53 protein-coding genes (2 of these 53 running past the window's edge) are annotated in these 57197 nt (G+C 59.4%); 26 read left to right on the plus strand and 27 right to left on the minus strand.

Annotated elements, in window-relative coordinates:
- From SynRS9902_RS12135 to SynRS9902_RS12150, 4 genes are all read left to right on the plus strand, one after another.
- Positions 1 to 976, plus strand: partial view of an NAD(P)H-quinone oxidoreductase subunit 4 gene (locus SynRS9902_RS12135; RefSeq protein ID WP_186509301.1) — the 3' portion only. It extends 662 nt beyond the left edge of the window; 976 of the gene's 1638 nt are visible here — the last part of the coding sequence; its start codon lies off the left edge, out of view; it ends in the stop codon at positions 974 to 976.
- Positions 977 to 1043: 67 nt separating this feature from the next.
- The gene (locus SynRS9902_RS12140; protein ID WP_186509302.1) at positions 1044 to 1445 is read left to right on the plus strand and encodes a lipopolysaccharide assembly protein LapA domain-containing protein; all 402 of its coding nucleotides are present in this window, start codon (positions 1044 to 1046) and stop codon (positions 1443 to 1445) included.
- A gap of 58 nt (positions 1446 to 1503) precedes the next feature.
- Positions 1504 to 2406 (plus strand): segregation/condensation protein A, encoded by a 903-nt coding sequence (locus tag SynRS9902_RS12145; protein ID WP_186509303.1) that lies wholly within the window; start codon positions 1504 to 1506, stop codon positions 2404 to 2406.
- Between the two features lie 46 nt (positions 2407 to 2452).
- Positions 2453 to 3631 (plus strand): NDP-sugar synthase, encoded by a 1179-nt coding sequence (locus SynRS9902_RS12150; protein ID WP_186509304.1) that lies wholly within the window; start codon positions 2453 to 2455, stop codon positions 3629 to 3631.
- On the opposite strand, the gene SynRS9902_RS12155 is transcribed toward SynRS9902_RS12150, so the two are convergent.
- Positions 3612 to 4517, minus strand: a complete 906-nt coding sequence (locus SynRS9902_RS12155; protein WP_186509305.1) for a methylenetetrahydrofolate reductase — start codon at positions 4515 to 4517, stop codon at positions 3612 to 3614. The two genes, SynRS9902_RS12150 and SynRS9902_RS12155, sit on opposite strands and share 20 nt — an antisense overlap.
- A gap of 67 nt (positions 4518 to 4584) precedes the next feature.
- On the opposite strand from SynRS9902_RS12155, the gene SynRS9902_RS12160 reads away from it, so the two are divergent.
- Positions 4585 to 4863 (plus strand): helix-turn-helix transcriptional regulator, encoded by a 279-nt coding sequence (locus tag SynRS9902_RS12160; RefSeq protein ID WP_011365335.1) that lies wholly within the window; start codon positions 4585 to 4587, stop codon positions 4861 to 4863.
- Between the two features lie 208 nt (positions 4864 to 5071).
- On the opposite strand, the gene SynRS9902_RS12165 is transcribed toward SynRS9902_RS12160, so the two are convergent.
- The 9 genes from SynRS9902_RS12165 to SynRS9902_RS12205 are packed head-to-tail and all read right to left on the minus strand — an operon-like array spanning position 5072 to position 12579.
- Positions 5072 to 5578 (minus strand): CYTH domain-containing protein, encoded by a 507-nt coding sequence (locus SynRS9902_RS12165; protein WP_186509306.1) that lies wholly within the window; start codon positions 5576 to 5578, stop codon positions 5072 to 5074.
- Between the two features lie 3 nt (positions 5579 to 5581).
- On the minus strand, positions 5582 to 6532 hold the full coding sequence (locus tag SynRS9902_RS12170) for an NAD(+) kinase (protein WP_186509307.1): 951 nt from the start codon (positions 6530 to 6532) through the stop codon (positions 5582 to 5584).
- 18 nt (positions 6533 to 6550) lie between these two features.
- Positions 6551 to 6880: an NADH-quinone oxidoreductase subunit NuoK gene (gene nuoK, locus SynRS9902_RS12175; protein ID WP_038552705.1), complete on the minus strand. Its 330-nt coding sequence runs from the start codon at positions 6878 to 6880 to the stop codon at positions 6551 to 6553.
- Positions 6880 to 7479 carry an NADH-quinone oxidoreductase subunit J gene (locus SynRS9902_RS12180; RefSeq protein ID WP_186509308.1) on the minus strand — a complete coding sequence of 200 codons (600 nt, stop codon included), beginning with the start codon at positions 7477 to 7479 and terminating at the stop codon, positions 6880 to 6882. Before SynRS9902_RS12180 ends, nuoK begins: the two co-directional genes overlap by 1 nt.
- The gene (ndhI, locus tag SynRS9902_RS12185; protein ID WP_115009924.1) at positions 7476 to 8123 is read right to left on the minus strand and encodes an NAD(P)H-quinone oxidoreductase subunit I; all 648 of its coding nucleotides are present in this window, start codon (positions 8121 to 8123) and stop codon (positions 7476 to 7478) included. Before ndhI ends, SynRS9902_RS12180 begins: the two co-directional genes overlap by 4 nt.
- 59 nt (positions 8124 to 8182) lie before the next feature.
- The gene (nuoH, locus tag SynRS9902_RS12190; RefSeq protein ID WP_186510656.1) at positions 8183 to 9301 is read right to left on the minus strand and encodes an NADH-quinone oxidoreductase subunit NuoH; all 1119 of its coding nucleotides are present in this window, start codon (positions 9299 to 9301) and stop codon (positions 8183 to 8185) included.
- 27 nt (positions 9302 to 9328) lie between these two features.
- Complete coding sequence (locus SynRS9902_RS12195; RefSeq protein ID WP_006850123.1) at positions 9329 to 10519, minus strand: citrate synthase; 1191 nt, start codon at positions 10517 to 10519, stop codon at positions 9329 to 9331.
- 13 nt (positions 10520 to 10532) lie between these two features.
- Positions 10533 to 11021, minus strand: a complete 489-nt coding sequence (gene sixA / locus SynRS9902_RS12200; protein ID WP_186509309.1) for a phosphohistidine phosphatase SixA — start codon at positions 11019 to 11021, stop codon at positions 10533 to 10535.
- Complete coding sequence (locus SynRS9902_RS12205) at positions 10999 to 12579, minus strand: DUF3352 domain-containing protein (RefSeq protein WP_255446138.1); 1581 nt, start codon at positions 12577 to 12579, stop codon at positions 10999 to 11001. The genes sixA and SynRS9902_RS12205 overlap by 23 nt, the downstream gene beginning before the upstream one ends.
- A gap of 53 nt (positions 12580 to 12632) precedes the next feature.
- Here SynRS9902_RS12205 and SynRS9902_RS12210 point away from each other — a divergent pair, with 53 nt between their 5' ends.
- Both SynRS9902_RS12210 and hrcA read left to right on the plus strand, forming a co-directional pair.
- Positions 12633 to 12989, plus strand: a complete 357-nt coding sequence (locus SynRS9902_RS12210) for a rhodanese-like domain-containing protein (protein WP_186509311.1) — start codon at positions 12633 to 12635, stop codon at positions 12987 to 12989.
- Positions 12989 to 13963: a heat-inducible transcriptional repressor HrcA gene (gene hrcA, locus SynRS9902_RS12215; protein WP_186509312.1), complete on the plus strand. Its 975-nt coding sequence runs from the start codon at positions 12989 to 12991 to the stop codon at positions 13961 to 13963. Before SynRS9902_RS12210 ends, hrcA begins: the two co-directional genes overlap by 1 nt.
- Positions 13964 to 13973: 10 nt before the next feature.
- Here hrcA and trpB read toward each other — a convergent pair whose 3' ends face one another.
- A complete protein-coding gene (trpB, locus tag SynRS9902_RS12220; RefSeq protein ID WP_186509313.1) occupies positions 13974 to 15230 on the minus strand; it encodes a tryptophan synthase subunit beta in 1257 nt (418 codons plus the stop codon).
- Positions 15231 to 15329: 99 nt separating this feature from the next.
- On the opposite strand from trpB, the gene SynRS9902_RS12225 reads away from it, so the two are divergent.
- From SynRS9902_RS12225 to SynRS9902_RS12245, 5 genes are all read left to right on the plus strand, one after another.
- The gene (locus SynRS9902_RS12225; RefSeq protein WP_186509314.1) at positions 15330 to 15656 is read left to right on the plus strand and encodes a translation initiation factor; all 327 of its coding nucleotides are present in this window, start codon (positions 15330 to 15332) and stop codon (positions 15654 to 15656) included.
- Positions 15657 to 15687: 31 nt separating this feature from the next.
- On the plus strand, positions 15688 to 16332 hold the full coding sequence (gene cysC, locus SynRS9902_RS12230; protein WP_186509315.1) for an adenylyl-sulfate kinase: 645 nt from the start codon (positions 15688 to 15690) through the stop codon (positions 16330 to 16332).
- Positions 16333 to 16636: 304 nt separating this feature from the next.
- Positions 16637 to 17305, plus strand: a complete 669-nt coding sequence (locus tag SynRS9902_RS12235) for a sulfotransferase family 2 domain-containing protein (RefSeq protein WP_186509316.1) — start codon at positions 16637 to 16639, stop codon at positions 17303 to 17305.
- A 20-nt stretch (positions 17306 to 17325) separates the two neighbouring features.
- Positions 17326 to 18171, plus strand: coding sequence for a sulfotransferase domain-containing protein (locus tag SynRS9902_RS12240; RefSeq protein WP_186509317.1), 846 nt, complete (start codon positions 17326 to 17328; stop codon positions 18169 to 18171).
- 30 nt (positions 18172 to 18201) lie between these two features.
- Complete coding sequence (locus tag SynRS9902_RS12245) at positions 18202 to 19014, plus strand: sulfotransferase domain-containing protein (RefSeq protein ID WP_186509318.1); 813 nt, start codon at positions 18202 to 18204, stop codon at positions 19012 to 19014.
- Between the two features lie 450 nt (positions 19015 to 19464).
- Here the strand turns inward: SynRS9902_RS12245 and SynRS9902_RS12250 are convergent, their stop codons facing one another.
- Genes SynRS9902_RS12250 through purE form a run of 3 tightly spaced genes read right to left on the minus strand, consistent with a single transcriptional unit; the run spans position 19465 to position 21743 of the window.
- Positions 19465 to 20541, minus strand: coding sequence for an AI-2E family transporter (locus SynRS9902_RS12250; RefSeq protein ID WP_186509319.1), 1077 nt, complete (start codon positions 20539 to 20541; stop codon positions 19465 to 19467).
- Between the two features lie 21 nt (positions 20542 to 20562).
- Positions 20563 to 21192, minus strand: coding sequence for an oxidoreductase (locus SynRS9902_RS12255; protein WP_186509320.1), 630 nt, complete (start codon positions 21190 to 21192; stop codon positions 20563 to 20565).
- Positions 21189 to 21743, minus strand: a complete 555-nt coding sequence (gene purE, locus SynRS9902_RS12260) for a 5-(carboxyamino)imidazole ribonucleotide mutase (RefSeq protein ID WP_186509321.1) — start codon at positions 21741 to 21743, stop codon at positions 21189 to 21191. The genes SynRS9902_RS12255 and purE overlap by 4 nt, the downstream gene beginning before the upstream one ends.
- A gap of 11 nt (positions 21744 to 21754) precedes the next feature.
- On the opposite strand from purE, the gene SynRS9902_RS12265 reads away from it, so the two are divergent.
- Positions 21755 to 22954: an N-acetylglucosamine-6-phosphate deacetylase gene (locus SynRS9902_RS12265; RefSeq protein WP_255446139.1), complete on the plus strand. Its 1200-nt coding sequence runs from the start codon at positions 21755 to 21757 to the stop codon at positions 22952 to 22954.
- A gap of 27 nt (positions 22955 to 22981) precedes the next feature.
- Positions 22982 to 23695, plus strand: a complete 714-nt coding sequence (bchM, locus tag SynRS9902_RS12270; protein WP_186509322.1) for a magnesium protoporphyrin IX methyltransferase — start codon at positions 22982 to 22984, stop codon at positions 23693 to 23695.
- On the opposite strand, the gene SynRS9902_RS12275 is transcribed toward bchM, so the two are convergent.
- From SynRS9902_RS12275 to SynRS9902_RS12285, 3 genes are read right to left on the minus strand one after another with little or no spacing between them, the layout of a single operon-like run.
- A complete protein-coding gene (locus tag SynRS9902_RS12275; protein ID WP_186509323.1) occupies positions 23659 to 24618 on the minus strand; it encodes an RNA pseudouridine synthase in 960 nt (319 codons plus the stop codon). The genes bchM and SynRS9902_RS12275 overlap by 37 nt on opposite strands.
- A complete protein-coding gene (locus SynRS9902_RS12280) occupies positions 24615 to 25352 on the minus strand; it encodes a response regulator transcription factor (protein WP_115160883.1) in 738 nt (245 codons plus the stop codon). The genes SynRS9902_RS12275 and SynRS9902_RS12280 overlap by 4 nt, the downstream gene beginning before the upstream one ends.
- Positions 25353 to 25391: 39 nt before the next feature.
- Positions 25392 to 25904 (minus strand): hypothetical protein, encoded by a 513-nt coding sequence (locus tag SynRS9902_RS12285; protein WP_186509324.1) that lies wholly within the window; start codon positions 25902 to 25904, stop codon positions 25392 to 25394.
- A 26-nt stretch (positions 25905 to 25930) separates the two neighbouring features.
- On the opposite strand from SynRS9902_RS12285, the gene SynRS9902_RS12290 reads away from it, so the two are divergent.
- Entirely contained in the window at positions 25931 to 27103 is a 1173-nt protein-coding gene (locus SynRS9902_RS12290; protein WP_186509325.1) for a cysteine desulfurase family protein, read from the plus strand.
- Here the strand turns inward: SynRS9902_RS12290 and rsmH are convergent.
- Complete coding sequence (rsmH, locus tag SynRS9902_RS12295) at positions 27100 to 27984, minus strand: 16S rRNA (cytosine(1402)-N(4))-methyltransferase RsmH (RefSeq protein ID WP_186509326.1); 885 nt, start codon at positions 27982 to 27984, stop codon at positions 27100 to 27102. The two genes, SynRS9902_RS12290 and rsmH, sit on opposite strands and share 4 nt — an antisense overlap.
- Positions 27985 to 28038: 54 nt before the next feature.
- Here rsmH and SynRS9902_RS12300 point away from each other — a divergent pair, with 54 nt between their 5' ends.
- Complete coding sequence (locus SynRS9902_RS12300) at positions 28039 to 29223, plus strand: NAD(P)H-quinone oxidoreductase subunit H (RefSeq protein ID WP_115009907.1); 1185 nt, start codon at positions 28039 to 28041, stop codon at positions 29221 to 29223.
- Between the two features lie 24 nt (positions 29224 to 29247).
- Positions 29248 to 29610 (plus strand): DUF2752 domain-containing protein, encoded by a 363-nt coding sequence (locus SynRS9902_RS12305; RefSeq protein WP_115160886.1) that lies wholly within the window; start codon positions 29248 to 29250, stop codon positions 29608 to 29610.
- A gap of 4 nt (positions 29611 to 29614) precedes the next feature.
- Here SynRS9902_RS12305 and SynRS9902_RS12310 read toward each other — a convergent pair whose 3' ends face one another.
- Positions 29615 to 30292, minus strand: a complete 678-nt coding sequence (locus tag SynRS9902_RS12310; RefSeq protein ID WP_186509327.1) for a hypothetical protein — start codon at positions 30290 to 30292, stop codon at positions 29615 to 29617.
- 59 nt (positions 30293 to 30351) lie between these two features.
- On the opposite strand from SynRS9902_RS12310, the gene SynRS9902_RS12315 reads away from it, so the two are divergent.
- Positions 30352 to 30801 (plus strand): thioesterase family protein, encoded by a 450-nt coding sequence (locus SynRS9902_RS12315; RefSeq protein WP_186509328.1) that lies wholly within the window; start codon positions 30352 to 30354, stop codon positions 30799 to 30801.
- 75 nt (positions 30802 to 30876) lie between these two features.
- Here the strand turns inward: SynRS9902_RS12315 and SynRS9902_RS12320 are convergent, their stop codons facing one another.
- From SynRS9902_RS12320 to menA, 4 genes are all read right to left on the minus strand, one after another.
- Positions 30877 to 44829: a tandem-95 repeat protein gene (locus SynRS9902_RS12320; RefSeq protein WP_222929465.1), complete on the minus strand. Its 13953-nt coding sequence runs from the start codon at positions 44827 to 44829 to the stop codon at positions 30877 to 30879.
- A gap of 125 nt (positions 44830 to 44954) precedes the next feature.
- Positions 44955 to 46133 carry an AMP-binding protein gene (locus tag SynRS9902_RS12325; protein WP_186509330.1) on the minus strand — a complete coding sequence of 393 codons (1179 nt, stop codon included), beginning with the start codon at positions 46131 to 46133 and terminating at the stop codon, positions 44955 to 44957.
- Complete coding sequence (gene menC, locus SynRS9902_RS12330; RefSeq protein WP_186509331.1) at positions 46133 to 47101, minus strand: o-succinylbenzoate synthase; 969 nt, start codon at positions 47099 to 47101, stop codon at positions 46133 to 46135. Before menC ends, SynRS9902_RS12325 begins: the two co-directional genes overlap by 1 nt.
- A complete protein-coding gene (gene menA / locus SynRS9902_RS12335; protein WP_186509332.1) occupies positions 47098 to 48042 on the minus strand; it encodes a 2-carboxy-1,4-naphthoquinone phytyltransferase in 945 nt (314 codons plus the stop codon). Before menA ends, menC begins: the two co-directional genes overlap by 4 nt.
- Positions 48043 to 48112: 70 nt before the next feature.
- On the opposite strand from menA, the gene SynRS9902_RS12340 reads away from it, so the two are divergent.
- A complete protein-coding gene (locus tag SynRS9902_RS12340; RefSeq protein ID WP_186509333.1) occupies positions 48113 to 49519 on the plus strand; it encodes an isochorismate synthase MenF in 1407 nt (468 codons plus the stop codon).
- Here SynRS9902_RS12340 and gshB read toward each other — a convergent pair.
- Together gshB and grxC are read right to left on the minus strand one after the other, a co-directional pair.
- Positions 49486 to 50409 (minus strand): glutathione synthase, encoded by a 924-nt coding sequence (gene gshB, locus SynRS9902_RS12345; protein WP_186509334.1) that lies wholly within the window; start codon positions 50407 to 50409, stop codon positions 49486 to 49488. The genes SynRS9902_RS12340 and gshB overlap by 34 nt on opposite strands.
- A gap of 3 nt (positions 50410 to 50412) precedes the next feature.
- A complete protein-coding gene (gene grxC, locus SynRS9902_RS12350; RefSeq protein ID WP_186509335.1) occupies positions 50413 to 50670 on the minus strand; it encodes a glutaredoxin 3 in 258 nt (85 codons plus the stop codon).
- A gap of 77 nt (positions 50671 to 50747) precedes the next feature.
- Between grxC and prfB the strand changes: the two genes are divergently transcribed.
- The 6 genes from prfB to SynRS9902_RS12380 all read left to right on the plus strand — a co-directional run bounded on the left by prfB (position 50748) and on the right by SynRS9902_RS12380 (position 54444).
- Positions 50748 to 51876, plus strand: a protein-coding gene (gene prfB, locus SynRS9902_RS12355; RefSeq protein ID WP_114987631.1) for a peptide chain release factor 2 whose coding sequence is annotated in 2 segments (ribosomal slippage) — positions 50748 to 50822 and positions 50824 to 51876 — 1128 coding nt in all. Because the reading frame shifts where the segments join, the coding sequence is not laid out codon by codon here.
- Positions 51863 to 52045, plus strand: a complete 183-nt coding sequence (locus SynRS9902_RS12360) for a DUF3285 domain-containing protein (RefSeq protein ID WP_006851191.1) — start codon at positions 51863 to 51865, stop codon at positions 52043 to 52045. Before prfB ends, SynRS9902_RS12360 begins: the two co-directional genes overlap by 14 nt.
- A 2-nt stretch (positions 52046 to 52047) precedes the next feature.
- Positions 52048 to 52566 carry an rRNA maturation RNase YbeY gene (ybeY, locus tag SynRS9902_RS12365; RefSeq protein ID WP_186509336.1) on the plus strand — a complete coding sequence of 173 codons (519 nt, stop codon included), beginning with the start codon at positions 52048 to 52050 and terminating at the stop codon, positions 52564 to 52566.
- 104 nt (positions 52567 to 52670) lie between these two features.
- The gene (locus SynRS9902_RS12370) at positions 52671 to 53078 is read left to right on the plus strand and encodes a diacylglycerol kinase family protein (RefSeq protein WP_244272960.1); all 408 of its coding nucleotides are present in this window, start codon (positions 52671 to 52673) and stop codon (positions 53076 to 53078) included.
- Positions 53079 to 53092: 14 nt separating this feature from the next.
- Positions 53093 to 53686, plus strand: a complete 594-nt coding sequence (locus SynRS9902_RS12375) for an aminodeoxychorismate/anthranilate synthase component II (protein WP_186509337.1) — start codon at positions 53093 to 53095, stop codon at positions 53684 to 53686.
- Positions 53687 to 53721: 35 nt separating this feature from the next.
- The gene (locus SynRS9902_RS12380) at positions 53722 to 54444 is read left to right on the plus strand and encodes an MBL fold metallo-hydrolase (RefSeq protein WP_186509338.1); all 723 of its coding nucleotides are present in this window, start codon (positions 53722 to 53724) and stop codon (positions 54442 to 54444) included.
- Here the strand turns inward: SynRS9902_RS12380 and SynRS9902_RS12385 are convergent.
- Positions 54428 to 55411, minus strand: coding sequence for an asparaginase (locus SynRS9902_RS12385; RefSeq protein WP_186509339.1), 984 nt, complete (start codon positions 55409 to 55411; stop codon positions 54428 to 54430). The two genes, SynRS9902_RS12380 and SynRS9902_RS12385, sit on opposite strands and share 17 nt — an antisense overlap.
- Positions 55408 to 56514 (minus strand): histidinol-phosphate transaminase, encoded by a 1107-nt coding sequence (locus SynRS9902_RS12390; protein WP_186509340.1) that lies wholly within the window; start codon positions 56512 to 56514, stop codon positions 55408 to 55410. Before SynRS9902_RS12390 ends, SynRS9902_RS12385 begins: the two co-directional genes overlap by 4 nt.
- A gap of 195 nt (positions 56515 to 56709) precedes the next feature.
- Here SynRS9902_RS12390 and SynRS9902_RS12395 point away from each other — a divergent pair, with 195 nt between their 5' ends.
- A protein-coding gene (locus SynRS9902_RS12395) for a hypothetical protein (RefSeq protein WP_186509341.1) crosses the window boundary here: on the plus strand, positions 56710 to 57197 show its beginning. It continues 610 nt past the right edge of the window; the window shows 488 of its 1098 coding nt (coding positions 1-488); its start codon is at positions 56710 to 56712; its stop codon lies off the right edge, out of view.

The following is a 57197-nucleotide window of genomic DNA, read 5'->3' on the forward strand; positions in this document are numbered from 1 at the left end:
GGGCTTTCAACTGCTCTGCTACGCCGGGCTGCTGATCGCCTTCGGCGTGAAGCTGCCGATCGTGCCCCTGCACACCTGGCTGCCGGATGCCCACGGCGAAGCAACGGCACCGGTGCACATGCTGTTGGCCGGCATCCTGCTGAAAATGGGCGGCTATGCCCTGCTGCGCTTCAACTGTGAACTGCTGCCAGCGGCCCACTCCCAGTTCGCCCCACTGCTGATCGTGCTGGGGGTGGTGAACATCATTTACGCCGCCCTCACCTCCTTCGCCCAGCGCAACCTCAAGCGAAAGATCGCCTACAGCTCGATCAGCCACATGGGCTTCGTGCTGATCGGCGTGGGCAGCTTCAGTGCCCTGGGCACCAGTGGCGCCATGCTGCAGATGATCAGCCACGGCTTGATTGGCGCCAGCCTGTTCTTCCTCGTGGGTGCCACCTACGACCGCACCCACACGCTTCAGCTGGATGAGATGGGAGGCATTGGCCAGAAGATGCGCATCATGTTCGCGCTCTGGACGGTGTGTGCCCTCGCCTCCCTGGCCCTGCCTGGCATGAGCGGGTTCGTGAGCGAACTGATGGTGTTCGCTGGCTTCGCCACGGATGAGGCCTACACCCTGCCCTTCCGCGTGGTGATCTGCGGGCTGGCCGCCGTCGGGGTGATCCTTACACCGATCTATCTGCTCTCGATGCTTCGCGAGATCTTCTTCGGCAAGGAGAAAGAGGAGCTGGTGTCCCACACCAACCTGGTGGATGCGGAGCCACGCGAGGTGTACATCATCGGCTGCCTGCTGGTGCCGATCATCGGAATCGGGCTGTACCCCAAGCTGATGACCGACAGCTACCGCAGCTCGATCGAAGCCCTGGTGAACCGAGACCTGGGTGCGATTGAACAGGTGATCTCACCAACGGCCCCCTTGATTCGAGGGCAGGCTCCCGTTCCAGCGATCATTCAGGCCCCCGCCGTGGGCGCGTCATAAATCACGTGTCGATTCCGATTCATTCCCACCCAACCGTCCGTAAGTTCCAGGGGAACGCTCCTCTGCCATGCGTCAGATCAACTTCGGCCTGATCTTCAGCTTCGGCCTGATCACGGTGTTCTTCACCCTGGCGAACACCAGCCCCACGACGGTTCATGTGTTGCCCGGGGTCGAGTACACCCTGCCTTTGGCAGGACTGCTGCTGCTGGCAGCGGGGTTGGGAGCCGTGTCGGCCTGGTTCTTCGCGGCCTGGACCGGCATGCTCAACAACGTTGAACAGTTCAGCAAGGCGAACGAATACGAAGCACAGCAGGTGCGGATCCAGGAACTGGAGACCGACCTCAGCCGCTACCGCTCCACCGTTGAAACCCAGCTGGGACTCCTGCCTGCCACCACCGTCAGCGCGACCAGTGCTGAGAGCGACGACAGCGACAAGGCGGAGGTCACCGACGCCAGCAGTGCGGCCTGAGGCAGCACTGGCGACACCGGTTGAGGACCGATACCTTGCCGGAAAAGGGTGAATTGACTTGCTCCAGGTGGCCCCCAACGACGGCGCTGATGCTGGAGCCCGCCTTGCGATTCGGCTGCTGCAGGATGCAGCGGAGCGAGGGGATCTGGATCCCTGGGATGTGGATGTGATCGCCGTCATCGACGGCTTTCTGGATCAACTCCGGCAACGCATCGAGGTTCCCGGGCAGGTGGCGGCCGCCCTGGCCGGACGGGGCGGCAGCTACGAGCGGGACCTAGCCGACAGCAGCGAAGCCTTTCTGGCCGCCTCGGTGTTGGTGGGACTCAAAGCGGAGATGCTCGAGACCAGCATGCTGCCGCCACCGCCCGAAGTCGAAGATCACTTCGACGCCGACTTCGATGAGCAAGGTTGGCTGGATCCGGCCTTTGATCTGCCCCGACGGCCGGAACGTCATCTGCAGCGGCGGCCCGTGGCGCCACCGCCATTGCGTCGCCCCGTCACCCTCGGGGAGCTGATCGAACAGCTGGAAACCATTGCCGAGCAACTGGAATCAGACGAACTCGAGGCACGCCGCCGCAAACGCCAAAAGCGCTACAGCAACCGTGAAGCCATCGCCCAGGTGGCCGGACTGGCCCACCGCGAAAAGCTGCCGGAAACAACCGCAGCACTGGGGGTGTTTCTGAACGGTTGGGAGACCGCCCTGGACTGGGTGGGCTTCGATCAACTGGTGGATCAGTGGGAGGTGGACGCCGCCGCGGACTTGGACCGTGACCGGGTGGGGGTGTTCTGGGCCCTGCTGTTTCTCTCCTCCCAGGGCCGGGTTGAGCTGGAGCAGGAGGGTTGGCTCCACGGACCGCTGCGGCTGAAATTCATCCCCGCGAGTGGCACTGCAACGCAACTGCCGATCCGCAGCCTTCAGGTGCCAGATCCGCCGCCGACCCGGACTGTCGTTGCGGCCTAAGACCCGGTCTATGGTCACTACCTTGTATTGACCCGACCAAACGCCAATGAAGGCGATGATTCTGGCGGCTGGTAAGGGGACGCGGGTCCAACCGATCACCCATGTGATCCCCAAGCCGATGATTCCGATCTTGCAGAAGCCGGTGATGGAATTTCTGCTGGAACTGCTCAAGGAGCACGGTTTCACCGAAGTGATGGTGAACGTCTCCCACCTGGCCGAAGAAATTGAAAATTACTTCCGGGATGGCCAGCGTTTCGGGGTTGAAATTGCCTACAGCTTTGAAGGACGGATTGAAGACGGCGAACTGATCGGGAGTGCCCTGGGATCTGCTGGCGGACTCAAAAAAATCCAGGATTTCCAGCACTTCTTCGACGACACCTTCGTGGTGCTCTGCGGCGATGCGCTGATCGACCTCGATCTCAGCGAAGCGGTACGGCTGCACCGGGAGAAGGGTGCGATCGCCAGCCTTGTCACCAAACGGGTCCCCAAGGATCAGGTGAGCAGCTACGGCGTTGTGGTCACCGATGATCAGAACCGAATTTCAAGCTTCCAGGAAAAGCCCAGCGTCGACGAAGCCCTCAGCGACACGATCAATACCGGCATCTACATCTTCGAGCCGGAGATCTTTGAACACATCCCTTCGGGTCAGTCCTTCGACATCGGCTCGGATCTGTTCCCGAAACTGGCCGAGCTCGGTGCACCCTTCTATGCCATCCCGATGGATTTCGAATGGGTGGATATCGGCAAGGTTCCCGACTACTGGCAAGCCATCCGCAGCGTATTGATGGGTGACGTTCGTCAGGTGGGCATCCCCGGCAAGGAGGTGCGCCCCGGGGTTTACACCGGTCTGAATGTGGCCGCCAATTGGGACAAGATCAACGTCACCGGCCCGGTCTACGTGGGCGGCATGACCAAGATCGAAGATGGCGCAACGATCGTTGGGCCCACCATGATCGGCCCCAGCTGCCACATCTGTGAGGGCGCCACGGTCGACAACTCGATCATTTTCGACTACTCGCGCATCGGCCCCGGCGTGCAGCTGCTCGAGAAGCTGGTCTTCGGCCGCTACTGCGTGGGCAAGGACGGTGATCACTTCGATCTGCAAGAAGCCTCGCTCGACTGGCTGATCACCGATGCCCGTCGTCAGGACCTGGTGGAGCCTTCCCCACAGCAGAAAGCCATGGCGGAGCTGCTGGGCACCGACCTCACCCAGGCAGCGAGCTGAGTCCGGCGCGATCCAGGATCAACGGGATGCGCTCCTCGGCCTTGATTGCCATCAGGTGCACGCCACGAACGATGCCGAGATAGCGCTGCACCTGTTCAGCGGCGATGGCCACACCCTCCATGGTGGGATTCTCGGCACACTCCAGCCGATGGATCAACGCATCGGGGATGCAGGCTCCCGGCACAACGCGGTTGATAAACTGGGCATTCTTGGCTGACTTCAGCAGAAACACCCCAGCGAGAACGGGCAGACCCAGGGGGCCGGCCAGTTCGTGCTGGAAGCGCTCGAGCGCTTCAGGGTCCATCACCATCTGAGTTTGAACAAAGCGGGCTCCCGCCGCCTGCTTGCGCTGCAACCGGCGCTGGAGACCACTCCAGCTCCTCGATTGCGGGTCGGCAGCACACCCGGCAAACAGCGCGGTTGCCCCATCAGGCAAGGCGCCCTGCACGGGATCCACACCCCGATTGAGGGCGTCCACCTGCTGCAGAAGCTTCACCGACTCGAACTCATTCACCGGCCGAGCATCCGCTTGATCGCCCGCCCGCACTGGATCACCTGTAAGACACAACAGGTTGCGGATGCCCAAGGCATGGGCCCCGAGCAGGTCTGCCTGGAGGGCGATGCGATTGCGGTCCCGGCAGGCCATCTGCAACACCGGCTCGAGACCGGCCTCAAGCAGCAACTTGCAGGAGGCCAGGCTGCTCATCCGCATCACGGCCCGACTGCCGTCGGTCACATTCACCGCATGAACACGGCCTTGCAGCGATGCGGCCATGGCCAGCATGTGGGAGGAGTCGGCTCCGCGGGGAGGCATCACCTCGGCCGTGAGCACCTGATCCCCGGCCTCAATTGCGCGCTGCAGCGCCGTGCTCAAATCTCGTTCCATTTCACCGGCCCACTATGCAGGATCAGACCGGCCGTCCGGACTAGCATGATCCCAACGGTGGTCGCCCATGTCCTCCCTCGACGGTACCGATCCTCTGGAGATCTCCCTCTCTGCCAGGGAGATCGAGATCATCGAGCTCGTGGCCGAAGGGCTGACCAATCAGGAAATCGCTGACCGTCTCACCATCAGCAAACGAACGGTGGACAACCATGTGAGCAACGTGTTCACCAAAACCGGTTCGAAGAACCGGGTGGCACTGCTCAATTGGGCCATGGACAACGGCAAAATTTGCCGGGACGGCTTCAACTGTTGCGTCCTTCCAGAACACGATCCCCCCTCAGCCTGATCGTGGAGCTAACAGGCTCCGGCAGGCTTTGCAGGGAGGTGGGCCCCACAGGGATCTGAAACAGCGTGGCGTATTCCAGGCAGGCCTCCACGCTGGATCCTGCGAAGCGAAGCATTCCAGTTGTGTCGTACAGACCCACCACTGGAAGGAGCCACCAATCAGAATTCCTCAAAGCTAAAGGAAATCTGAAGACAAATCCAGTCCGGCCTTAGGGCCAGCCAAAACCTCGACGCTGCTCCTCGGGCCAGGACTGAACCGGATGCTGGGCCAGCACCGCATTGCTCCAGCGGGATTCCCCGGTGATCTCCTCGCCGCACCAGGGCGGAATCCGGAGCTCCGCTTGGGCCGATGCCAGCTCCACCTCCGCCAGCACCAAGGGGGCGTTCTCTCCCTGGAAACAATCCACCACCCAGTCACCACCAGGGCAATCCAGCGCGTAGCGAACTTTGTCCAGGCGGTGCGGCGCCAGATCCCAGAGGGCTTCGGCGTCCGCCACGGGAATCGGGTATTCGAACTCGTGGCGCACCAGACCAACGGCATCAGCCGCCGCCTTCAGGGTGAGCCAGGCCTGATCCGATCCGCGCAGGCGCATCCGCACCGTCACACCGTCGGCACTAGCGGCCAGATAACCCTGACGCAGCGGCTGTGCGGGACCGGCACTGCTGCGCCAGGCGTCCGACCGCACCAGAAAGCGCCGTTCAATCTCAAGGGCCATGGCTCAATTCTGCGAGGGCTGCGCCGCGTGCAGGCTTCCCGCCCAGTGCAGCTTGTGGGAGAGGGTGCGGTAATACGACGGGCTTTGATTCAGCAACACCATCAGGGCATGGTGGCGCGCCTGCTGAACGACACAGCACTCCCCGGGCTCCAGCACCGTGCAGCCCACACCGTCCTTCCACAGCTTGATGCGGTGATCTCCAGCCCCCAGGGGCCAGATCGCCAACCTGGCCCGGGGCGGCACCACCAGCGTTCGGCTGGAGAGGCTCATCGGGCAGATCGGGGCAACGATGATGGCATCGATGCCGGGGTGAAGGATCGGTCCCCCTGCCGCTAGGGCGTACCCGGTGGACCCCGTGGGCGTGGAGAGAATCAGACCATCACCACGCACCTGGTCGATCACTTCCCCATCGATCTCGAGCTCCAGGGTGCAGGTGGGCGAGATTTCATCGCGGTAGGCCCGCAGGTAGAAGTCGTTGAAGGCCCAGTGGTGCTCTTCATCGTCTTCGAGATCCGGCTGCTGCAACGGCCCCGGCGAAGCCGCTCGGTCTTCAGCGGAGCGGCGATCCACCATCGCCTGAAGCATCATGCGCCGTTCGATCGCGAACTGATCGTCCTGAAGGCGTTGCCAGATCTGATCGCCGCGCAACACACGCCGATCATGGGTGAGAAAACCCAGATGACCTCCCACATTGATGCTGAGGATCGGGATGTCATGCACCGCCAGATGGCGGGCAGCCCCCAGTACCGTTCCATCCCCCCCCAGCACCAAAGCCAGGTCGGGCAACGACTCCTCAACAGCAAGCAGGCCAGGGAAAGGATTCACCCGCGGCCCTGACATCGCCGTGACCACATGGGAGCCAAGGGCTTTCAGCTCCTTGGCACATTGACGGGCTTCACGCTGGGCAGGCTGGCTGTCGGCCCGATAGATCACCCAGACCTGATCGAGACGCATGACCCAGGTGTGCGGGAGTTACCAGCGCAGCAGATTGAACTGCTCCATATCGACGGTAACGCGATTGCGATAAAGCGACAGCAGGATCGCCAGACCGACAGCTGCCTCGGCGGCAGCCACCGTGATCACAAACACAGCGAAGACCTGGCCGCGAATCAGATCACCATCCACGAAGGATGAGAAGGCCATCAGATTGATGTTCACGGCATTGAGCATCAGCTCAATGCTCATCAGCACGCGCACCGCATTGCGGCTGTTGATCAAACCCCAGACGCCGATGCAGAAGAGCATCGCGGCCACCAGGAGGTAGGCCTGCAGGGAGGGAAGCGTGGCAAGGAAATCGCTCATCAGTCCGCTCGATTCATCAGCAGGGGAGTACGGGCCTTCTCAATCAGGCCTTGATCGGCATCCTCACCGGTGACCACATCGGTGGCCAGCACATCACGACGGGCCAAGACGATGGCGCCGATCATGGCCATCAGCAGCAGCACCGATGCCACCTCGAAGGGCAAGAGGTAATCGGTGAACAGGTGTTCACCGATGCGGGCCGTGGCTTCCTCACCCACGGCGGCAGGACCGGGCAGCGACCAGGGGGTGGTAACAACAACACGAACCAGCAACGCGAGCAGACCGGCGCAAACGCCGGCTGACACCACACGGCGCGTGGTGAGATTGGCGATGGCCTTGAGATCTTCCCGCTTATTGACGAGCATGATTGCGAACAGGATCAACACGTTGATCGCGCCCACATACACCAGGATCTGGGCCATGGCCACGAAACTGGCGTTCAGCAGCAGGTAAAGCCCTGCAACGGCGGTGAACACCCCGCCCAGCAGGAAGGCGGAATAGACGATGTTGCTTAGCAGCACCACACCCAGGGCGCCGATCACCACAACGGCGGACAGCACCAGAAAACAGATCAGCTCGGTGGTTGTCGCGATGGTCATGCGTCGCCCTCCTTGGCCTCACTGGAGGATTGTCCCTCATTCTTGGCAGAGGACTTGGCAGGAGGGGTGAGGGTCTCCAACACCTGAGACGGCAGCTGACCAGCCCGGGGACGATCGGCGGCAACACCATGGGGATCCATCTCGCCCGCTGGCAGATAGGCGAGTTCCCTAAGGGGAACAACGGAGGGGTCGGTGGTGACGCTGGTGGGAAGGCGTCCGAGGGCCACGTTGTCGTAGTTGAGGCTGTGGCGATCAAAAGCCGCCAGCTCGTACTCCTCCGTCATCGAGAGGCAGTTGGTGGGGCAGTACTCGACGCAATTTCCACAGAAAATGCAGACGCCGAAGTCAATGGAGTAGTTGCGCAGCTCCTTCTTCTTCGTTGCCTTGTTCATCACCCAATCGACCACCGGAAGGTTGATCGGGCAGACCCGCACGCACACCTCACAGGCGATGCACTTGTCGAACTCGTAGTGAATCCGGCCCCGATAACGCTCGGAAGGAATGAGCTTCTCGTAGGGGTACTGCACCGTGACCGGACGGCGCTGCATGTGGTCGAAGGTGACCGAAAAGCCTTGGGCCAGATTCCGGGCTGCATCGACTGCATCCCGGGTGTAATCACCGACCTGTTTGAGAAAGCCGAACATGGTCTGAAGGGGAGAGAACGAAGCGGAGCCGGGAGCGAGGAAATCCTAAGTAGGAAAACCTAGCCGCCGAATGCAACGGGGAATGCGAGCTTGAGGGCTGCTGTCACCAGAAGGTTCACCAAGGACAGGGGCAGCAGGAACTTCCAGCCGAGATCGAGCAGCTGGTCAATTCGCACGCGGGGGGTGGTCCAGCGCAGCAAGATCGCCACGAACACCAGCAGATAGGCCTTGAGCACCGTCATCACGATGCCAACGGTGCCCGTGATCACCTGCACCACGGGGGCATCGATGGGCTGGTTCAACCAGCCGGCCAGCCACTCCACAGGAATCGGGAAGCCCCAACCACCGAGATACAGAACGCTGACCAGGACGGCCGAGAGCACCAGGTTGATGTAACCCGCCAGGTAGAAGAGAGCAAACTTCATGCCCGCGTACTCGGTCTGATAGCCGGCGACCAGCTCTTCCTCAGCCTCGGGAAGGTCGAAGGGCAGCCGCTCACACTCGGCCAGGGCACAGATCCAGAAAATCAGGAAGCCCACTGGCTGGCGCCAGATGTTCCAGCTCAAGATGCCGGCACCGGTCTGCTGACCCACGATGTCGACCGTGCTCAGCGAGTTGGTCATCATCACGATGGCCAGCACCGCCAGAGCCAGGGGAATCTCGTAGCTGATCGATTGAGCCGCGGCCCGCAGCCCACCGAGCAGCGAGTACTTGTTGTTGGAGGCATAGCCGCTCATCAGCAAGCCGATCGGCTGGATGCTGCTGAAGGCGATCCAGAGGAAGATCCCCACGCCCACATTGCTGATCAGCAGGTTCTGGCCGAAAGGAATGATCAGCCAGGAAATGATCACCGGCACCACTACCAGTACCGGGCCGAGGATGAACAGCAGGCTGTCGGCCCGCGCCGGGATGATGTCTTCCTTGACGAGCAGCTTGAGGCCGTCGGCCAAGGGCTGAAGCACGCCCAGGGCACCGGCGTACTCCGGACCGATTCGCTGCTGGACAGCGGCAGAAATCTTGCGTTCCAGCCACACCGAAACCAGCACACCCACCACTGCAGCCACCAGAACCAGCAGCATCGGCAGCGGCAGCCAAAGCAGCCTCGCCACCTCCGGGGAGAAGCCAAACCCTTGCAGGGCCTGGCTAAAGCTCAATTCCAGGTCCAGTCCCGGACTCACCATGGTGTCGACGGAAGTGGGTGCAACTTAGGCGGCCGGAGCCGAGACGCGCTCCTCAATGGGCATCCAGGAGCGTGGCTGGGATCCGGAGTAGATCTGCGAAGGCCGGAAAATCCGGTTCGCCCCGAGCTGCTCCCGCCAATGGGCCAGCCAGCCGGCAACCCTGGCGATGGCGAAGACCGGCGTGAACAGATCCCTGGGGATGCCGAGCTTGCGGTACACCAGGCCCGAATAGAAATCGACGTTGGGATAGATGCCTTTGGGACCGAGACGGGACGCTGCTTCTGCTTCGATCGCCCGGGCCACGTCGTAGAGGTCGTCATGGCCGAAGCTGGCGAACATCTCCTCCACCAGGGCCTGCAGGATCACGGCACGGGGATCCTTCACCTTGTATTCCCGGTGGCCGAAGCCCATGATTTTGCGCTTGGCCGCGATGGCTTCATCCAGGAAAGCGCCAGCGTTCTCGGGACTGCCCACCTGCTCAAGCATGGCGAGGACATCTTCATTGGCGCCGCCATGGAGTGGGCCCGCCAGGGTGCCCACGGCTGAAGCCACCACAGCGTAGGGGTCGGTGAGGGTGCTGGCGGTGACCCGGGCACTGAAGGTGCTGGCGTTGAGGCTGTGCTCGGCATGGAGCATCAGGCAACGATCAAAGATCCGCGCCGCCAGGGGATCCGGCTCACGTTCGGTGAGCATGTAGAGGAAATTGGCGGAGTAGGCCAGATCGTCCCGGGGCTGGATTGGGTCCTGGCCTTTGCGGATCAGCTGAAAGGCCGCCACCATCGTGGGGATCTTGGCGATAAGCCGCACCACCGCGTCATAGATGTACTGCGGGTCGTCGATCGCCCGGCGCGAATAGAACAGCCCCAGGGAAGCGGCACTGGACTGCAGCGCGTCCATCGGGTGGCCGCTGGCCGGGAAGCACTTCATCATGTCCCGCACCCGGAAGCTGACCCGCCGGTGCATCTGCACCGCGTGCTCAAACTCCGCCAGCTGGTCGCGGCTGGGCAGCTCTCCCCAGATCAGCAGGTAAGCCGTTTCCAGAAAACTGCTGTTGGCCGCCAGATCCTGCATCGGATAGCCGCGGTAGGTGAGCAGCCCTTGCTCTCCATCGATGTCGCAGATCGCCGACTGGGTGGCCGGCACGCCATCCAGGCCTGGACGCAGTTCGATCCCGGTCCGCGCATGGCGCAGGTCGCCTGTCTGCTGCTGGGCCACCGCCTGATTGCCTCTAACAGCAACTTAAATCGTCAATCAACAGTGCTGGCCGAAGCAAGGCCTTCAACTGCCACCGGCCCGCGGAACGACGCAGCTGAATCACGCCGGCTTTCTTCAGCACCAGGGCACCCGGGGCACACCCGAGAAGACCACAGGCCAGATCACCAAGATCCGGCTCATGACCAACCAAGCCAAGCCGTTGATCAAAGGCGGTCACCAGCATGTTGAGGTCCCCTCCCGGCTGGAGCCGCTCATCCACCGCGAGTTCAGAAGCGAGCCCTGCCTCCAACGCCAGTTCCGCCGTTTGCAGAGCCCGGCGATAAGGGCTGGACAGCAAGCGATCCAACCGCAGCCCTCGTTGCACCAGGGCCGCCATCACCCGCTGGGTTCGCTGACGGCCAGCGGCGGTCAGGGGTCGATCCGGATGGTCCTGGCCCGCATGGCGGGGTTCGGCGATGCCATGCCGTAACAGAACCAGTTCAGCCGAGTTCGAGCCGGGCATGCAAGGGAATCTCGGTACCAGCCTGCTCCTGACGATCAACGTCCACAGCCACCGCAAGGCCGCGGACCTGATCCTGAAGCGGCCGCCCCGCCATCACCTGCAGCAGGGCCCAGGGCCGCCATTGCCCCAACAGTGCGCGGGCCGGCTCATCCGCCAGCAGAAGGGCCTGCGCGGGCTGGGAGGACGCTGTGAGCTCCTTCCACTGGTTCAAGCGAGGCTGGAGGGCACGCCCGTTCTGGCGCTGCGAAAGAGCCATCAAGGACTCCCCCCACCAGTTCAACGCAGACGAGCGAACCTGAGCCACGGCCAATTGAGCGTCCACCCCCGGCTGGCGTCCCCGCTGGCGCACCAGCCGCGTCCACACGCTCAACACCTCGCCATCGCCGTCCAGCTCAGAACGGGTCAATCCCTGCTCCTGCAGACGCGCATCCACCGCATCCCTGGCGGGGCTTTGCGGCCGGGTGGCCAGCAGCCAGCCCTCGGGTTGGTCCTGCCAGAGGAGAGGGCCGTCATCAGCCCCAACAACCGCATCGGCCGCAGGCTGGTCCGCCAAGCGCTGCGCTAGCAACGGAGCGAACCATTGGGCCAACGGATGGCTTTCGCTGGGATCCAACAAACGGGCTGGACTCTGAAGCTGAGCCAGCCAGCGGGCATGGCCACCAGCCGAAGCAGTCAGATCCGTGAGCCCAGGCCATGGGTCGGTGCCCAGGGCTTGCCGGAACCCGAGGCGCCCATCCAACGCCAGGGTTGAACCCTCTGGTCGCAGTGATGCCACGAGTCCGCTCAGATCGTCCCTTTGGGCCACCAGCTGCGGAAGCTGCAGCCAATGCTCAAGGGCATGGGGAGATGCCGTGAGCAGAGCCACGCCTTCGCCGAGCTCAGCCACCTGACGTTGCAGGCGTTGATCCCCCAGCTGATGCTGATCCGGAAGCTGGGAGACATCAAGGGCCTGCTCCAGCACACCACGGCCCGAAGCCACGAGCAGCAGATCGTCGTCAATTAAGGCGGTAGCCAGGGGTTGGGGGTCATGCCCCACCAACGCCCCCTGGCCACTGATCACACCGATACCGCGGTAGCTGCTGATCTGCAGGTCGGTGCCCGCCAGGCTGCGGGTCTGCCAGAACCGTTGCAGAAAGCGCCGGGCGCCGTCGTCATCCCGACTGGTCAAAGCCAACACCCAACCGGTGTTGGAATCCCCATCGGTGAGGGTGAGACTGACCTCCTCACCAAGCCAAGGCGCCAGCTCAAGATCAAATTGGAGACCCGCCAAGGCAAAGACGCCTTCGCGCCACTGCCGGGCGCCATCACGGGCATCGCGGCGTTGGGAGGCAGGGGCAACGGCCTGGGCATAGGCCGGCAACCGTCCTGGATCGGCCAACCAATGGAGGGACAAGTCAGCATCCCGGGGCACAAAACGGGCCGCCCGAGGCAGATGCAACGGCTGCTCTGCCAACTGCAGGGGGCTCTGGCGGTTCATGGTCCAGAGCAGGCCAGCGGCCAGCAAAATCAGCGACAACAGCACAGCGCCGGCAGCGCTGAGGAAGGGGCGGGCCTTCATGGGCCGGCGGTCTCGGATCGCCTCATCTTTGTCCATCACCGCAGAATGGCGCCATGGGCCAATCCCAACAACCACAACCAATCCAAGCCTCTGAACTGCAGCAATGGCTGCAAAGCGAGCGACCTTCACCGCAACTGGTGGATGTGCGCGAGGAGGCTGAGCTCGCGATCGCTGCCTTCCCGGGTGCGGTGCTGCACCGCCCCCTGAGCCAATCCAATGCATGGCTTGGAACACTGCAGGACGACCTCAACCCCGCTCAACCCGTCGTGGTGGTCTGCCATGCCGGCGTGCGCAGCTACCACTTCGGCCTGTGGCTGCTGGACCAGCCCTGGGGCCTTGAGGTGTGGAACCTTGAGGGAGGCATTGATGCCTGGAGCCTTCAGGCGGATCCCAGCGTTCCCCGCTACTGATGAGCAAGCCCCTGTCCCTTCGGCAAGAACAGGTGCTTCAGGCGACGGTGCACCACTACGTCGACACGATGGAGCCGGTGGGCAGCCGCACCCTGGTGCAACGCTTCGGAATCCCCGCCAGCTCCGCCACCGTTCGCTCCGCCATGGGGGCGCTTGAGCGCCGGGGACTGCTGCATCAACCCCACACCTCCGCCGGACGCGTTCCCAGTCCGATGGGATACCGGCACTACGTGGACGCGTTGCTGCCGGAACCCGGCATCGCCGTTCAACACCTGGAACGGGAGCTCACCGGCCTGAGTCTTCGTTGGGCCGGTTTGGACGACCTGCTGATGCATCTGGCCCGGCGGCTGACGGATTTCACCGGTCTGATGAGCCTGATCACCCAACCGCAGCAGGAGAACCAGCAACTGGAGACGATCCGTTTGGTGCCCAGCGGTGATCGACTGCTGGTGATGCTGGTGGAAGCCAATGGCCGCGCCAGCCACCTCAACCTGCGTCTGCCCCACGGGGCTGAAGCCGAACTCACCGCGATGGAACGCTGGGCGTCGGCCCAGCTCGAGGAGGGCGACCTGAACTGGGACGCACTGCCCAGGCAGCTGCAACGCAGCGGCACTGTGCTTCGCAACGCCCTTGAGCAGCCCACCCCCGCCAATTCCACACAGGTGGTGGTGCATGGCCTCTCCAGGCTGGTGAGTGAACCGGAATTTGAAAGCACCTCCAGCCTTCGGCCGCTGCTGGAACTGATCGATGACCAACCTGCCACTTTGATCAGCCGTGGTGAATCCGCACGGGTGTGGATCGGGGACGAACATCCGCAGCCGGCCCTGGAGGCCTGTGCCGTGGTTCAGGCGCCCTACCGCTGCAAGGAGGGGCTTGGCCATGTGGCCCTGGTGGGGCCGATGCGGATGGCCTATGCCACGGCTCACGCTGCCGTGCAGCGGGTGGCCCGCCACCTGGAATTGCTGCTGGCCTGAGGTCCGCTTCTTAGAGCTGATCCCCCAGCTTCTCCGCCACGGTGTTGACGTCCTTGTCGCCGCGGCCGGAGCAGTTGATCACCACTTCCGTTCCATCGGCAAGGGTGGGGCAGAGCTGCTCAAGCCAGGCGAAGGCGTGGGCGGTTTCCAGGGCCGGAATGATGCCCTCCAGCTCACTCACCAGGCGCAGGGCATCGAGGGCCTGTTGGTCCGTGACGGCGGCGTACTCAGCACGCCCGATCTCCCGCAGGTAGCTGTGCTCCGGCCCCACTCCGGGGTAATCGAGACCTGCACTGATGGAGTGGGCCTCCATCACCTGACCGTCGCCGTCCTGCAGCAGCAGGCTCATGGCGCCGTGCAGCACACCGGCTCGGCCCTCGGTGATCGTCGCGGCGTGGCGACCGCTGGCCACACCATCACCGGCGGCCTCAACACCGATCAGCCGCACAGACGTGTCCTGAACAAAGGGATGGAACAGGCCCATGGCATTGGAGCCACCGCCAACGCAGGCCATCAGCACGTCGGGCAGCCGGCCGAAGGCGTCCTGACACTGCTGTTTGGACTCTTCACCGATCACGGCATGGAAGTCCCGCACCAACATCGGGTACGGGTGCGGACCAGCAACAGATCCAAGGATGTAGTGGGTGGTCTCGACGTTGGTCACCCAGTCGCGGATCGCCTCACTGGTGGCGTCCTTGAGGGTGGCGGTGCCGGCCGTCACCGGTTGCACCGTGGCGCCCAGCAGGCGCATGCGGAAGACGTTTAGAGCCTGACGACGCATGTCTTCCGCGCCCATGTAGATCACGCACTCCAGGCCAAAGCGGGCACAGACCGTGGCCGTGGCGACGCCGTGCTGCCCCGCACCGGTCTCGGCAATGATCCGCTTCTTGCCCATGCGCAGGGCCAGCAGGGCCTGCCCCAGGGCGTTGTTGATCTTGTGGGCACCGGTGTGGTTCAGGTCTTCCCGCTTGAGCCAGATGCGGGGGCCACCGTCGGCGCGGCGGTAGTGGGCGGTGAGACGCTCGGCCTCATACAACGGTGTCGCGCGCCCTACGTAGTTCTTAAGCAGGCGGTTGAGCTCAGCGGTGAAGGCGGAATCGTTCCAGGCCTGAGCCGCCGCTTGCTCCAGTTCCGCCAGGGCCGGCATCAGGGTCTCGGGCACGTACTGGCCACCGAACCGTCCAAAGCGGCCATGGGCACCGGGGCGCACCGCTGGCTGCAGGCTGGAGGGATCCGGAGTACTGGCGTTGGGCAGGGTGCTGGTCACGGATCCACGGCGGAGCGTCGGCTCAGCGTAAGCAGGCGGTCACGCCATGGGGCGCCGCATGGGCGGTCATCGACAATGCAACCCGGTTGCGACGGGTGGATGCCGAAGGGAGGCTGGCAAGAATTCAGCAGTGCCGAGGGCCTGCAGCGACCGAGCGGCCCTGCGGCGGAGCCCACAACCAAGGCGCAGCAAATGGTGCGGGTGCAGCCCACCCGTGGTGGCAAAGGGGGCAAAACCGTGACGGTGATCCGGGGCCTGGAGCTGGATACTGCGGGCTTCAAGGTGCTGCTGAAGAAGCTCAAAACACGCATCGGCAGTGGCGGGACCGCCAAGGACGGCGTGATCGAACTGCAAGGAGATCAGGTGGATCTGGCGCTCGAGCTGCTCAGCAAGGAGGGATATCGGCCGAAACGCGCTGGAAGGTAGGGAATAATGGCCGTCAGTTCATGCTGAGGCCATGACCACAAGCCAGACATACGGAGAACTCACCAACAAGGGTGCGTCCACCAACATCGCCTGGCATGAGGCCTCCGTGGGCCGCGACGAGCGTGCAAAGCAACGCGGACACCGCAGCGTCATCCTCTGGTTCACCGGACTATCCGGCTCCGGCAAGAGCACCCTGGCCAATGCCGTGAACGCAGCGCTGTTTGAGCGAGGTCTTGCCACCTACGTGCTGGATGGCGACAACATCCGCCATGGTCTATGCAAAGACCTGGGCTTCTCCGATGCCGACCGTGAAGAAAACATACGCCGCATTGGAGAAGTGGCCAAACTTTTCCTGGATTCAGGTGTGATCGTTCTGACAGCCTTTGTCTCCCCCTTCCGTGCCGACCGGGACAAGGCCCGGGACTTGGTGGATGACGGTGACTTCCTCGAGGTGTTCTGTGCCGCTGATCTCGAGGTTTGCGAATCCCGTGACCCCAAAGGTCTTTATGCTAAGGCACGGGCAGGCCAGATCAAAGAATTCACAGGCATTTCCAGCCCCTACGAAGCACCGGAGAATCCAGAGTTAAAGATCGATACAGGCAAGCAAGAGCTGGCTGATTCTGTAGAGCTCGTCATCAAAGCATTACAACAAAAAAACATAATTTCGCAAACATAATCCAATTACAGGCAATTTATCCAACTTTCACAAACAAGCTGCGTTGAACTTCAAACATAACAATCCAATAACACACTCAATCAAAGCACCCCTTTAACACGTTACGACCGCAAGTCCTCAACCTTCGCCTTGTTAAAATTATGGCATTTTTAACTTCAATCCAACGAACAAATCATTAATCATTTTCTTTAAGCAATCGCATCTGAACTGCTAATCCAATGACTTACCGCGAACCCAAGCACAGCAGCGAACCTCAAGCGAAGGAGAAACAAAAACCAATAAACATTACTGGGCCAAGGAATAAATGTTAATCAGCATTAAAAAAAAATTTGTATTTTTCTCTAATCCAAAGTGCGGGACGACTTCGATTGAAGCAGGACTGTCTCCGCTTTGTGAAATAAGCATTAATGGCACGCGAGATGGGAAGCACCTAAAACCTTCAGATTTCACAAGCTGGGAAACGCTGCTCAGGCAATATCATTCTTGCGAAAAACTACTTAAGATTTGCACCACACGCCACCCAATCGAAAAACTAATTAGCTGGTATACATATCGCTCTAGACCTGAACTTAAAATAAAAAATTCGAAAAGATACCTTGGTAACACCGACTTCTCAGAATGGTGCCGCCAAGAAATGAAAAAAGACCATGATGAGTGGTTTTTTCAGTCAAGTAAAGACAAGTTAGACGTCGACATAGTCGTCCCAATTAAATATATCCACAAGCTTGAGAAGCTTTTCTCCAATCTATTTTGCAAAAACATTAAATTTCCATCAAAAAATGCATCTCCGAAACGAAAAGATTTATTTTCAACATCAGAACTTTACAAACTAGCAGAAAGAGAATTAAAATATGCTCACCCAAGCTTCCATCATCGAATTAAAATGCATCATCAAATCGAAGCTATCTGCAGTAAATCCAACGCCTTGGAAGATATTAATTTCAACAAAGAACTCTTTAGCCAATCCCTTTAAAATACATCCATTCACAACTAATGCTCGAAAAAAATCACTCAGATCTTCCACAATTTATCTGCATTGGCGCTCAAAAAGCGGGAACAACATGGCTGGCTGATGCGCTAGCCTCACACCCAGATCTTTGGAACCCAGGAATTAAGGAAATTCATTTTTTCGATCGCTTATCAATTGAGACCAATAGCTTAAACAAGAAATCCGCAACAAGACTATTAACAAAACTACGTCAAATGCATGCTCAGGGGCACAAAGAAATTCCGAAAGAATTGGTCGCACGAAGTAAAGAGATATTTTCGTTGGATGATTACCGCACCCTTTTCAGCAATCGCCCTTCTGGACGCCTTTCATGGGAAATTACACCAGCGTATGCATCTATGCCAGAAGCCAATGTTCAGTACATGACTAATTTACTACCAGAATGCAAATACTTATTTATCATAAGAAGCCCATACGAGCGTGCTGTGAGCCAGTGGAGAATGGCAATTAGCAGAAAATTCAAGGAGATCGCTGTCGACGAGGCTCGACTTACTAAAGAATTTGATAATTGGATCAAAAATGATACATTAAATCGCGGCAATTATTCAGACATAATACAAACATACTCCAAACACGTTGATTTAGAGAAGTATTTTCTCTTTTTGCCTTTTGGTGAGCTTAAAGCGAACCCAAAAAGCTTTCTCAGTAAGATCTATAACTATTTAGGGGTTAGCGAATACTACCCCAAAGAGCCAAACAAGGCATCGCACATAACTCAAAAATATATTCTTAGTGATTATATGCACGAGAAACTTCAGCAGCTAACAGAGAAGCAAAATGATTTCATCAAAGTCTTTTTTGGAGAAACATTTGCGCAAGACTGCAGATAATGATAACATCTGTAAAGTTATGCGGTTAAATTGATTTCACTTATTTGCGTAGGCTCCCAAAAAGCTGGAACACGATGGCTGGCTGACATGATATTTCAGCATCCAAATGTTTTTCAACCAGGCATTAAAGAGCTGCACTTCTTTGACAAATTAAAAGATCCAATCAACGATTCATCTGAATTACTATCGATTAAACTTAATGCGCAGCGCATCCGAACATTTAAAAATAGACTAAAAAAAAATCAGATCAACTTCGCAACAATTGTCGCTCGTAAAATAATAACGTCTGGGCTATTTGATATCTCAGATTACAAAAAAATACTAACTCATGGCAATGAGTCCGGCAAAATAGGAGTTGATATTACTCCAGCTTATGGGGCGATGCCCCTACAAAATATTCGCTACATGCATGGCGCAATGAAGTCGTCTAAATTTATCTACATAATACGAAACCCATTGGAAAGAGCTATTAGCGGTTACAGGCATTCCGCTGAGATAGCTTTAAAAAAAGGTAAGAGATTTGATTCTCAAACAGCTATAGCCGAAGCTATTAATAAATCCAAATACTCTTCTCACATTAAAAACTATGATAGCGTTTTTGAGCCTCACAGCAATTTACTATATCTTTCGTTTAACCACCTGAAAGCACAACCTCTAGAATTACTCAAAAAGGTAGAAAATTTTTTAGACTTAGCGCCCTTTGAAGGATACAAATCATTCGACAAACCATCACACATTACCAAAAAGATTTCTTTAGACGAAACAACCCTAAATGTATTTAGAAATGAGCTCGACGTCGAAGAGAAATTTCTAGAAAATCGTTTTGGTCCTGGATTTATTTAAATCTCGGTGATTTCAAATTACAGATAAAGCACTCTTTATAAATATAGCTGGCATTACAATTTTTCACACATGTGCTCCACTTAGTCTAAGAAAAAAGTCACGATACGTGCCCAAAGAAAACCAAGATATGTATATAGCATTCTGAAACAAGGCCACAATGCATCGTCGTACATGAAATCAAAAGGCACATGGGCAGGAAGCCCTAAAAAATATTGTACTTAGCAATTAATGTTTTCCTCGCTGCATCCGCAAAGATGTTGAACAATTTACCAGGAGCGCCGCCAACAGCATTCGTGGTAAATGTTTCTATAACGAAGCGACACAGCAAAAGAATCCAGAAGCAACTGGCTACTACAGAGTAAATTGACAAAATAAAATTATATCTTTTAGATTACAATTAACACCAAGTCGATTCGGTAAAAGTTCTTAATTCCTACAATTTAAAGCGCTCTAGGTAAAGGGGGGAGTTTCCGGCGACCTGAGTTCGCCGTCGCCAGACTTAGCGGCATCCGCCAGGGTTTTGATGCAGCTGGCCACCGGCACCGCTAACAGCAGGCCCAGCAGATCCCCCACGCCATAGAGAGCGCCCACCCGGGCCCCAATGGGCAAGGCGATCAGCAACCAGGCCGGTTGCAACCCCACGATGCTGCCCATCAGCCGCGGTTGGATCACCTGATCCACGATCTGACCGACCACAATCGCCGCGGCCAGCAACTCAAGGCCTGTGCGGGGGTCCTGAACCGCCAGCACCGCACTCACCGAGACGATCGACACGGCACTGGCATAGGGCACCAGGGTGGTGAAGCCGATCAGCACGGCGAACAAGACGCTGTAGGGAATGTTCAGGGCAGTGAACACCAGAAGCTGACCACCACTGAGGATCAGCGCCAACACCACCTGACCGGCGAAATAGCCCCGAAAGGTGCGCTCGAGGGTCGTCTGCACCAGATCCCGCCAACGGTCGGGCAGCCAGCGGGCCAGACCATCGACGATCGGATCCGCCCCAAGCAGCAGGAAGACCGCCAGCACCAGCACGATCACCACATTGATCGTGGTGCCCACCGTGGCGCCCAGCAGGCCCAACAGGCGTTGGCTCAACTGCGTCGCCAGACGGCTGAACTGGGCCACCAGATCACTGCTGAGGTCCGCGAAATCAGCCGGCAGGCCATGGTCCAGCGCCCAGAGCTGACCCCGATCGATCCACTGCTCCGCCGCCGTGAGCAGAGACGGCGAGGCACTGAGCAATTGGCTGAGCTGTTCGATCAGCAGCGGCACCAGGGCCACAGCCGCCCAGACCAGAAGCCCCAGGGTCACCAGGACCACGCTGACGATGGCCCAGGCGCGGGGAAGACCCCGTTGCGCGAGCCAGCGGCAGGGCAGGTCCAACAAAAAGGCGATTAAAGCCGCGGTGAGGAACAGCCCGGGGAATGGGGCGAACTGCACCAGCAAAAGCTTCAGCACAAAGGCGTTCAAGCCCAGCACTGGCAGCAGAAGACCAAGCCGCAACCAGGCCGGCCAGGACGTCATCGAGGCGATGACGCGAATCGATCAGTGCTGCTCAAGGGCGGCCAGCTTGGAGGCGGAACTGACGTAATGGCACCAAAAACTGAGCCAGGCGGCAATCCCAAGGAACTTGAATCCCTCCTCAAAGATCTGCACCGTCTCATAGGAATTCGGCCACAGCCCCTGGAGGGCATCGGTCAGAACCGACAGGCCCAACAACACCACGGACACCAGAAAGGTGTCGCCACCGAAGCGCCGCAGGGGACCACGGAAGCGGAACAACAGCAACCCGGTGAAGAAGGCGTAGGTGATGTAAAGGAACGCCTCACCGAGGTAGCGGTCATGCACCAGAAACATGTCGTCGAGGCAGAGCCAAAGCGAGAAACCACCCCCACAGAAGGCGAATTGACGGTTCAGAACGGAGCCTTGGATCTGCCGGGTGGACGCCGCAAACAAAGCAATGGCCGCCGCCGCCATCCAGAGCAGGTAGCCCACGCTGGAAAGGAAACCTTCCCCGAGAGGGGCCTTGCAGGACTGGGCCAAGTCCTTCAGCACCAGCTTGGCGCTGATGCCCTCAGCTCCGCTCCAGACCAGGGCAACCGCATAGACGATGGCCGCCGGCACCACCGCCCAAAGCAGCGTGGATCGCAGGGTGGAACGAACGGGAACACTCATGAAGTCATCTGGGAGAGGTAATCCGTGCTGCCCAGATCAACCAGGCGCGCATCCTTGGCGACCACAGCATCGTGGAGGCTGCTGCGGTAATCCTCAAGTTTCCGGGCCAAGTCAGCGTCGGCCACCGAAAGGATCTGCGCCGCCAGCAAACCGGCATTGAGGCCCCCACCGATGGCGACGGTGGCCACAGGAATCCCCCCCGGCATCTGCACGATCGAGTGGAGGGAATCAACCCCGGACAGGGCCCGGCTTTTCACCGGAACGCCGATCACAGGCAGCGTGGTGAGGGCGGCCACCATGCCGGGGAGATGGGCCGCCCCGCCGGCGCCGGCGACGATCACCCCAAAGCCCTGACTCCGGGCCGATTGAGCGAAGTTCACCATCTCCAAGGGGGTGCGATGGGCCGAGAGCACCCGAACCTCCACATCCACCCCCAACTCGCGCAGGATGGCGGCGGCGGGTTCCATGGTGGGCAGGTCAGAGTCACTGCCCATCACAACGGCAACACGGGGGAGCACTGGCGGCACAACGCAGAGGGGCAAGACTGCCATCGTCTCCCCCCATGGCTGCAGAAGCCAGTGTTGCGTTGATGCACCGGATCACCAACGTTCGACTGCCGGGTCCCCTGCCGGGGGACGGAGACCAGCGCTACGCCATCGACCTGAACGAGCAGGGGCTGATCTGCAGCATCGAGGCGATGGGCACCGAGGCGCAACAAGTGGCGCAACAAGAGACTCAAGAAACCGATGCGGACTGGAACGGCAACTGGCTCAGCCCCCGGGGTGTGGACCTGCAGATCAACGGCGGGCTGGGGCTGGCCTTCCCGGAGCTGAGCGAGAGCGATCTGCCCCGGCTGGAGCAACTCCTCGAGCTGCTGTGGCGCGATGGGGTCGAAGCCATCGCGCCGACCCTGGTGACCTGCGGCATCGCGCCGCTGCGCCAGGCCCTGGCCGTGCTGCGGCAAGCGCGGGACCTGCACCGACCAGGCCGTTGCCGGCTACTGGGGGCCCATCTGGAGGGCCCCTTTCTGGCCGAAGCCCGCCGCGGTGCCCATCCCCGTGAACACCTGGCCAGCCCCAGCCTGGAGGCTCTCGAGGAACGAATCGGTGGGTTCGAAACGGAGATTGCCCTGGTAACCCTGGCCCCCGAACTGGAGGGAGCCGCTGCGGTGATCGGGCGACTGCGGAAGCTGGGCATCAGCGTGGCCCTCGGCCACAGCGCCGCCACGGCCGAACAGGCCAGCACCGGTTTCGATCAGGGTGTGGCCATGCTCACCCACTCCTTCAATGCCATGCCGGGCTTGCACCACCGGGCACCGGGCCCTCTTGGGGAAGCCTGCAGGCGCGGAGGGGTGGCCCTGGGGCTGATCGCCGATGGCGTGCACGTGCACCCCACGATGGCGGTGCTGTTGCAACGGCTGGCACCGGAGCAGACGGTGCTGGTGAGCGATGCGCTGGCCCCCTACGGCCTGGCCGACGGGGAGCACCGCTGGGACGAGCGGGTGCTGCTGGTGGAGAACGGCACCTGCCGCCTCGATGACGGCACCCTGGCGGGGGTGACCCTGCCGCAACTGGAGGGGGTGAAACGGCTGGCCCGCTGGAGTGACGCCCCCGGTGCTGCGATCTGGAGCGCCACGGTGGCACCGCGGCGGGTGATCGGCGATGCAACGGGGTGGATGGATGCCCTGATGGGACGGCCACTGACGCAACTGCTGCGCTGGCAGCTGAAGGAGGGTGAGCTGCACTGGGCCTGCGCTGCTTAGGATCCCGCCGACGCAAACCCTTCCGCCATGGCCCCCGATCAGCTGCTGGAGCAGAAACAGGCCGAGAAAAAGGAAGTGAAGGGCTACTTCGAAACCACGGGTTTCGACCGCTGGAACCGCATCTACAGCGACAGCGATGACGTGAACAAGGTGCAGCGCAACATCCGCATCGGTCACCAGAAGACCGTGGATGAGGTGCTGACCTGGATCAAGGAGAGCGGTGAACTCAGCCAGGCGAGCTTCTGCGACGCGGGCTGCGGTGTTGGCAGCCTGAGCCTGCCGCTGGCGGCGATGGGGGCCGGTTCCATCAGCGCCAGCGACATTTCCGAGGCCATGGCCCAGGAAGCCGAGCGCCGGGCCCGCGAAGCCGGCCTCGACATGGCCAAGCTGAATTTCTTCGCCAGCGACCTGGAAAGCCTGAGCGGCTCCTTTCACACGGTGTGCTGCCTGGATGTGTTCATCCACTACCCCCAGCAACCGGCCGAGGAGATGGTGAAGCACCTCTGCAGCCTCACTGAAGAGCGGCTGATCGTGAGCTTTGCGCCCTACACCCCGCTGCTGGCGCTGTTGAAGGGCATCGGCCAGCTTTTCCCCGGCCCCAGCAAAACCACCCGGGCCTACACCCTCAAGGAAGACGGCATCGTGAAGGCAGCGGAAGGCAGCGGCTTCAAGCTGGTGCGCCGCAGCCTGAACAAGGCCCCCTTCTACTTCTCGCGTTTGATCGAGTTCCGCAAGGCATGATCTCCCTCACTCGGGGGATCCACCAGGAGGTTGAGCTTCCTCAAGTGAGGGAGACCCGAAAGCCGCCAGGCATGCAGCCGATAGCCCCCATCACCGGGCGTTGCGGTGGCTGAAATCTCGCGGTCGGGCAGATACAGCGTATCCCCCAGCAATGGGCTGCCCAGCTGCGCCAGATGAATGCGGATCTGGTGGGGCCTGCCGGTGGTGATCGTCACCTGCAGGCGATCGCCCTCTGCAGTGCGCTCCAACAGCTGCAGCTCAGAGTGGGCGGAAAGCCGTTTGCGGATCGGCGCACCGTCGAACGGTTCCGGCCCCCAGATCCAGCCCAAGAGTGGATGCGGCCGTTCCACCACGTCACTGCTCAGCGTCAAACACTGCCCCAACTCCAACCCCGGCACCCGCTGGCTCCAGGCCTGATACACCTTGCGGCAACCGCCGTCGGGCCGGAACTGCTTCGACCAAAGGGCACGGGTCTGCGGCGTGCGGGCACACACCTGCAAACCGGAGGTGAACCGCCCCAGGCGATGCACCGGCCGGGCACCGGTGGGTTCAAGCAAGGCCGTGAGCGTGTGGCGCAGGAAGCCACCACCGGACATCACCGGCAAACCGGAAGGCTTGTTGATCACCAACAGGTCGCCGTCGTCGTGGATCGTCTCCCATTGATCGGGGATCGCCTGCTCCAGCCAGGGCGGACGCCGCCAACAGAGGGCCTCACCGCCCTGCAAGGCTCGATCACTGGTGAGCAGCGCTCCGTTCCAATCCAGCTCACCAGCGGCGATCCGCTGCTGCCACAACACAGCATCAGAGTGGCGGTAGCGATCCGCCAGCCATTCGCTCACCAAGATGCCGGCAGCGGACCGCGGCACCCGGTCGCGGTAGGTCCAACCGTTGTTGAACGCCGCCTCGCGCCAACCAGCTTTCAAGTCACCAGACGGTGCTCCAGGGCATAGCGCACCAATTCCGTGCGGCTGGAGGTACCCGTCTTGTTGAACAACCGGCTCACGTACTTCTCCACGTTGCGGATCGACGTCTCCAGTTGCCGGGCAATCTCCTTGTTCATCAATCCTTCCGCCACCAGCTGCAGCACACTCGCCTCCCGCGGCGTGAAGCTGTGCACCACTGGCTCGGTGGAGGGCAACGCTTCGGCCTGGGCCAGCAGCGAACGGATCTCGGTGATCTGCTTGGCCATCTGGCCCATATCGGTATCCGCAAAGCGCGCTGCCTCCTGCAGCAGCCGTTGCTGGCGCTGGGCCACGTTGCGCACCCGCGCCACCAGCTCATCGGGATCGAACGGCTTGGGGATGTAGTCATCCACCCCGGCCAGATAGCCCTGGGTGCGGTCCGCCGTCATGCCCTTGGCGGTGAGGAAAATCACCGGGGTGCCGCCAAGCCGTTCATCGGCGCGCAACTTCTGCAGCAGGCCATAGCCATCGAGCCGCGGCATCATCACGTCGCTGATCACCACATCGGGCAGCATCTGCTGCGCCTTGGCGAAGCCTTCCTCCCCGTCCACCGCGGTGGTCACCTCAAAGCCTTCGTCTTCCAGGTAGGCCTGCACCGCCGTGCGCAGACCGGGCTCGTCGTCCACCAGCAACAGACGCGGGGCGGGCGCCGCGGCCTCTGCGGATTCAGCGGTGGGGGTGGGCGCGTCGCTCATGGCTGGAATCGCTCTGGCCGCAATGTATGGAGAGCACGCTCAACGGGCCAGTGCGGGTAACTGCTCCTGCTGTTCGGGAATCAGGGTGGAAAAGCCCAGATCCAGGGCCTTCTGACGCAACGTGGCAGGGTCGGTTCCCGCCACCTCCGGCACGCAGGCTGCCCACCACACCAAGTGATCTTCCCGGTTCACGTCCGTGATCGGACCGCCGGGGTTGAGGGTGCGCACGTAAACCGTCGACGGCGTGCGTTTCACCCGCAAGGGCTTCTCAGGGGAGCAATTGACGCTCTCCACGTAGACGTTGAGATCCGACGCCGACTCCTCCCACAGGCTGTAGCTGCGGGTATCGGGATTGGACGAGGCTGGTTTCACCGAGTAAATCCCGATCGACAGGGTGCCGACGGGGGCCGGACGTTCGATCAGCACCTTGAGATCGGCTGGCCGCGATCGCCGCATCTGTTCCAGCACCTGCTCACGATCAAAACCGCCGACAGGCTGCGTCCAGATCAGCCCGCCCAAGCCCAGCAGAGCCATCGGCAATCGCAGACCCATGCCTGTGCTGTTCGCAATGCAGCACCATGATCGCAACATCTGCCTGCACCGTCCTGAGCGGCTCAGCTCTCGCCTTTGATTTCCAGGCCACCACCCCCTGTGCGGCTGAGGTGGTGGAGGCGATGGCGCCCTTCTGGAGTGCGGACTGGGGCAATCCCTCCAGCCGCCAACATCGGCTCGGCCTCAGCGCCTCAGCCGCGGTGAACGTGGCGCGGCGCCAGCTGGCGGAGGCGGTGGGGGTGATGCCGGAACGGCTGGTGTTCACCAGTGGCGCCACCGAAGCCAACAACCTGGCGCTGCTGGGCCATGCCCGCGCCCTGGGGAGAGGCCATCTGATCAGCGTGGCCACCGAACACCACGCCGTGCTCGATCCGCTCCAGCAACTGAAAAGGGAAGGTTTCAGCGTCACCCTTCTGGCACCCGGCCCCGATGGACTGATCAGCCCCGAGCAGCTGGAGGAGGCGATCACCCCCGAAACACGGCTGGTGAGCGTGATGGCAGCCAACAACGAAATCGGCGTGCTCCAGCCGCTCGAGCCGCTGGGGGCCCTCTGCCGAGCCCACGGCATCACCCTGCACAGCGATGGGGCCCAGGCCTTCGGGACGCTGCCGCTGAACCCTGATGCCCTGGGGGTTGACCTGCTCAGCCTCAGTGCCCACAAGCTCTACGGCCCCAAGGGCATCGGCGCCCTGGTGCTGCGGGAGGGCATCGCGATCGAACCGCTGCAATGGGGGGGCGGCCAGGAAGCGGGGCTCCGGGCCGGCACCCTGCCCAGCGCCTTGATCGTGGGCTTTGCCGCCGCCGCCCAGCTCGCCCTGCAAGAGCAGGATCAGCGCAACAGCCGCCTGAAGCACCTGCGCGATCAGCTCTGGGATGGCCTGCAGCAGCGCCTCCCAGGCGTGCTGCTCAATGGGGCCCTGCAGCCGCGCCTGCCCCACAACCTCAACATCAGCCTGCCCGGGGTGAACGGCAGCCGCCTGCACCGGGCCCTACGCCCGCACCTCGCCTGCAGCAGTGGCTCGGCCTGCAGCAACGGTGCCCCGTCCCACGTGCTGCAAGCAATCGGCCGCTCACGAGCTGAAGCCGAAGCCTCCCTCCGGCTGAGCCTGGGGCGCCAGACCACAGCCCGCGACGTGGAGCAGGCCATCACTGCGATCACCGACGCCGCAGCTGCCGCCGGGTTCCTCAGCGATCGCTAAGCAGGGGCCAAACGCTGGGCCAGCCGCCATTTGGCACTGCGGCTGCGGGGGTTGGCCTCCTCCTCCTGCTCGGTGGCCACCACCGGCTTGCGGGTGATCCGCTGCAGGCGCTCATCACGAAGGAAGGCGGTCTTGACGCGGCGGTCTTCCAGGGAATGAAAACTGATGATCCCCAGCAGACCCTTGGGCTCCAGCCAGTCGGGGGCTTGCTGCAGCAGGCGATCGAGCACCCCCAACTCATCGTTCACCGCAATCCGCAGGGCCTGAAAGGTGCGGGTGGCGGGATGAATCCGCCCCCGCCGCGCCTTGGGGGGATAACAACCGGCCACGGCGTAGGCCAAGGCCGCGGTGCCCTCATAGGAGCCCTTGTCCTTGAGGTCCGCTTTGATCCGCCGGGCGATGCGGCGGGAGAGCCGCTCCTCCCCGTAGCCATAGATCAGATCCGCAAGCTCGTTCTCCTCCAGGCGATCGATCAGCTCAGCCGCAGTCTCCCCCTCACCGCCGGCATTCATCCGCATGTCCAAGGGACCATCCAGGCGAAAACTGAAGCCCCGCTCCGCCACATCCAGCTGCGGGCTGCTCACCCCCAGATCCGCCAGCACCATCACGGCGGGCTCGGGCGGCACATAGTCGGCAAAGTTGGTGGCCACGATCGAGACGCGATCACCGAAGGGGGCCAGACGCTCCGCCGCCGCGGCCCGTGCCGTGGCGTCCTGGTCCAGTCCGATCAGGCGCAGGCCGGGATGCTGTTCCAGCAACAGGGCGCTGTGGCCGCCGCCCCCAAGGGTGGCGTCGATCAACAGGCCATCCGGACGGGGGATCTGCCGGGCCGCATCCAGCACCGCATCGGCCAGCACGGGCACATGGCTGAAGGGGGGCACAAGCCACAGGCGAAGACTCCTTAAGATCTACTCATCGATCGGACCACCGCTCCCATGACGCAGCTGGAAACGCGCACGGAGCCCATGGTGGTGAACTTCGGGCCCCACCACCCCTCCATGCACGGGGTGTTGCGGCTTGTGGTCACCCTTGATGGTGAGGACGTGGTCGACTGCGAACCGGTGATCGGTTACCTCCATCGCGGCATGGAGAAGATCGCCGAGAACCGCACGAACGTGATGTTCGTGCCTTACGTGAGCCGCATGGACTATGCGGCGGGGATGTTCTACGAGGCGATCGTGGTGAACGCCCCGGAAAAACTGGCGAACATCCCGGTGCCCAAGCGGGCGAGCTACATCCGGGTGCTGATGCTGGAACTCAACCGCATCGCCAACCACCTGCTCTGGCTTGGACCCTTCCTGGCGGACGTGGGGGCCCAGACTCCGTTCTTCTACATCTTCCGCGAGCGGGAGATGATCTACGACCTCTGGGAAGCCGCCACCGGCCAGAGGCTGATCAACAACAACTATTTCCGCATCGGCGGCGTCGCCGCTGATCTGCCCTGGGGATGGCTGGAGAAATGCCGTGATTTCTGTGACTGGTTCGGCCCCAAGATCGATGAATACGAAAAGCTGATCACCAACAACCCGATTTTCCGGCGCCGGATTGAAGGGTTGGGAACGATCGAGAAGGAGGACGCCATCAACTGGAGCCTCTCCGGACCGATGCTGCGCGCTTCCGGCGTGCCCTGGGATCTCCGCAAGGTGGATCACTACGAGTGCTACGACGACTTCGACTGGCAGGTGGCCTGGGAAAAGGAAGGCGACTGCTACGCCCGCTATCGCGTGCGCATCGAAGAAATGCGCCAGTCGCTCAAGATCCTGCGCCAAGCCTGCGACATGATCCCCGGCGGCCCCACAGAAAACCTCGAGGCCAAGCGCCTCAATGAAGGCAAGGGCAGCGACGCTGCGGGTTTCGACTTCCAGTACGTGGCCAAGAAGGTGGCGCCCACCTTCAAGATCCCCAACGGCGAGCTCTACACCCGTTTGGAGTCAGGCAAGGGCGAGATAGGCGTGTTCATCCAGGGCAACAACGACGTCACCCCCTGGCGCTTCAAGATCCGTGCTGCCGACAGCAACAACCTGCAGATCCTTCCCCACATCCTCAAGGGACACAAGGTGGCCGACATCATGGCCATCCTCGGTTCCATCGACGTGATCATGGGATCGGTGGATCGCTGATCTCTGAACCGGTTTCTGCGGCGGTTGCAACGCGCGGGCTATCTGCTGCCCGCAACCGTGACCGGTGCGTTATGGCTGAAGGGCTTGCATCCAGGGATACCCGGCCTCAGCTGCCCGCTTCGCGCCCTCACCGGCGTGCCCTGCCCCACCTGCTTTCTGACCCGAGCAACAAGCACAGCACTCACTGGTGATCTGGGCGGATCGCTGCAATGGCATCTGTTTGGCCCCATTGCCGCCCTTGGGATGGTGTTCTGGAGTGTGCTGGCGCTCCAGCAACGGCGTCTCATCCCCAGAGGTCTTCCCCTCTGGCCCCTGCCGTTGGTGGCTGGAGGGTTGATCAGCTACTGGCTGCTGCGCCTGAGCACCAACAGCTGGCCCAGCGGCTGAGCGATCAGCGCAACAGTCCGCGCTGATAGGCGACGTTCTGAAGGAAGAAGCTGGCCATGGGAATCACCACAAAGCCCCCCAGACCGCAGGTCGCCAGGGCCAGCAGCCCCACAACGATGCCCGTCAAAACCTCAAGCCCCACAAAGCTCAAGCCGTTTTCCGAGCGATACACCACCTGAAACGACTGGGAGAAGGCTTCACCGATGCCCATGTCGGTGACGAAGATGCGATTCACGAACACCGGCGTCACCAACGCCACGGCAATCCCGGGAAGGATGCAAAGCAGAAAGCCGATGGTGGTGACCAGCGAAAAGAACAGCCCCGCCAGCACATAACGCCACCAACGGCCGGTGAGCAGCTGAGCCGCCGTTGAAATCGTCACCACCTCACCGCGCTCGTAATAGAGGGCAGGAACGGCCACCAACAGCACCGACAACAAGCTGGCGAGGATGGAGAAAGGCAACTGAACCAATTGGGCGAGCACCGCTCCGAGCCCCAATGCCGCATCGCTGCTGCCGATGATTGACGACACAGCTACGATGATCAGGCCATAGGCCAGAACAGCCAGCAGCGACAGCACGATCGAGCCCACCCAGCTCACCAGCACCACAGGGATGTGCTGCAGGAAGGCCTGCCAGGCCTTCTGAATTGACGGAGGCTCGAAGGCGATCGGCGCGGCCATGGTTCGGGCGGGATTTCTGTCAGGGTGACAGTCGGCACCGGCTTGAACAACACATCGCCATGACCTCTGCCCCCTGGCTGGAGCTGAGCCGAACCGTGCGCTTCAGCGACACCGACGCCGCCGGCGTGATGCACTTTCAGCAGCTGCTGGGCTGGTGCCACCAGGCCTGGGAGGAAAGCCTGGAACGCTTTGGCCTGCCGGCGGGGACCATTTTCCCCGGAGGCCGAGAGGGAACACCAGGCATTGCGCTGCCAATCGTGCACTGCGACGCTGAATTCCGCGCCCCATTGCAGATGGGAGATGTGGTGTTGATTCAGCTTGAGCCCAAACGCCTGGATCGTGGCAGCTTCGAGGTGGTGAGTCGTTACCTGCTGGGCGAAAACGAGGTCGCCCGGGGGTGCCTGCGTCATGTGGCCATTGATGCCGCCAGTCGGCGCCGGTGTCCACTACCGGATGGGCTAGAGCGCTGGCTGGAGGAGTCAGGCCTAGGCCAGATCAACCCTCTTTAAAGCCAGGAAGACACATATAGCCGCCACGGCAAAAGCCGTGGCGGTCGCCAGCCAAAAAATCGCAAACTTGACGACTTAGGCCAAAAGATCAACACCAGGAAGAAGCAGATCACTGACATTGTCCAAAGGATCGATCAAACGATTTGAACGCCTGGGATCAAACGACAGCGCCTCACGTTGCTGAACGGACAGGGCATCAACGAAATCATCAGCCTTCTTGATCTGCTTATTGCTCAGACCAGCCAATTGGTCGTCGGTCAATGCCTTGACCTGCCGGCGGCTGAAGCCGTCCAAGGTTTTCGGCTTCAGACCAGAGATGGCATCTGCATCGAGGGACTTGATCTTTCCGGGCTTGAAGGCAGAGATTTCAGCGACACTCAACGTTTTCAGCTGTCCACGGGTCAGGCCGGTAACTGCATCCTTGCTGAGCTTGGCCAGCTGAACGGTTTCCAAGCCCTTGAAGGTTTTCTTCGAAAGCTGATTCATCTGCTCAGAGGTGAAGCCCTTCACTGCCTTCGGTGTCAGTTCAGAGACCTGAGACTTCGACAAACCAGCCACAGCATCCGAAGACAACTGCTTGACCTGCTTGGGGTGGAGTGCAGCTACCGCGTCATCGGAGAGTTCAGCAACCTGCTCAGAGGTGAAGCCCTGCATCGCCGAAGGCGACAGATCATTCACCTGATCTGCAGTCAGCTCACTAACAGCGTCGGCGGTGAGGCTAGAAATGTCATCCGCAGCCAAGTCAGAAACATCAGCCGGCAGCTCCGGCTCAATCGTCAGATCAATTTGTTGTCTGGTGGTGCCACCGGCGTCATCGGTCACGGTGACGGTGAAGGCATCGCTGCCGTTGAAATTGGCGGTTGGTGTGTAAGACCAGACGCCGGTTTCAGCATTGATGGAGGCGGTGCCGTTGCTTGGCACGTCACCGGATTCAATCGAGAAATACTCGGTGTCGGTGAGGCCTTCTGCATCCGTTGCAGAGAGCGTTCCGGTGATGGGATCACCGTCCTCTTCTCCGGTGCCGGTGGTACCGCCGGTGATCGTGGCTGCATCATCAACGGCGCTAACCGTCAGATCAATTTGTTGTCTGGTGGTGCCACCGGCGTCATCGGTCACGGTGACGGTGAAGGCATCGCTGCCGTTGAAATTGGCGGTTGGTGTGTAAGACCAGACGCCGGTTTCAGCATTGATGGAGGCGGTGCCGTTGCTTGGCACGTCACCGGATTCAATCGAGAAATACTCGGTGTCGGTGAGGCCTTCTGCATCCGTTGCAGAGAGCGTTCCGGTGATGGGATCACCGTCTTCTTTTCCGGTGCCGGTGGTACCGCCGGTGATCGTGGCTGCATCATCAACGGCGCTAACCGTCAGATCAATTTGTTGTCTGGTGGTGCCACCGGCGTCATCGGTCACGGTGACGGTGAAGGCATCGCTGCCGTTGAAATTGGCGGTTGGTGTGTAAGACCAGACGCCGGTTTCAGCATTGATGGAGGCGGTGCCGTTGCTTGGCACGTCACCGGATTCAATCGAGAAATACTCGGTGTCGGTGAGGCCTTCTGCATCCGTTGCAGAGAGCGTTCCGGTGATGGGATCACCGTCTTCTTTTCCGGTGCCGGTGGTACCGCCGGTGATCGTGGCTGCATCATCAACGGCGCTAACCGTCAGATCAATTTGTTGTCTGGTGGTGCCACCGGCGTCATCGGTCACGGTGACGGTGAAGGCATCGCTGCCGTTGAAATTGGCGGTTGGTGTGTAAGACCAGACGCCGGTTTCAGCATTGATGGAGGCGGTGCCGTTGCTTGGCACGTCACCGGATTCAATCGAGAAATACTCGGTGTCGGTGAGGCCTTCTGCATCCGTTGCAGAGAGCGTTCCGGTGATGGGATCACCGTCTTCTTTTCCGGTGCCGGTGGTACCGCCGGTGATCGTGGCTGCATCATCAACGGCGCTAACCGTCAGATCAATTTGTTGTCTGGTGGTGCCACCGGCGTCATCGGTCACGGTGACGGTGAAGGCATCGCTGCCGTTGAAATTGGCGGTTGGTGTGTAAGACCAGACGCCGGTTTCAGCATTGATGGAGGCGGTGCCGTTGCTTGGCACGTCACCGGATTCAATCGAGAAATACTCGGTGTCGGTGAGGCCTTCTGCATCCGTTGCAGAGAGCGTTCCGGTGATGGGATCACCGTCTTCTTTTCCGGTGCCGGTGGTACCGCCGGTGATCGTGGCTGCATCATCAACGGCGCTAACCGTCAGATCAATTTGTTGTCTGGTGGTGCCACCGGCGTCATCGGTCACGGTGACGGTGAAGGCATCGCTGCCGTTGAAATTGGCGGTTGGTGTGTAAGACCAGACGCCGGTTTCAGCATTGATGGAGGCGGTGCCGTTGCTTGGCACGTCACCGGATTCAATCGAGAAATACTCGGTGTCGGTGAGGCCTTCTGCATCCGTTGCAGAGAGCGTTCCGGTGATGGGATCACCGTCTTCTTTTCCGGTGCCGGTGGTACCGCCGGTGATCGTGGCTGCATCATCAACGGCGCTAACCGTCAGATCAATTTGTTGTCTGGTGGTGCCACCGGCGTCATCGGTCACGGTGACGGTGAAGGCATCGCTGCCGTTGAAATTGGCGGTTGGTGTGTAAGACCAGACGCCGGTTTCAGCATTGATGGAGGCGGTGCCGTTGCTTGGCACGTCACCGGATTCAATCGAGAAATACTCGGTGTCGGTGAGGCCTTCTGCATCCGTTGCAGAGAGCGTTCCGGTGATGGGATCACCGTCTTCTTTTCCGGTGCCGGTGGTACCGCCGGTGATCGTGGCTGCATCATCAACGGCGCTAACCGTCAGATCAATTTGTTGTCTGGTGGTGCCACCGGCGTCATCGGTCACGGTGACGGTGAAGGCATCGCTGCCGTTGAAATTGGCGGTTGGTGTGTAAGACCAGACGCCGGTTTCAGCATTGATGGAGGCGGTGCCGTTGCTTGGCACGTCACCGGATTCAATCGAGAAATACTCGGTGTCGGTGAGGCCTTCTGCATCCGTTGCAGAGAGCGTTCCGGTGATGGGATCACCGTCTTCTTTTCCGGTGCCGGTGGTACCGCCGGTGATCGTGGCTGCATCATCAACGGCGCTAACCGTCAGATCAATTTGTTGTCTGGTGGTGCCACCGGCGTCATCGGTCACGGTGACGGTGAAGGCATCGCTGCCGTTGAAATTGGCGGTTGGTGTGTAAGACCAGACGCCGGTTTCAGCATTGATGGAGGCGGTGCCGTTGCTTGGCACGTCACCGGATTCAATCGAGAAATACTCGGTGTCGGTGAGGCCTTCTGCATCCGTTGCAGAGAGCGTTCCGGTGATGGGATCACCGTCTTCTTTTCCGGTGCCGGTGGTACCGCCGGTGATCGTGGCTGCATCATCAACGGCGCTAACCGTCAGATCAATTTGTTGTCTGGTGGTGCCACCGGCGTCATCGGTCACGGTGACGGTGAAGGCATCGCTGCCGTTGAAATTGGCGGTTGGTGTGTAAGACCAGACGCCGGTTTCAGCATTGATGGAGGCGGTGCCGTTGCTTGGCACGTCACCGGATTCAATCGAGAAATACTCGGTGTCGGTGAGGCCTTCTGCATCCGTTGCAGAGAGCGTTCCGGTGATGGGATCACCGTCTTCTTTTCCGGTGCCGGTGGTACCGCCGGTGATCGTGGCTGCATCATCAACGGCGCTAACCGTCAGATCAATTTGTTGTCTGGTGGTGCCACCGGCGTCATCGGTCACGGTGACGGTGAAGGCATCGCTGCCGTTGAAATTGGCGGTTGGTGTGTAAGACCAGACGCCGGTTTCAGCATTGATGGAGGCGGTGCCGTTGCTTGGCACGTCACCGGATTCAATCGAGAAATACTCGGTGTCGGTGAGGCCTTCTGCATCCGTTGCAGAGAGCGTTCCGGTGATGGGATCACCGTCTTCTTTTCCGGTGCCGGTGGTACCGCCGGTGATCGTGGCTGCATCATCAACGGCGCTAACCGTCAGATCAATTTGTTGTCTGGTGGTGCCACCGGCGTCATCGGTCACGGTGACGGTGAAGGCATCGCTGCCGTTGAAATTGGCGGTTGGTGTGTAAGACCAGACGCCGGTTTCAGCATTGATGGAGGCGGTGCCGTTGCTTGGCACGTCACCGGATTCAATCGAGAAATACTCGGTGTCGGTGAGGCCTTCTGCATCCGTTGCAGAGAGCGTTCCGGTGATGGGATCACCGTCTTCTTTTCCGGTGCCGGTGGTACCGCCGGTGATCGTGGCTGCATCATCAACGGCGCTAACCGTCAGATCAATTTGTTGTCTGGTGGTGCCACCGGCGTCATCGGTCACGGTGACGGTGAAGGCATCGCTGCCGTTGAAATTGGCGGTTGGTGTGTAAGACCAGACGCCGGTTTCAGCATTGATGGAGGCGGTGCCGTTGCTTGGCACGTCACCGGATTCAATCGAGAAATACTCGGTGTCGGTGAGGCCTTCTGCATCCGTTGCAGAGAGCGTTCCGGTGATGGGATCACCGTCTTCTTTTCCGGTGCCGGTGGTACCGCCGGTGATCGTGGCTGCATCATCAACGGCGCTAACCGTCAGATCAATTTGTTGTCTGGTGGTGCCACCGGCGTCATCGGTCACGGTGACGGTGAAGGCATCGCTGCCGTTGAAATTGGCGGTTGGTGTGTAAGACCAGACGCCGGTTTCAGCATTGATGGAGGCGGTGCCGTTGCTTGGCACGTCACCGGATTCAATCGAGAAATACTCGGTGTCGGTGAGGCCTTCTGCATCCGTTGCAGAGAGCGTTCCGGTGATGGGATCACCGTCTTCTTTTCCGGTGCCGGTGGTACCGCCGGTGATCGTGGCTGCATCATCAACGGCGCTAACCGTCAGATCAATTTGTTGTCTGGTGGTGCCACCGGCGTCATCGGTCACGGTGACGGTGAAGGCATCGCTGCCGTTGAAATTGGCGGTTGGTGTGTAAGACCAGACGCCGGTTTCAGCATTGATGGAGGCGGTACCGTTACTTGGCACGTCACCGGATTCAATCGAGAAATACTCGGTGTCGGTGAGGCCTTCCGCATCCGTTGCAGAGAGCGTTCCGGTGATGGGATCACCGTCCTCTTCTCCGGTGCCGGTGGTACCGCCGGTGATCGTGGCTGCATTATCAACAGCTTTTGAGGCCTTTGCCGCTATGAACCCAGGCGTCCGAATTGTGCCTAGATCATCACTCTCATCGTTCTTGCCGTTATCCCTTACGTAGAGGGTCAACGTGCGGTCAGTTTCATCCCACTGAGCGCCTTCTCCAGTAGCCGAGTCGTACTCGAGATTCGAGAACTCACCTGAGACGGGGTCTTTGGCGAGGTATGTGGGATCAGAGCCAACATCCTCAGGAAGAACCCAAGAGATTGACTGAATCTTGCCGAATTTCGCCTCATTGGTGACAGTGATTCGAGTATCCAAAACACCAGTCACCGCCTCGTATTCATCAGAGGATGCCTGAGAGGCTTTCCCAGCCTTAGAAGACGTTGACAGCCCAGAGTCACGAACGGCTTTTGCCAAAACTGGCCCGTCGACAGACTGAATCTGCTTAACAGTGAGATCCACATTGCCTGTGGCACCAAACCCAGTCGGCGCGAACACAGACAACGGATCGCCAGTGCCATCTGCGGCTTTCACTGAAAGGATATCGGAGGCCGATGAGTTCTGGAACTTATCAACAACCTCCTGACTGACATCGCCGCCCACTACATCAGCGAAAGTATCGGATGCAGAAGACGTGGAGCCCTGGGATACAACACCATCGCCAGTCACGTCTTGAGACCAGATCGTCTCGTCCAGCTCAAGCTCGGTGCGATAGACCACGGTATCCGGATCGAACACACCAGCGTCCGTGACATCAAAGACGAGATAAGTAACGTCTTCATCAGACTCAAATACAACCGTCTCTTTGACAACCAACTTGTACACATCTCCAGATTTCTGGACCGCCAATGCCTTGAGGGAGATGGACAGGGTGTCAGTCAATTGGTCGTCAATGTCGACAACGACGGGCGATCCATCTGCATAAGTGACAGCAAAGGAGGCATCCTCCCCATCCTTAATAAAGAGGGAGCCATCAGAGGCTTGGCGCAATTTGGCTCCGGCTGTATCAGTCGCAATGGCTGCTGTGGAAATGTTATTGGGGTCATACACAACACCATCACCATCCAGGTCAACCTGGAACTGATCTTCAACGGTGAGGTAATTGAAGAAAGGAACCTCAGTTGCCCAGTCAACCTTCATGGTCTCCTGGTCAACATTCACAGCCCAATACTCCTTCACCGGATGATCCGAGCCCTCCTGTTTCAAATCCTCAAAGAGCAGCTTGTAGTAAGACACCGCTGACTCTCCAGAGCCAATCGTGACATCCTTAACTGCAACCGGACTCGTGGTGAACGTGATGTCGGAATAGCCCCAAGAGTCAGTCGCCGGATAGGCATCGCCAAACTCCGTCAATACAGCGGACTTCGTGGTAGCTCCAGCTGGCTGAACATAGAGATAATTGTCGGGATCCACGTAAAGCTTGGATCCAACATTGTCTGATTCGACAGCGGTGAAGAGAAGGTTGGCGCCACTCCAGATTTCGCCGTCACCATCAAGATCCTCGTTCAAGTCACCCTCGTGACGCTTGATTGCACCCCAAGAGGCTGAGCTCCAATCCAATTTTCCATCCGTGGAGATGATGAAGGTTTCCCAGAATGTGGAGGTTTCTTTTGTAACCTGATTGGTCTCTTCGTATTTGACAGCCAACTTGTAGGAGCCGATGGCCGTTTCCTCGTCGTCAAGCAGACCCTCTACTGCAAAAGCAGAGGATGTGCGGGTGTACCCCCCCCAGGTTTCGCTCCAATCAAATGCAACAGGACCATTCTCATCCTCAATCAGAATCGGGTTATCGGTCCCACGCTTGATATAAAGCGATCCCTCATCATCAATGGCGAGGGCTGCTCCACGAGCACCAGAAGAGCTGGTATCGGTCGCGACATTCTGCGTGCTAATCGATCCACTGTCCACGACACCATTGCCGTTGAGATCCTGATTCAGGACTGCCTCAAGAAGACGGGAACCTTTCGAGAATGAACCACTATCCCAATCGAGATACCAATCACTCTCACCAGGTGTTGCCTCCTTAATCTTGAATGTTTCCCAGAAAGTCTGAGGATCTTCATCCCCAAATTGACTGGAAATCTTGATTCCCAAGAGGAAATTCGTATTACCGTGAGAATCCTCGAAAGACTCCACTGCATAGGCGCTTACACTCTCTTGATGGATGTAATCGTCATAACCCCAGTTTTCCTGCCAATCGAACCACGGAGTACCACCCCATGCATCCACCACTTCCATCACGACATCATCGTCGGTAGTTGAGGTATCTTTATCATTAACAATAAACAGAGATTGACCGAGGGTTTTGAGCAAATCACCGGTCGAGTCCGTGGATACCGCAACGAGCTGGGATGCGTCCAAACCAATTGCATTATCTCCATCAAGATCCTGCGCGAAGAGCTTTTCTTTACCCTTAATCCCATTGGTATGAATCCTCAGCTCCTCGTCAACAACCCCAGAGGGCTTGACATATTCAATCTCCCAGTTGATATTCTCAACAGATTCTGTGCCGGATAAATCCATAAATGTGTTCTTCACCGCCACGACATAACCGTCGTAGGCCTCACCATCACTACCAGTGAATGAAAGTGCCTCAGCCGCAACCGGCTCACGAGTAAAGGAGTAATCGCCCCATTCCTCATCACCACTCAGGTCAATCCAGCCACCCCACTCATGGGTAATGCCAAGCGTCGTGCCACCATCCTTGATGTAGTAGCGGTCACCCTCAGCATTGGAAAAGAGGCGTCCTGTCGAAACCTCAAGATCTGATTCGACAACAATCAGAGAGTCAAGGTTCACTCCCTGAGAACCATCCTGATCGAGATCATCCTTGAATAAAGTCGTCTCAAGAAGAGAAATATCATCCATCCATTGCGTATCGTCCCAAGTGAGCACACCGCTCTCGGAAACGTTCAAGACCTCCCAGGACACATTCGATCGCCCATCCTGTGTATCAACATGCTTAACAGCGAGCGAGAAAGTCAGATCCGCGTTCTGCTCTACAGCAACAGCCGTTGAAACATGCGACCCACCCCAGTAATTGTAGGAGTGATCGAATGAGGGGAAACCACCATACTCATCCTTGATCGAAATTACAATTTCACCATTCTCATCGACAATATAGAGATATTTGTCCTGATCTTTTTTGAGGCGATAACCACTCTTGTCCAGCTCGGCATAGTCCAGAGTCGAGGGGTCAGTACCTGTGCTGTTATCACCATTCAAATCCTCTCCAAAGAAGTCCTCAAAACCAGCAATGGACTGAGTCCAGATCGTCTTTTCCCAATTAATTCGACCAGCAGAGTCAATCGCATACACCTGCCAATTCACATCAGTCTGAAGTTCGCCGTCGCCCCAGTAATCAGTCCAAGAATTTGTTTGCTTAACAGCAAGCTGATAAAAATCATCGGTATCGACGCTAGTTCCATTATCGTTAAGCTCGGCAGCAAGGGCTATTGATTGATAACCGCCATCATCCCAGCTAGCATTATCTTCAATCCAGGGGTCTTGAACAGCGATCTGCTCTGATCCATTGACGATATAAAGCTGACCATCCGCTTCACCGATGCGGACACCCTCTTCACCAGAAGAATCAGTATCCCTGTAAGTGATGTTGACTTTCCCTGTCTTATCGCCATCACCATTCATATCCTGGCCAAACGTGGGCTCCCAGGAAATAATCGAGAAGGTGCGCGTTGTTTCAGAGGAGTCAATAACACCATCCAAGGAAATCTTATAGATCTCCCACTCAATGCGCTCTTCCAGTGTCAGCTCATTATTCTCACCATAGTAGGCATACACATCATGGATCTTGACAGCAAGCTGATAATAATCATCGGCCAATGATCCACCATCGACCTTGACAACGGCATATGGAACGATATTGAAACTTCCGTACTCTCCCCAACTATCAGAGACAACCATTGACGGGGTGGCACCATTTTCATCCACCACATCGATGACGGACGGATTATCCTCTCCATCCCAGAGATGAACAGTTCCAGCAGCGGAAACCTTGATTTGATCAGCAATCGTATCTGTTTCAATGGATGTCAGGGCACCAAGTGCCACTCCCTTTTCACCATCACCATCGAGGTCTTGCTTGAAGATATTCTCGTACCCAGCAATGGACTCCGTATGAACCGGAACCTGGCTCCAGTCGATTCTTGCCTCAGAATCAAGATTTAAGACTTCCCAGAAGACCATCGAATTTGAATCTTCTTTCTGCGTCAACTCACCCTGTAGATCTGGATATGTCGGATCAGATGGGTCTGGATAGTCTCCGTCATCTGTCAGATTGAAATCACTAAAGGTGTCTTCGTGCTTAATCGCCAGCACATATCCACCAGTTTTGGTCTTCTCGACAGCGACCACAGTTGAAGAGTGTGATCCTCCTTCCCAAACGTCTTCCCACTCCAGATGGGGCTCCCAACCACCTTGATCGAGAATCTGTTTACGATCAGCCTTGGAGCCACCCTCATCAACGATAAACAACGAGCCGGTTACCGAATCTTTCCAAAGCTCAGAACCGACAGTATCAGTGTCAGCTTTAAAGATATGATCTTCATTGACACCCACGTTTTTATCGCCATCGAGGTCAACCTTGAAAATATCCTCATAATTGGCGATATTGGCATTCCAAACAGCACTATCCCATTTAAACGAACCATCCGCATCAACGGTATAAACAACCCACTGCTGATCTACATAGGTCTCCCCAGCGTAGGTATTGGTCCATTTCTCTAGAATGGCCAGATAATACTTTCCATCATCCTCAGAGAACTCGACCTGGTAGGGCTCCTGCGACCATGAGCTGTATTCGTCTTCATGTCCGTTATCAAACATGACACTTCCACCCCATTCATCAGAGAGCTTCAGGGGTTCAGTGCCATCCTGAAGAATGAAGAGTTGACCTTGGTCGTTTCTTGCCAACAAGTCACCGGTTGAGTCAGCCTCGACTGTGGTCAGGTCATCGGTTGAGATACCTGTACTGCCGTCACGGTTGAGATCCTCACCAAACAACTTCTCACGGTCAGAGATGTCTTGGGTCCACATTGCAGTCGACCAGTCCAACTGACCTTGTGCGGAGACGTTGATCAACTCCCACTCGACACGGCCACCATATTGGTGCATGACCGCGAGCAAATATCCATCATCCTGGGCAACAACGGCATAGGCCATCTTGAGATCGTCCTCGCCCCACTCTTCATAGAGATGCGCGGCATAACCACCTTCTTCGGTAATCAGAATAGGAGTTGTCTTCCCATCAGGAATAATGTAAACAGAATTTTGGGCGTCTCTAAAGAGCTTGTCGCCAACCTGCTGAAATTCGGCGGGCTCTTCGGATCGCAGCTCTATCAGCGAAGATGTCGTGACACCAATGTCGTTATTTTTGTCGATATCCTCGTTGAATTCCTCTTCGTAGCTAGCAATATTGACATTCCAGCGAATCGACTCAGGATCAATCACGCCCGAAGAAGACAAGTCAGCAATGACCCATTCGTCGAATTGCTTATCCTCACCGGTTTCCCAATCATATCCATACCAAAGATCCCTGATCGCCATGCGATAACCGGAACCTGTCTTGGTGATCGCAGCCGGCATATATTCTCTGTCACCATACTCATCTACATAAAAGATTCCGTCAGCATAATCACGCCCTTGTTCCGTGATCAAGATGGGAGTGTTTGAAGAATCATTTTCAGGGAGAATAAAGACATGCCCCTCTTCATCTCGATAAAGAGCATCATTATTGAGCTCATCGATTACAAGATCACTGAAGTCTCCGCCGACCACAGCAAACTTGGCGAACATCGTGCTGTGGGTCGTACAGAAGCCAGTGATATTCTGAGTGTTGAAAGGGGTTGCCAGGTCTGAGAAGGAAAGCTCGAGCGTCTGATCGCCGGTGATTCCAGTTGTGATCGAGCCATCACCAGACAGATTGATATTGCGTGATGAATTCTGACCCTTTCCTTTGTCACTCAAGAAGAATGGATGGGAGGTGGCACCATCAACTCGCTTGAAGCTGTAAGTCTCATTAATATCAAGAATCAACAAATCAAGTGGAGTAGAACCAGCTGAGTCCTTATAAAAGGTATAAAAAGGCTCTGTATTGGAGCCAGATCCAACAAAAATATCAACACCATCCCCGTGCTCATCTTCTATATCTCCTTCTCCTTCATCTGAAACAAGCTCATCCCCGAACTGAACCACAAGATTATCTATGCTGAAAATATCTCGGCGACTAGCATTATCCTCTGAATCGAATTCTTCACGCAGATGAATCGTATCAATTGGATATTCATCCTGCTCATCCAGGGCGAAGGCAATGTATTCAACAACTGCCTGACTTAGATCATCTGGCTCCATTGTTGGCTGTGAATAAATCAAGTCTCCATTTGTATTCCAGACATCGAGATAAACATCGCGCTTAATCTCACGACCCATCAGGTAAAAACCAAAGGCCGTCACCGGATTGGAGAATGCATCCCCTGATCCGGCTTTTGTACCTGAGAAGTGAATCTTGAGACCACCCTCACTTTGCTCACTGGGCAACACTTCTAAAAACTGATCACGTGCACCACCAGCCACAAGATCAGTACCGAAGGTCATGTTGATGCCGCGGTCAATGTTGGAACCGCTGTTCAGACGAGCCAGATCTGGCTCATCAGGGCCACCGCTATGACCAATATTCTCAAGATTGAAGTGGATGCGGTTGCCATTGAATGCACCACCATCTGCATGGATGTATTCAATCGTGCCTTCTGCACTGCCGTCGCTGTGACTTCCCCCAGATGTTGATGGCATGAGTGTCGTGCGGCCATCGGCTCCTGTTGCAGCAGGACTCAATGAGCTATAGGGAGTTGATGTACCAGCTAAATATTGATGATCATCGGAAGTGAACGCACTGGAGGTATACGAACCATTGACATCCAGCCAGCCATTATCGGCTTCAAAGGTAATGACGGTTGGAGACGACATACGTCCCGTAAACTCATCTTCTAGCTGGAAGGAATAGTAGTAATCGTCGATATCAATATTCGAGGCAAACTTCGAGCGCTCGATGAAGTCATAATCGGACTCAAATCCGGGATGATCAATCCAATTGGATTCGTCAATCACCTCATCATCCACCTCTTCTTCATCACCAAAACCAGAAGAACTTACAATGAAGTCATAATCACTAATGCTCTCAGTCTTATAAAGACTGGCCGCACCAACAAGCTGCAGAGAAGCATTAGAATTCTCATCAAAAATGAACAAGGAGTCCCCAGTTATAGAGACCCAGGGATTCATCTCATCAAAATCAATAGCGATATCATCGTTATCACCAGTGGAACTCGGATCAAAGTCATTGATGATATTTGATCCAGAATCAAAGGCAAAGGTGTCGCCGCCATCACCACCGGTGTATACATCATCACCTGCTCCGCCATACAACGTATCGGCACCATCTCCACCGAGCATGGTGTCATTGCCATCTTCACCCTCGAGGAAGTTGGCATATTCATTGCCTTGAAGGCGATCATTCAAAAAGGAACCGATGGCATTTTCGATCACAGCCTCACTGGCATCCCCGCCAAATCCAGCCAGGGTGAGGCTGTCAAACGCAATGGTGTATCCCTTGGTTTCATCATTGATCTTGGAAAGGAAGCCACCACCTCCAGCCTCATTTTTCAAAGTGGCGTTGCGAAGATCAATAACAACAGAGCTTGAGGAATCCGAGGCATCAATGGTGTCATCACCGCCAGCATCCCAAATACTGCGATAACCATTCAATTCATATTCATTCAGGGCGTATACCGTGTCGCCAAGATTCGTTTTGTGATTAGGACCATAGAGATACTGAACAGCCGCAATATCAATGGGACCTAGATTTTCGAGATAACCATAATGAGATTGAGAACCAGACGATACGTAATCTGCCTGTCCGTTAGCGTCCGTGGCTGTGAGATATGACGTTGTATCGTTGTAGGTCATCACTGACCATGGCGTGGAGTTGTTATCAAAATCCCCACCCGACGAAGAGGCGCCCTCACTGACTCCAGGGAAGAGAGAACTCTCATAGCCATTCCAGCCGAATGGTCCACCGTTATGGGGGTGAGCTAGACCCATGGCATGGCCCAACTCGTGGATATAGGTCAGGTAGTAATACGAGCCAGGCTGAGCAGCGGAACCATCAGCATCAGCCCCATATTCAGCACTGAAAACAACGACATCGCTGACAGCTGTCGGCCCATCATCTCCAGGAAAATCGGCAACTCCGAGATAACCGGTATCCTCCGAAGTAACTCCCCAGGCGATCGTCGTATAACTCGAACGCGTGCTGGACTGGTCAAACAGCAATTGCGCAACATCTGAAAATGCCTCCATCGAGGCATTAATGCCAACAAGCTCTCCAGAATTTGGCGTATCTGCCTCAAAGGTTGTTCCAGCAGCAGAGATCTCATCCCCATCCTGCGAGATATAATAGGTAATAACCGTAGGGAGAAAATCAGTCTGCGCATAATCATCAGGATCTGCGTTTCCCCACTTTGCATTCAACAAGAGCCCGTTAATTAACGGACTATCCATGTCGTATAGCGGATCAAAAAGAATCTCATAGGGATCGATCGACCCATCTTGAATGTTGTAAGCAGCTGGAAAGAGATCGGTTCTAGCCCCTCTGGAAATCTCCAACGGCACACCAACCGGATCGGAATTCACCCCATATTCAGAAGCTTCTTCTTCCCGTCCATTCACACCACCCAGCACACCACTGGCACAGCAATACAGACATCCACAACGAGCAGCCACCTCATGGCTCAGAGGCGATCTCTCGAGGACGTGATCTGCAAAGTCATTGTCTTGAAACAATGCGTTAAGGGATTGGGTGCCCATAAACACAACTTGAACCCATTAAGCAAATCCTATGAAGAATCCACCAATCCGACCGATAGAAAACATTTGTTTTCATTGCATTATTGCTACTCAGGTCGGTCATAGAAACCCAAACCTGCCAGTACTCAAGCGTGGTCTTGGCCCTCTACGAGAAGCCAGTTCAGCCAGCGCTTTCGCTCCCACTTCCCGATCGCACTGCACGACAACTCAGGGCATCGCAACCAACGTTTGGGACGTTCAGCGCATACCCAAGACATCGTCAGTTGTTGCAGTGACGCAATCAATGCAGGATCTGAACTGCCCACCAGAGCGACCAGGCACTCACCCCACTCCAGATCTGGCTCAGCCAGCATCAAGATGGGAACTGACGGAAGTTGATGCCTCGCCAAACTCTGCTGCAGCCGAGCTTCCAATTGCTCAGGAAAAACGGTTTCACCACCAGAGTGCAAAGCGCCATCCAAACGACCCAGCACCGTCAGCTCCGGCTTTAGTGACGCTGCATCTCCAGAGCGCCACCAGCCCTCAGCATCTGTCAAAGACTTCAATCGCGAGGGATCATCCGAGGACCAACGGCCGACGGCCAACCGTGCAGAGCGCACAAACAGCGCTTGATCGTCACCCAAGCGGAGCTCCACATCGCTGAGGGCACGTCCGCAACCCGACTCCCCGGCCAGAAACTGCTCCGGCGTCTGCGACGCCACCATGGCCGCCGTTTCGGTGGCGCCATAACTGGGAGCCAAGCGCAGGTCATGGGAACGAGCCTGATCAGCCAACGCATCCGGCAACGCTGCTCCGCCCACCCAGATCACGGAACAAGCCTGCAACCAGGCCAACCCTGCAGCATCGGCCATCAACCGATTCAATTGGGTGGGCACCAGTGACACCACAGCAGGGGCATGGCCCCAATCAGGCAAGGCCTCGCAGACCTGCAGTAAGTCGGCAGGAGACTTCATCAACGACGACGACAACGGCAGATGCCGCGCCCCCCAGCAACGGCTGCGCCACCAGGGCATCAGACCGCTGACGTGATGCAGCGGCAGCGGGTTGAGCAGGAATGTCTCAGAAGGATCCAGTCCAATCCCTTGCAACCAAGAGGCGGTGGCGGCGGCGGATCGATCCAGATGGCTCCAGGGCTGAAGACAGACCTGACGCCCACCACTGCTGCCACCGCTGGAGACCAGCACTCCATCCCCCTGCGGCAGGAGCGACTCCGGCACCATCGGCTGGGGTGGGCCAGACGGCGACAGCGGCAACCAGCCTCCCCGATCCAGACCCCGCAGAAGAGTGTCGACGTCAATCGCCATTACACCGCCGCGGCCCAGACCTGCTCTGGATCGTTGGAGAATATCGACCCCGCTGGCGTCCAACCGGGGGCCAGGCCCGGTGCCGCCGGCGTCGGCCCCTGGGCCTGAAGCCCGGCCAGGTGCTCCAACCAGCGCCGACCGACGCCGGTTTCAAACGCCGTGCTCAGCATCCGTTGGGGCATCCCCGCCTGCAGCTCCCGCAACAGCAGGCGGGGATCGCCCTCCAACGCGGGCCGCCGCACCTGCCAGCCGCTCCAGCTGAGACGCAACTCCGGGTGCTGGTCAAGCGATTCATCGAGGGCCACCGGCCCCAGCGCCGCCAACTGATTCAGGCCGACTTGATCCTGCACTGCCAGCGGTTGCTCCAACCAGTCCAGGCGCGGGTCATCGCTCAACCGCTGCATCCAGGCCTCAGCCGTACTGCGGTCCCAGCCGCCGTTGGCATCCAGACGCAGCCGGGCCGTGGGCGGCAGCCGCTGGAGCAGCTGCTCGAGCAGCTGACGCTCCAGCCCATCCGGCAGCGTGGCCACCTTCCACTTAAAGGTGCAGCGCTCCAGGCCACCCATCGATGCCGCAGCAACCTCCAGGGCCGAAAGCATCGCCTCGCCAGCCGGCAGCAACAGCGCCGGGGCAGGAGCCTTCAGCCAGCCCTGGGGCGCAGCAGCGCCCACCACACCCTGCAGCTCCGCCAAGGCCGCCCCAAGGCCAAAACCCACCGGCCCCGGGGCCTCCCGCAACACAGCCTCCAGCTGAGCCTCAGGAAGCTCGTCCGGCAGCGCTGCGAGAGCCTGCTCGCAGGCCATGAACTGCTGCGGCTGCAGCGGAGCCACTTCGCCCCAGCCCACGCCCCCCTGATCGTCATCCAGCCGCAGCAACCAGCCACAACGCTCCCGCAGCTCGCCGGCTGCGGTGCGCAGCGGCTGCAGCAGGGCAAAGCGGAAGCGGCGACGCTGCAGCCGGAGCGTCATCCGCCCGTCCAGACGCGCGCCAGAGCCAAGCCCGCACTCAGCCCCAGACCATTCCAGCCCTGGAAGCGCAGGGCCAGAAACTTGCTGCCGCTGATCAGCTCCGGCCTGTTGTGGTGGCGCTGGAGCAGACGCATCAGCTGCACACCGGCAGGAAGGCCGAGAGCGCTCAACAACACCGTCGGAGGCCAGTCCCCGTGCAGCACCGGCACCCACTCCAACGCCAGCGTCAAGGCCACAAACCAGGGCACCAAGGCTGCCGCCCGGGCCGTGCCCAGACGCACCACCGGCGAGCGTTTGCCATGGGCGGCGTCCTCCTCCACCTGATGGAAGTGGGAGCAGAACAACACCAGGGTGGTCGCCAGGGCAGGACCTGCCCCCAAAATCCAGGCCGTGCCCCAAGGGGTCGATCCTGCCCCCCGGGGCTGCAGCACCACGAGGGCCGCTGCGGTGGCAAACGGTCCAAAGGCCAGCCAGCACAGGGGCTCACCCAGGCCGCGGTAGCCCAGGCGGAACGGCGGGCCCTGATACACGTAACCCAGGCCGCAGCAGACCAACACCAGGGCCAGCACGGCCCCGCTGCTGTTCCAGGCCAAACCGGCCATCAGCAGCAAGCCCAGCACCAGCGCAGCGGTCGCCCCCTGGGCGACACGGTCCCGGCGGCCGGTGAGGTTCACCACGGAATGGGGTTTACCGGTGGCATCCACACCCGTGGCCGCGTCAAAAACATCGTTGCTGAGGTTTTCCCAAAGCAACAGCAGGATGGCCGCCAGCACAAAGCCCCCCAACTGCAGCCAGCGCAGGGAGCCCGCCACCCCGAACTGCCATCCAGCCGCCAACAGCACAGGCATCACGGCAACGGAATACATCGGCCACTTGATCGCTGCCTTCCACAAACGGCGCCGATCGGCGTAACGGGATGCGACAGCCTGCGGCTCAGACATGGACAGGACCCGTTCCCGCAGGGCGAAGACCCATACATTTGAGCAGTAACCCTGGCCGGAAACGCCGCGGATGTCGGCTGATTGTTGTTTCAGCACCCTCCTCTCCGCTGCCCAGCGGGGATGGTTGGCCTGTGACGGCGATGAAGCGCTGCTCAGCCTGGCCCTGCCGATCGAAGGGATCGACCCGCTTCTGGCCTTGCCGCAGCTGGCGGAGCAGGAAAGCCTGCAGGTGCTGTGGGACAGCGCGCCGGGCCTCTGCCTGGCTGCCGCCGGGCCCTGCCAGGAACTGGAGCTGGCCGGCAGCCGTCGCTTTGAGCAGGCCCAGCGCTTCGCCGACCTCTGCCTCAGCCGGCTGCACGACACGGCAACGGACAGCCCAGCCCATGCGCGACCTCGGGTGCTGCTGCGCTTCCGCTTCTTTGACCAGGTGAGTGAGCGCCGCCGCAGTGAAGCGGTGGTGCCATCGGTGCAGGCCGTGCTGCCCCGCTGGCAACTCAGCCGTCAGGGACGCCGCGGCTGGCTGCGGCTGAATGGGGTCGTGAGCAGTGCAGCGGACTGCCGCGAGCTGGCGGAACAGCTTTGGCTCAAGCACGAACAACTGCTCAAGGCGCCAGCCACGCCACCCCCCCTCAAGCCCCAGGCGCTGGTGGCGGCAACGGAACCGGAAACCTGGCGGCAGCGCTACGCCGCAGCCCTCACCCGCGGCATTGATCTGGTCAACAGCGGCGAGCTGCACAAACTAGTGCTGGCGGTGCGGCACCGCATCGTTCTGGCCGACACCTTCAACCCCCTGCCGCTGTTGAAACGGCTGCGGCGGCAACAGGCCGGCAGCTGCCGCTTCCTCTGGCAGCGCCATGCCGGGGATGCCTTCTTTGGTGCATCGCCGGAACGACTGCTCAGCCTGCGCGCCGGTTGGCTGCGCAGTGATGCCCTGGCCGGCACGGCGGGGCAGGGAGATTCCGGAGCGCAGCTGCTGCGCTCCGATAAAGACCGCCGTGAACACGAGTTGGTGGTTGAAACCATCACCGACCAACTGCGCCGCAACGGACTGAGCCCCCGCCGCCGCCGCCAACCCCAACTGGCCCGTCACGGCAACCTCACCCACCTGCACACCCCGATCACGGCCGAAACCCAGGGTCAGCCCGTGCTCGCACTGGCTGAACAGCTGCACCCCACCCCTGCCGTTGCCGGGTTGCCGCGACGCGACGCGATGGCCTGGTTGCGCACCCTCGAACCGTTTGAACGGGGCAGTTACGCAGCGCCGATTGGCTGGATCGACAGCGCCGGAGATGCGGAACTGCGGGTGGCGATCCGCTGCGGTCATGCCCGCGGCTGCGAGCTGGACCTCACCGCCGGCGCTGGCCTGGTGCGAGGGTCCGTTGCCGAGCGGGAGCTGCAGGAAGTGGGGCTGAAGCTGGCCGTGCTGGCAGACCAGCTGGAACTTCAGACCAGCGCGCGCAACCGCTCGATCGTCTGATCAGCCAACGGCTGGCTCATCAGCCGCTCCACTTCCCGCACCCCGGTGGGGCTGGTGACGTTGATTTCGCTGAGCATGCCGCAGATCACGTCAATGCCAACGAAGAACAACCCCTCCGCCCGCAGCGCCGGGGCCAGGGCAGCGCAGATCTGACGTTCCCGCTCAGTGAGTTCCGTGGCCTCCGCCTGACCACCCACGGCCAAGTTGCTGCGGAACTCCCCCGCTGACGGGCGACGATTGATCGCCCCCAGGGGATCGCCGTCCACCAGCAGGATGCGCTTGTCACCCTCGCTCACGGACGGCAGAAAGGCCTGAGCCATCACCGGCAGGCTTTCCTGCTCTGTCACCAACTCCAGCAGAGCCTTCAAGCCCGGCGACTGGCCGTTGACCCGAATCACCCCCAGGCCGGCACGGCCCCCCAAGGGTTTGAGCACGATCTCCTGCTGCTCCTGGGCAAACAACAGCAATTCAGACACCCGCCCCGCCACCAGCGTGGGAGCCATCCAACGGCTGAAGCGCAAGGCCCCCAGCTTTTCGTTCCAGCTGCGCAGGGCACTGGGGCGATTGAGCACCCGCACCCCAGCTCTCTCCGCGACCTCCAGCAGATGGGTGGCGTACAGATACGCCTCATCAACCGGCGGGTCCTTGCGCATCCAGATCACATCAAACCCAGCCAGGGCCTGACGTTCAGCCACCCCAACCGTGATCCAGGGCTCCGGCGTCACCGGCAGGGCGATCGCGAGGGGTTCATCGCCCCGTGCAATCAGATCGGAGGGCGTGCAGGCCCACACTTCATCGCCGGCGCGATGGGCGGCCTGCATCAGCGCAGCAGAGGAATCCTTGGCTGGATTGATCTGCCCCAGCGGATCCAGAACGAACAGCTGGCGCATCGATCAGGCCTTCAGCAGCGCATCGAGCTCACCGGCGCGATCCAAGGCATGGAGGTCGTCACAACCACCGATGTGGCAATCGTCGATGTACACCTGCGGAACACTGCGGCGACCATCGCCCCGCGCCGCCATGGCATCCCGGGCAGGCTCATCCCCATCCACGCTGTGTTCGATGTAGCTCACCCCTTTGCGATCCAGGAGCCCCTTGGCGCGGACGCAGAACGGGCAGGTTTGCCAGGTGTAGATCTCAACCTTGGCCATTGCGTTGGTGATGCCAGTGGTCGGATCCTATGCAGCTACTGCGCTGATAGCGTCAGAGGCTGATCAGGACCGAGTCCTTGCTGGATCTCACCGACTTCAAACGCGATCTCTCCGAGCTCACTGACCGCCTGGGCAATGCCCAGGACTGTCTTTGACGTCCCTGCACTGAACGCAAGGCAACAGGATCTCGAACAACTCGCGGCCCAGCCCGATTTCTGGGATGACCAGCAGAACGCCCAGAAGCAGATGCGGCGTCTGGATGAGGTGAAGGCCCAGCTGTCTCAGCTGGCCGGATGGCGCGGTGCGGTCGATGACGCCCAGGCCACCCTTGAGCTCTACGAACTGGAGCCCGATGAGGACCTGCTCCAGGAAGCTCAGAACGGGCTAAACCAGTTGCGCCAAGGGCTGGACCGCTGGGAACTGGAGCGCCTGCTCAGCGGCGAATACGACAAAGAGGGTGCCGTGCTCAGCATCAATGCGGGGGCCGGCGGAACAGACGCCCAGGACTGGGCCCAGATGCTGCTGCGGATGTACACCCGCTGGGCGGAAGACCACGGCATGAAGGTGACCGTGGATGAACTCTCCGAAGGGGAGGAAGCCGGGATCAAGAGCTGCACGATCGAGATCGAAGGGCGCTACGCATACGGCTACCTGCGCAACGAAAAAGGCACCCATCGCCTGGTGCGCATCTCACCGTTCAACGCCAATGACAAGCGCCAGACCAGCTTTGCTGGTGTGGAGGTGATGCCCAAGATCGAGGAGGAGGTCAAGCTCGATATTCCTGAAAAGGACCTGGAGATCACCACCAGCCGCTCGGGCGGCGCGGGTGGTCAGAACGTGAACAAGGTGGAAACGGCTGTGCGCATCCTGCACATCCCAACCGGGCTGTTTGTGCGCTGCACCCAGGAGCGCTCCCAGCTCCAGAACAAGGAGAAAGCGATGGCGTTGCTGATGGCCAAGCTGCTGGTGATCGCCCAGGAGCAACGGGCGGCCGAAATCGCCGACATCCGCGGCGACATCGTTGAAGCGGCCTGGGGCAACCAGATCCGCAACTACGTTTTTCAGCCGTACCAAATGGTGAAAGACCTGCGCACCAATGAAGAAACCAACGATGTGCAAGCGGTGATGGATGGGGCCCTCGACCCCTTCATCGACGCTTCTTTGCGCCAGGGTGTCGACAGTCCCGGCGCCGATGCCGATTCCTGATCCCATGGCCAGCGAGAGCACCCCACCGCCGAGCTTCGTCAAACAGGCCATGCGCAACATGGTGCGCAAGGGCAGCAAGAGCCTGTTTCACTTCGGCCTCACCGCCATGGGCTTCCTCGGCTTCATCACCCTCGTGGCTTGGCTGGGGCGACCGACCCTGCCGGGGTAGGCATGGAGCTCGACCTCGCACTGGATCGGGAGGGGGTGACGCTGCAACCCTCCGACGGCACCGATCTGCTCGATGAAACGGCCTGGCTCCAGCAGTTGGAACGTTGGCTGAACAGCATCTGCGGGGATTCCAGCCTCGACTGCCCAACCCTGGTGCGTGCAGCGGAAGAGCTCAGCCTGGGGCTGCGTTTCACCGATGATGCCGATATCGCGGATTTGAACAGCGCCTGGCGCCAGAAAACAGGCCCCACGGACGTGTTGTCGTTTGCCGCCCTCGACGACACAGGCGACTGGATGGAAGGCCCCAGCATCGAACTGGGAGACATCATCGTCTCCCTGGAGACCGCCCGGCGTCAGGCCCAGGAGCAGGGGCACAGCCTGCAGCGGGAATTGCGCTGGCTGGTGAGCCATGGCCTACTGCACCTGCTGGGCTGGGACCATCCCGATGACGAGACCCTTGCCGCAATGCTGGCCCTGCAGGAGAGGCTTCTTGGGGATGGGTGGCCTGGACAACCCGGGTAGGCTTCGAAAAGCGGGCGTGTGCCCTGCGGAGTCTGAGTTCCGTTCCGATGACCACTGAATCGCCCCGGACACCCTCCGCAGACGCAGCTTCAGAGGAGGTGGCCATGGTGCCCAATGCCATGCGACGACGGGGCAGCTGGCGCATCGCCGGTGATCTGCCCTCGAGTTTTCGCTACGCGGCTCAGGGCCTCGGCTACGCCTTCCTCACCCAGCGCAACTTCCGCATCCATGTGGTGACGGGGCTGGTGGTGTTTGGCCTGGCCACCTGGCTGCAACTGGATCTGATCCGCCTGGCCGTGCTGGTGCTTACGGTGGCTGCCGTTCTCGTGTTGGAGCTGCTGAACACAGCGATGGAAGCGGTGGTGGATCTGGCCATTGGCCGGCGCTACCACCCCTTGGCCCGCATCGCCAAAGACTGTGCTGCTGCCGCCGTGCTGACGGCAGCCATCAGCTCTTTGCTGATCGCTCTGTTTCTCCTGCTTCCACCGCTCCTGCTCCGCCTGGGGCTCTGACTCCCGATTCGCAGATGCTGCTGGTCATCGACAACTACGACAGCTTCACCTTCAACCTGGTGCAGTACTTCGGTGAGCTCGCCGCTCAGCATCCGGTGGCAGCCGATCTTCAGGTGCATCGCAACGACGCCATCAGCCTTGAGCAGATCCGTGCCCTGAAGCCCGACGCGATCCTGCTCTCCCCAGGCCCAGGCGACCCAGATCAATCGGGCGTCTGCCTCGACATCCTCAAAGAGCTTTCCGCAACGGTGCCCACCCTGGGGGTATGCCTGGGCCATCAGGCCATCGCCCAGGTGTACGGCGGCCGGGTGGTGCGTGCCCAGCAGCAGATGCACGGTAAGACCTCACCCGTCCTCCACAAGGGCGACGGTGTGTTTACGGGACTGCCCCAACCGCTGACGGCCACCCGCTACCACTCCCTGATCGCCGAACGCGACACCCTGCCGGACTGCCTCGAGGTGACCGCTTGGCTCGAGGACGGCACAATCATGGGCCTGCGGCACCGGGAACATCAGCACCTGCAGGGGGTGCAGTTCCACCCCGAGAGCGTGCTCACCGATCAAGGCCACCAACTGCTGGCCAATTTCCTGCGGGAAGCTGAGGGATAACGCTGTTAGCGTCCGAAACACGTCCAGCCCAACCCATGTCCGTCCTGCGTTCCGCCGTGACCGCCGCTGCAGGCCTGGCAGTTGGCCTCACATCGCCGGCCTTGGCGGGTGGTGGAGTGTCGATCAGCAGCTATGGGCAGCGGTCCCTGCTGATCCAGGGGGGCGGGCAGTCGGTTCTGCTCAACCCTTACAAGGCCGTGGGTTGTGCTGCAGGGCTACCTGAACCTCGGCTGACGGCCGGCGTTGTTCTGGCCAACTCCGAACTCGCCGATGAAGGAGCCCGCGACGTGGCCGGTGGCCGTTTTCTGGCCCAACCCGGGTCATATCGCATCGGCGGGCTTAGCCTTGAGGGCTTTGCCAATCCCCACGACCGCGTGGGCGGACGCCGCTTTGGCAACGCCACCCTCTGGCGCTGGCAGCAAGGGGGCCTCAGCTTTGCCCATCTCGGTGCCACCGCTGGAGAGCTAACAGCTGCCGACAAGGTGCTGTTGGGCAACCCCGATGTGCTGATCATCGGTGTTGGTGGCGGCAGCAAGATCTACAACGCCGAAGAGGCTGCGGCGGTGGCGAAGCAGTTGAACCCCAAACGCGTCATCCCGGTGCAGTACGTCAACGGCGAAGCACCTGATGGCTGTGATCAAGAGGGTGTGCAGTCCTTCCTCGACGCCATGGGCGGCACCGCCGTGCGCCGGGTGGGCCGGTCGCAAACCCTGCCGGGCCGCCTCGACGACACCACCGTGATCACAGTGATGCAGTAATCAGTGCATTCAGCTGATCTCTGTCCCAGCCCGCCAACACAGCCAATAACAAAACCACCCTGGCTTTCTGGGGATTGAGGCTGCCTGAGGGCAGCAGCCCGAGCCGTTCATCCTCGGAATGCTGGTGCACGGGTCCAGACCCGCAACGGTTGGCCCGCAACATCAACGGCCGCTTCCCTGGCCAAGCCTCAAGCGCCGAACGCTCAGCCGCTGACAACTGGCCGGCGCCCGTCCCTGTGAACACCAGGCCCTCAACGCCGGCGTTGAGGCAAGCGCTGAGCAGGAGCGGCTCGGGCTCCACACACCCGTAAACGATCGGCACTTGGGGCCATTGCTCCGGCAAATCGAGCCCAGCAAAGGGCACCTGCCGGGGTCCACTCGCCATGGGCAGATGAACGCCAACGTCATCCACCCAGCCCAAGGGCCCGCGACCGGGACTGGCGAACGCCCCCACCCCCTGGGCGGCCAGCTTGGTGACCCACTGGGCGGCATGGATCTGACCATCCATCACCACCAGCACGCCCTGACCGCGCACTTCTGGGCTTGAGGCCACCTGCACCGCCTGCAACAAATTGAGGGGGCCATCGGCACTGAGGGCCGTGGCCGGCCGCATCGCCCCCACCAGCACCACCGGCCGGGGATCATCGATCAACAGCTGCAGCAACCAGGCGGTTTCCTCCAGCGTGTTGGTGCCATGAGTGATCACCACTCCAGCCAGCTCAGGGTCTGCCGCAAAAGCAGCACGAATGCGCGCCACCAGCGCGCGCCAATGGGCAAACAACAGGTCGGCGCTGTCGACATTGGCCACCTGCTCAACGCTGATCCTCGCCAGGCCTTGCAGCTGCGGCACCGCCGCCAACAGGGCATCACCCCCGAGCACGCCCGCGGTGTAGTTGTTCAGCGTTGCACTGTTCTCCGCACAGCCGGCAATGGTGCCGCCGGTGGCCAGCAGCAGCAGACGCTTCATCGCTCCAGGGGGAGGAACGCCTCCATGAAGCGCTGCATCTGGCTGGTGGTGCCGATGCTCACCCGGAAGCAGCCATCGATCAAGGGCTTGCCTGCCATCGAACGCACCAGGATTCCCGCTTCGCGCAGCGTCACATCCACCTCCGCCACCGGGCGCTGGGGCCAGATCAGCAGATAGTTGCCGCCATCGCAGTGGTGCTTCACGCCAGCTTCCCGCAGCGCCTGCAGGGTCCAATCGCGGGCCCGCAGCACCTCAGCCACGTAGGCATCCACATACGACTGATCGGCCAAGGCGGCAAAGGCCGCGGCCACGGCCACGCTGTTGACGTCGTAGGGTCCCGTGACGCGACTCACCCGATCCACCACATCGGCATGGCCGATGGCAAAGCCAATCCGCAAACCCGCCAAACCAGCTGTTTTGGCCAGGGAGCGGAACACCAGCAGGTTCGGTGTGGCCGTGAAATCTGCGCGCGGCAGCACGCTGTCGCCGGTGAAGGCTTCATAGAGCTCATCCACCACCACCAAGGTGCCCGGGGCTGAGGCCGCCAAGGCGATCACCTGATCGGCTGGCAAGCGCGTGCCAGTGGGGTTGTTGGGGTTACAGATCAACAGCAACCGCGGTGCTCGAGCCGCCAACGCCTCCTGAATGGCCGCCAGCGGAAAATCGAACGTCTCCCCTTCGTAGGGAATCGCCTCGATCGTCATGCCCTGCATCCCAGCGCAGGGGCTGTAGTAACCGAAGGTGGGCGCTGTGGTGAGCAACGTCTCACCAGCATTGCCATAGGCCTGAAACACCGCATGGATGGCGGCATCCACCCCGTTGAACAGGCCCACCTGATCAGGCTGTAATCCCGGGCGGCAGCCCGTTTCCACCAGGCTCTGGAGCAACGCCTCCCGCAGGCCGTCGTACTCCGGGTACACGGCGATCTCTTCGGTGCTGAAATTGCGCAAGGCCTGTGCCACCAAAGGGCTGGGGCCAATCGTGTTCTCGTTGAAATCCAGCCGCAGCATCTGGCGGCGGCCCTCCAACGGCGCGCTGTAGGCCTTGAGCTGCTCCACAGCGGCGCGGGCAGGGGGCGGAGCTGGGGATTTGTCAAGAGACATCAGCAAACCATTGAAGAGTGCAGGCCTCGAGGCGCAAAAAGGTTGAAACCATTCAGCGGAAATGGCCCAGACAAAAGGCCCAGGTCAAGTCTGCCTAAAATAGTCAACAGAGATACGTGACGGCCACGAAGGTCACAATCACAACCAGAAACGGTCACCAGCCAAATCAGCTAAATATTTCGGAACAAAACAACCATGAGAAAGCTAATAATTCACGTTGGACCCGGAAAATGTGGGTCATCAAGCATACAAGAACACTTCAAATCCAATGAGCGAGATTACTCCCTGCAAAGCACATCTTTTCTTAAATTAAATGCAAATTGGATAGGCAAAGTACACAAAAGCAATAATTTTCCCGAAGAAAGGCCAGAAACCAATCGAGTCAAAAACAGTGCCGCAAGACACCAAACCCTAATCCTCAGCCATGAATACTTATTCCAAAAACCAAGAGCGGTATCCACGATTTGCAAAAAACTCGAGCAATATTTTCAAGACATAATCATTATTGGATACTCGCGAAGACAGTCCGAACATATTAAATCTTCTTTTAACCAATGGATCTTCAGGTCAAAAAAAAGACTTCTTGAATCCTACAATTGCCTCAAAGAACACGGGATTAACCCAACTTTGTTTACCAGCCTCGAACGATACTTAATCGCAGGCGCACTTACAGATTTTCAAAG

The sequence above is a fragment of the Synechococcus sp. RS9902 genome (genome assembly GCF_014279635.1).
Classification (GTDB): Bacteria; Cyanobacteriota; Cyanobacteriia; order PCC-6307; family Cyanobiaceae; genus Parasynechococcus.

Excerpts from the sequence above, each read along its gene's own strand:
- SynRS9902_RS12170 (WP_186509307.1), bottom strand. The coding sequence starts at position 6,532 with ATGCGTCTCGATCAGGTCTGGGTGATCTATCGGGCCGACAGCCAGCCT.
- SynRS9902_RS12255 (WP_186509320.1), bottom strand. The coding sequence starts at position 21,192 with ATGAGTGTTCCCGTTCGTTCCACCCTGCGATCCACGCTGCTTTGGGCG.
- cysC (WP_186509315.1), top strand. The coding sequence starts at position 15,688 with ATGACCACAAGCCAGACATACGGAGAACTCACCAACAAGGGTGCGTCC.
- menC (WP_186509331.1), bottom strand. The coding sequence starts at position 47,101 with ATGACGCTCCGGCTGCAGCGTCGCCGCTTCCGCTTTGCCCTGCTGCAG.
- SynRS9902_RS12250 (WP_186509319.1), bottom strand. The coding sequence starts at position 20,541 with ATGACGTCCTGGCCGGCCTGGTTGCGGCTTGGTCTTCTGCTGCCAGTG.
- grxC (WP_186509335.1), bottom strand. The coding sequence starts at position 50,670 with ATGGCCAAGGTTGAGATCTACACCTGGCAAACCTGCCCGTTCTGCGTC.
- SynRS9902_RS12385 (WP_186509339.1), bottom strand. The coding sequence starts at position 55,411 with ATGAAGCGTCTGCTGCTGCTGGCCACCGGCGGCACCATTGCCGGCTGT.
- SynRS9902_RS12240 (WP_186509317.1), top strand. The coding sequence starts at position 17,326 with ATGCTCGAAAAAAATCACTCAGATCTTCCACAATTTATCTGCATTGGC.
- SynRS9902_RS12375 (WP_186509337.1), top strand. The coding sequence starts at position 53,093 with ATGCTGCTGGTCATCGACAACTACGACAGCTTCACCTTCAACCTGGTG.
- SynRS9902_RS12265 (WP_255446139.1), top strand. The coding sequence starts at position 21,755 with ATGGCTGCAGAAGCCAGTGTTGCGTTGATGCACCGGATCACCAACGTT.
- SynRS9902_RS12310 (WP_186509327.1), bottom strand. The coding sequence starts at position 30,292 with ATGGCCGCGCCGATCGCCTTCGAGCCTCCGTCAATTCAGAAGGCCTGG.
- SynRS9902_RS12285 (WP_186509324.1), bottom strand. The coding sequence starts at position 25,904 with ATGGGTCTGCGATTGCCGATGGCTCTGCTGGGCTTGGGCGGGCTGATC.
- menA (WP_186509332.1), bottom strand. The coding sequence starts at position 48,042 with ATGTCTGAGCCGCAGGCTGTCGCATCCCGTTACGCCGATCGGCGCCGT.
- SynRS9902_RS12340 (WP_186509333.1), top strand. The coding sequence starts at position 48,113 with ATGTCGGCTGATTGTTGTTTCAGCACCCTCCTCTCCGCTGCCCAGCGG.
- SynRS9902_RS12360 (WP_006851191.1), top strand. The coding sequence starts at position 51,863 with ATGCCGATTCCTGATCCCATGGCCAGCGAGAGCACCCCACCGCCGAGC.
- gshB (WP_186509334.1), bottom strand. The coding sequence starts at position 50,409 with ATGCGCCAGCTGTTCGTTCTGGATCCGCTGGGGCAGATCAATCCAGCC.
- SynRS9902_RS12390 (WP_186509340.1), bottom strand. The coding sequence starts at position 56,514 with ATGTCTCTTGACAAATCCCCAGCTCCGCCCCCTGCCCGCGCCGCTGTG.
- hrcA (WP_186509312.1), top strand. The coding sequence starts at position 12,989 with ATGAGCAAGCCCCTGTCCCTTCGGCAAGAACAGGTGCTTCAGGCGACG.
- SynRS9902_RS12315 (WP_186509328.1), top strand. The coding sequence starts at position 30,352 with ATGACCTCTGCCCCCTGGCTGGAGCTGAGCCGAACCGTGCGCTTCAGC.
- SynRS9902_RS12155 (WP_186509305.1), bottom strand. The coding sequence starts at position 4,517 with ATGGAACGAGATTTGAGCACGGCGCTGCAGCGCGCAATTGAGGCCGGG.
- nuoK (WP_038552705.1), bottom strand. The coding sequence starts at position 6,880 with ATGAGCGATTTCCTTGCCACGCTTCCCTCCCTGCAGGCCTACCTCCTG.
- SynRS9902_RS12280 (WP_115160883.1), bottom strand. The coding sequence starts at position 25,352 with ATGAGCGACGCGCCCACCCCCACCGCTGAATCCGCAGAGGCCGCGGCG.
- SynRS9902_RS12150 (WP_186509304.1), top strand. The coding sequence starts at position 2,453 with ATGAAGGCGATGATTCTGGCGGCTGGTAAGGGGACGCGGGTCCAACCG.
- SynRS9902_RS12140 (WP_186509302.1), top strand. The coding sequence starts at position 1,044 with ATGCGTCAGATCAACTTCGGCCTGATCTTCAGCTTCGGCCTGATCACG.
- ndhI (WP_115009924.1), bottom strand. The coding sequence starts at position 8,123 with ATGTTCGGCTTTCTCAAACAGGTCGGTGATTACACCCGGGATGCAGTC.
- ybeY (WP_186509336.1), top strand. The coding sequence starts at position 52,048 with ATGGAGCTCGACCTCGCACTGGATCGGGAGGGGGTGACGCTGCAACCC.
- SynRS9902_RS12165 (WP_186509306.1), bottom strand. The coding sequence starts at position 5,578 with ATGGCCCTTGAGATTGAACGGCGCTTTCTGGTGCGGTCGGACGCCTGG.
- SynRS9902_RS12370 (WP_244272960.1), top strand. The coding sequence starts at position 52,671 with ATGGTGCCCAATGCCATGCGACGACGGGGCAGCTGGCGCATCGCCGGT.
- SynRS9902_RS12325 (WP_186509330.1), bottom strand. The coding sequence starts at position 46,133 with ATGGCGATTGACGTCGACACTCTTCTGCGGGGTCTGGATCGGGGAGGC.
- SynRS9902_RS12320 (WP_222929465.1), bottom strand. The coding sequence starts at position 44,829 with ATGGGCACCCAATCCCTTAACGCATTGTTTCAAGACAATGACTTTGCA.
- SynRS9902_RS12300 (WP_115009907.1), top strand. The coding sequence starts at position 28,039 with ATGACGCAGCTGGAAACGCGCACGGAGCCCATGGTGGTGAACTTCGGG.
- SynRS9902_RS12290 (WP_186509325.1), top strand. The coding sequence starts at position 25,931 with ATGATCGCAACATCTGCCTGCACCGTCCTGAGCGGCTCAGCTCTCGCC.
- SynRS9902_RS12235 (WP_186509316.1), top strand. The coding sequence starts at position 16,637 with ATGTTAATCAGCATTAAAAAAAAATTTGTATTTTTCTCTAATCCAAAG.
- SynRS9902_RS12205 (WP_255446138.1), bottom strand. The coding sequence starts at position 12,579 with ATGAAGGCCCGCCCCTTCCTCAGCGCTGCCGGCGCTGTGCTGTTGTCG.
- SynRS9902_RS12160 (WP_011365335.1), top strand. The coding sequence starts at position 4,585 with ATGTCCTCCCTCGACGGTACCGATCCTCTGGAGATCTCCCTCTCTGCC.
- SynRS9902_RS12380 (WP_186509338.1), top strand. The coding sequence starts at position 53,722 with ATGTCCGTCCTGCGTTCCGCCGTGACCGCCGCTGCAGGCCTGGCAGTT.
- SynRS9902_RS12225 (WP_186509314.1), top strand. The coding sequence starts at position 15,330 with ATGCCGAAGGGAGGCTGGCAAGAATTCAGCAGTGCCGAGGGCCTGCAG.
- purE (WP_186509321.1), bottom strand. The coding sequence starts at position 21,743 with ATGGCAGTCTTGCCCCTCTGCGTTGTGCCGCCAGTGCTCCCCCGTGTT.
- SynRS9902_RS12210 (WP_186509311.1), top strand. The coding sequence starts at position 12,633 with ATGGGCCAATCCCAACAACCACAACCAATCCAAGCCTCTGAACTGCAG.
- sixA (WP_186509309.1), bottom strand. The coding sequence starts at position 11,021 with ATGCCCGGCTCGAACTCGGCTGAACTGGTTCTGTTACGGCATGGCATC.
- bchM (WP_186509322.1), top strand. The coding sequence starts at position 22,982 with ATGGCCCCCGATCAGCTGCTGGAGCAGAAACAGGCCGAGAAAAAGGAA.
- SynRS9902_RS12180 (WP_186509308.1), bottom strand. The coding sequence starts at position 7,479 with ATGACCATCGCGACAACCACCGAGCTGATCTGTTTTCTGGTGCTGTCC.